Source organism: Nocardia sp. NPDC049737 (assembly GCF_040674755.1).
In the GTDB taxonomy this organism is placed as follows: domain Bacteria; phylum Actinomycetota; class Actinomycetes; order Mycobacteriales; family Mycobacteriaceae; genus Nocardia.
In genome coordinates this window covers 57672-114993 of sequence record NZ_JBFANH010000015.1, presented here as the reverse complement: position 1 = coordinate 114993, position 57322 = coordinate 57672, and the positions used below count along the sequence as shown (strand labels likewise).

The window sequence follows — 57322 nt, the reverse complement described above, 5'->3', positions numbered from 1 at the left end:
GCGCCGCAATGCCAGCGAATGGTCCGGCTCCAACTGCACGAGCAGCCGGCCCAACACCCGAGCCCGCTGCCCACGCGCCCGCCGATACAGGTGAAAGGATTCGGTCGGGTCCGCGCCCGCCGGTGGGGGTTTGCGGTCGATGCGGCGGCTCAATGCCCGCAACAGCTGGCGCGCGTTGTGGAAATCGCCGCGCCACAGCAGCGCCGTGCCCTGGCAGGCCAGGCGGTAGGCGGTATCTGCGCGCATTCGGTCATCGGCGATGGTGACGTGCGCGGGCGCTGTCGCCGCGCTTTCGGAATACCACTGTGCGCTGTGGTCGGTGTCTGCTTCGGTCCAGTGAATGGTCGACATGGGGTGCTCCTCGTGATCGGACGTGCGATGGCACGGCGAGCACTTCGACGAGGAGCGGTAGAACGGCCTGAGTCAGCGGGGCTGTAAGGACGGACTAGCGGTTCCGCGTCGAAGCGCGAGCACCGAAGTCGCCGAGGACCATACCGAGCGTCATGAGCAGCCCTCTCCCTGAGTCGACACCTCAAGATTCGCACATGAGCCGCCGCTGCTACGCACCGGGTCCGTACTAGGGGTCACCGAAGTCGAATCTGCTCTCGGGTGCCGGAAATGTCGCACGACGCGGTTAGGCGAGGCCCATCCACTTGTCGATCCGATCGATCGCCCCGGGGGTGAACGCACAGGTGACGTGGTCGCACGGCAGCAAGGTCAGAGACACGTCCACCCCGGCGCTCTTCCACTGCTGCTGTAGCGCCTGTGCGCCGGCGGCCGGAATCCATTCGTCGAAGAGCCCGTGCCACAGGTAGATCGGCATCGTCGGGGTCAGGCCACCGGCTTTGGTTTCGCGGTAGATCCGCTGGACGACTTCGGTCGGGTATGGGTCGACCTTGGTCAATGTCCGCAGCGCGACCGGCACAGCACCGAGCAGGGCGGCGCTCGAGCAGAGGTTCTTGTTCTCCTGCGCGGTCCGTACTCCGATGTCGTTGAGCAGGTCGAACGCTTCGGGCGTGGCTCGGGCGACCCCGAGCGCCGCCATCAGATACAGCGCCCCGGCGGGTGGTTTCCCGTCCATCGTCTTGCGCAGCAGGCTCAGGTCGGCGGGTGTGCCACCGGCGGCGGCGCCGAGGATCCGCAGTTCGGGGGCATAGGTTGGCTGCAGCTGTGCCGCCCATACGGTGGCGATGGCGCCGCCGCTGTAGCCGATCATCGTGGTCGCACTGCCTGCCAGTCCGGCCGCTGGAAACTGTAGTGCGGCACGGATTCCGTCGAGCACTTCGCGTGCCTGGGTGGGCCCGTGCGCATAGGCCATCTTGGGGCCTTGATAGTCGGTCATCACGACCGCGTAACCGTGGCCGAGTAGTTGGCGGGTGATATCGGGCGCTTCGATGGAGACCGAGTGGGTCAGTTGGTAGGACGGATTGCATTGCAGCCCGACACTGTCGATCGCGTAGTTGTTGCTGACGACGCGGCCGTTCCAGGTCTTCGGTTTCATGATCGTGGTGATCGCGGCGATCGAACTGCCGTTGGCGGCAGTGGATTTGAACCACACCTGCCAGGCGGCGAAGTCGTTGGTGGCGGCCAGCGGCGGCAGAATCTGCACCGACCGCGATGCCAGGATCGCACCGTTGGGCAGACCGTCGGTATTGAAATGCTGATCGAGGTAGGCGTCGCCGGTCGGGTCGGGATCGAATTCGGCGTAGTCACCGCTGTCGGCCGCGACAAGTGCCGAGGCCGCGAACATGGTGAGCGCGAGGGTGGTCGCGACGCAGAGGGCGCGCCGCGGCAGCCGAAACATGAACATGTCGCCTTTCGCTCGAACAACGCGCTGACCGGGGACACCGCGTCCGGCAGAGGTTAAACCAGCCCAGGCCGCGGCACCGGCATTTCACGTTCAAACGCCGAAATTCGCATCGCACAACCGGGCTCGCCACGCGATAGCTGTACACGTCTGGGACAGTGGCCTACATTGCTGGCATGAACACCATCGAGCTCGACACACCGGACGGCGCTGTCGAGGCGATTCTGGCCCGCCCGACCGGGAACGGTCCGTGGCCCGGTGTCGTGGTGCTGCACGACGGTGTCGGCTTCGGCCAGGATATCCGCGGCAATGTCGAAATGCTGGCCGACTACGGCTATCTCACGATTGCCCCGAATCTGTTCGCCAATGGCCGGGTGCGCTGTATCCGTGCGGTGATGCGGTCGCTGATCTTCACCGGCGCGAGTCCGACGATCCGGGAGATCCTCGCCGCCCGCGACCGACTGGTCGTCGATCCCGATTGCACCGGCAAGACCGCCGTTATCGGCTTCTGTATGGGCGGTGGCTTCGCATTGCTCACCGCGCCAATGGGTTTCGACGCGTCCGCACCGTTCTATCCGGGCCTCTATGGCGACTACCGCGCCCAGCTCGAGGGTGCATGCCCGGTGGTGGCCAGCTACGCCCAGCGCGATCCCTCGCTGGTCGGTGCCGGCCGCAAGCTCGATCGTGCGCTGACCGATCTCGGCGTCGAGCACGACATCAAGACCTATCCGGGCACCATGCACGGCTTCGCGAACGTCTTCGGCATCGACCCGGTCCTGCGCGTCGCCGGCCTCGGCTACGACGCGCAAGCTACCCGCGATGCCTGGCACCGCATCTTCGCGTTCTTCGACAAGCACCTGACGGATACACCGGCCAGCGGATCCGAGTAGTGCAACCCGCTGGCCGCGGCGGCGAATCGACCGTCTACGAGGCGGATTCGGTCAGCTTGGCGACGGCCGGACCGAACATGATGTTCTTGATCGCGCCCAGTGTCGCGGGATCCTTTCCGCCGAGCGGGGCGAGCATGGCGAGGGCGGCGGTGGCGACCGCGGCTTCGCCCGCGGTGGCGTCGACGATATCCAGGTCCGAGGCATCGATTCCGCCGAAGCGGCGACCGGTGGTCATCGCGGCCACGGCGGCCTTGGGTGTCAGCTTGGACTGGATCAGCGCGGCCATGCCCGGGGTGAACACGATGCGGATATCGACCTCGGGCAAACAGAAGAACCCGCGGTCGGCGCGCATCACCCGATAGTCGTGGGCCAGCGCGAGCATGGCTCCCGCGCCGAAGGCGTGGCCGGGCAATGCGGCGGCGGTGGGGATGGGCAGGGTGAGCACGCGGGCGAACAGTGCCTGTACTCGGCCGATGTACCACTGAGTGCGCTCACCGTTGGCGACCAGCCAGTCCAGGTCGAGGCCGTTGGAGTAGAACTTGCCGGTCGCAGTGGTCACCAGGCCGTGTGCGCCCTCGGCGAGCGCGGTGTCGAGATGGGCGTTGACCGCGTCGAGAAACTCCGGAGTGAAACGGTTTTCGTCGTCACCGAGGTCCAGGACGGCGATCTTTTCGTGGTAGCTCAGCGTGCTCATGATATTCCTACTCCGGGGTTGATTCGGGTGGGCCGACCGCGAGCACCGCACGCACGGCGGCGCGAAGGTGGTCGCGGGCAATGGGTTTCGCGATTCGGTCGCGGCGCAGCAGGATGCCGGTCGGCAGGTCGACGACGCAGGTGGTGATCACATCGACCGCGGCGGCGTCACCGCGGCCCCACATGGCACGTGACAGGCGGATGAGCAGTCGCACCAGCGCGTCGTCGGTTCCGGCGAGTTCGGCGACGACCTGTTCGGGCAGTTCGTCGCCGAGCAGTTCGTCACGTGAGACGGTCAGCAGCAGTTTCGAGGAGTCCGGGTATCGCCGCGCGAACTCCACCGGCGTCTCGGCCGCGGCTACCACCGCCTCGAGCGCGCGTGGGGCGCCGGCGTTGGCGGCGAGATGTGCCTCTACCGACTCGGTCTGCATCCGCAGAAACCGCCCCGCCGCCCGTAACCAGCTGCGTCCGAGTAGTTCGGCACGCGAACCGAAGGTGTGATAGATCGCGCCGTTGGATACACCGGTCGCCGCCGCGACGGCCCGGATGGTGACCGCCGCGGGACCCGAGCGCACCGCCAGCGACTCCGCGGCATCGAGCACGGTGTCGGGGTCGTGGGTTCGCGGGCGGGGCATGCCACGACTATAACAGAGCAATTGCTCTGTTATAAATCTGCCTCGCATCAGCAAACCCGCTTCCGCTATGCCACTGCATGTTTCGCCCGGTCACGGGTACTTTCGCGGCGCGGCGACGCCGATGCGTGGACTTCGTTACGTTTCAGCGCGACGGCAATACGATGAGGTACTGTCTGGTCCTCCGCCTTGCCCGCACGAACAGAAACGGCGCTTGCGAAATGTCACGAGTGGTCACCAAGGAGCAGTACTTCGACACCGCTCTGGAGGTCTTGGCCGAACTCGGCTTCAAAGGCCTCAATATCGGCGTGCTGTGTCGCCGACTCGGTGTCACCAGCGGTTCGTTCTACCACCATTTCGGCAGCTGGCAGGGCTTCGTGGACACGCTGCTCGAGCATTGGGAGAACCGCCAGGTCGTCATCCTGCGCACGCTGAAGTTCAACCAGGGCAATCCCGACGACGACATCCGCGCCATGTCCGATCTCGCCGCGGGCCTGCACCATGCCGCCGAGGCCGCGATCCGCGCCTGGGCCGCCAATGACGAATCGGTGAATCTGGCGCTCAAGCGGGTCGACGAATCGCGCCGCCGCACCGTGCACAAGGCGATCAAAGGCGTTGTGGGCGATGAGCAGACCACCGCGGTGGTCACCGCGCTCGGCATGTCGATGCTGATCGGCTACCAGCAGATCGCCGCGGGCGGGGAGGACATTTCACTGGACCAACTGCTGGCCCAGTACGCGCGGTTGATCTACTCCCACGCCCGCCGATCAGCCGAGTAGCTCGTCGACATAGCACCACCGCCACGCCTCGCCCGGCTCCACGCTGCGCATCACCGGATGTCCGGTGCTGCCATAGTGTTTGGTGGCGTGATTGCCCACCGAGGAGTCACAGCAGGCGATGTGCCCGCAGTCCAGGCACATTCGCAGATGCACCCAGGTGTATCCCTCGGCGATGCATTCCTTGCACTCGTCGGGTTCGGTGGGCTCACGCACCAGCGGCGCGGACTCCAAATGCGTGCAGCTATCGGCCGCCGCGGGGGCGGCGAGCGGTTCGACGCGCTCCTCTTCGGTTTCGTCGAAGCGGTCGATCATCGATTCCTCGAGATCGAGCCGCGACAGCACGTACTGCAGGATCTCATAGTCCGCGCCACCCGAATCCCGCACGCGCAGAACCGTTTCCCGTTCCGCACGCAACATTTCCAGCCGCAGCCGCCGATATTCGGCGGTCGGTGTCGCCAGTTCCGATTCCGATCGGCCGAGGCGTTCCCAGGCCGCGTTGGTCTTCCAGGTGACCCGATCGCGCAGTGTCTCGACGACACCCGGCGGCGTATCCGGGGTGATGTGCTTTTCCAGCTCGGCCAGTCCCGCCGCGGTCGCCTGCTGCAGCAGGTTCGCCTTCTGTAGCGCGTTTTCCGCACGACTCGGGCCGCGCACATGCAGCCACCGCACCACCCAGGGCAGTGAAGTCCCTTGCAGCAGTAGCGTTCCGGCGACCACGACGAGCGCGAGCAGTTTGAGCACCGGCAGCTGCGGGGTGTCGGCGGGCAGCAACAACACCGCTGCCAGAGTGACCACACCGCGCATGCCCGCCCACGACACCACCACCGGATGACTCACCGGCACATCGGCATTCGACAATCCGAGCTTGCGCGAGAGCAGCGCGACCGGGAAGACCCACAGCGGCCGCGACAGCATCGCCGCCACCATGACCGCCACCGCCGCCACAATCAGCGTGGAGTGGTCGAGGCCGCTGTCCCACGCGCCCTCGATGATCGCGCGCATCTGCAGCCCGATCATCAGGAACACAACGCTCTCGAGAATGAATTGGATGGTGCGCCAGTTGGTGCGTTCGGCAATCCGGGAGGCGGCGCTCTGCCACACCGGCGCACCGTGGCCGAGGACCATGCCGCAGGTCACCACCGCGATCACACCGGAGGCTTCGATACCCTCGGCGGGCAGATAGGCGACGAACGGCGCAAGGAACGACAGCGTGGTGTCCAGCACCGGATCGGTGATGCGCCGCCGCAGCATCGCCAGCAGATAGGCGACCACGATGCCCACCGCCGCACCACCGCCCGCGGCGAGCAGGAAGTCACCACCGGCCTTCCACACCGACACCGTGCCCGCAGCCGCGGCGATCGCGGTGCGCACCGTCACCAGCGCGGTGGCGTCGTTGAACATCGACTCGTCTTCGAGGATGGTGACGATCCGGCGCGGCATGCCGATGCGCCGCGCGATCCCGGTAGCGGCCACCGCATCGGTCGGCGCGACTACCGCGCCCAGGGCCACCGCCACCGCGAACGGCACCGGCAGCAGCCACCACACCACCCCCGCGACCGCGAACGTGCTGAACAGCACCAACCCCACCGACAGCAGTGCGATGGTGCGTGCGTTGGCCCGGAAGTCGACCAGGGAGGTGCGAATCGCGGAAGTGTAGAGCAGCGGCGGCAGGAAACCCAACAGGATGACCTCGGGATCCGGGTGGACCTGCGGAACATGCGGCAAATACGACGCGACCACTCCGGCCAGCGTCAATACCAGCGGTTCGGATATCCCGAACCGTCGCGCGAGCGCCGCGAGCGACGCCGCCGACGCGACTAGAACAACCAGGCCGATCGCGACATGCACTATGGCATTCTCGCAGAGCAAACATCCGGCTCGAAAAGACCATGCGGTACGTGACACGGACAGTGCGGTTCAGTTCCTCGGAATGCCTGTGGCGGTAGCGTTCGCGCGCAATAGTTGTCGGCACGAAGGAGGTAGACATGGAAGAGTTTGCGTCCTGGCGGGCGAGCGGTCGCCGCCACACCCACCGCGGCCATCAGATCTTCTGGCAGGACAGCACCGGCGACGGTGCCGGAAATCTGCTCTGCATCCACGGTTTCCCCACCGCGTCCTGGGACTGGCATGCCCTATGGCCGGGTCTGCGCGAGCGGTTCGCGCGCCTCATCGCCCCGGATATGATCGGCTTCGGTTGGTCGGCCAAACCCCGCAACTACGATTACCGGATCGCCGATCAGGCCGATCTCCACGAGAACCTGCTGCGTGAGCAGGGGATTTCCCGCACACACATCCTGGCCCACGACTACGGCGACACCGTCGCCCAGGAGTTGCTGGCACGCGACGCACAGCGCCGCGCCGACGGCGACGAATCCCTGGTGATCGAATCGGTATGCCTGCTCAACGGCGGACTGTTCCCCGAGACCCACCGCGCGCGTCCGGCGCAGAAGTTGCTGGCGAGTCCGCTGGGACCGCTGGTCGGGGTGCTGGGCACCGAGCGGGTCTTCCGCCGCAGCCTCGCGGGTGTCTTCGGTCCCACCACCCGCCCCAGTGCCCATGAGCTCGATCAGTACTGGATCCTGTGGTGCAGTAAGCACGGCAAGAGCAACGGGCACAAGCTGATTCGCTATATGGGCGAGCGCAAGGCCAACCGGCGGCGCTGGGTGGGCGCGCTGGTCGACACCCCGGTTCCGGTGCGGCTGATCGACGGTCTGCTCGACCCGGCATCGGGTGGGCATATGGTGCGCCGCTATCGCGAGCTGATTCCGGATCCGGATGTGGTCGAGTTGCCGAAGGTCGGGCACTATCCTCAGCTCGAAGCCCCCAGGGAGACCTTGGCCGCGGTATTGGATTTCCACACCAGCCGCGTGCGATAGACGGGCACCCCAGCGTTATGGGGTGTCCCATACTATGGCTACATGGCAGCGACACGCCGATCGAAGAAGGAGGCTCCGGAGCGCCCACGGCTGCGTGACGCGCGGCGGCGGATGATCGAGGGCACGATCGAATCCCTGCGCATCCACGGTGCGAGCGCCACGAGCGTGGACCGGGTGCTGGCCGATACCGGCGCGCCCCGCGGGTCGGTCTATCACCACTTTCCCGGCGGTCGCACCCAGTTGATCGCCGACGCGCTGAGCGCCGCCGGTGGTTCGATGTCGGAATTCATCGAAACGATCACCCGCGAGAACGATCCGGGGACCGCGCTGGATATGTTCGTCGCGCTCTGGCGACGAACCCTGCTCGACAGCGAGTACCGCGCGGGCTGCCCGATCTTCGCCGTCGCGGTTGAAACCAATGACGACGCACCGGAATTCGCCGCATCCGCCGCGGCGATCTTCGCCCGTTGGAATACCGCACTCACCGATCTGCTCATCAGTCACGGTCTCGACGCGGTGCGTTCGCGTCGCATGGCCACGCTCACCGTCGCCGCCGTCGAGGGCGCGATCGCGCTGTGTCGCGTCGAGCGTGCCACCACACCGCTCGAGGACACCGTCCGCGAATTGCAAGCTCACCTCACGACCGTCATCGACGCCTCCAAGCAGTAGCGCGCCCGACACCCGATCGGCGAAGTGCGCTTCGGCCGGATTCGGCGGTCTCATTGGTGCGAAGAATGCCCGCTCAGGCCCGTTTTTCTCGCCATGCCATGGAACATCTCGACAGGGTGGGGCTTGACATGCCGATTATGGTGGGGACCATAATCAGGGTCGAGTGCAGGTCCACCGCACCCACCAGGACCCGAGGAGACGCCGATGTCGCGAGCAGCCGAGCTCGACCTGCTTCGACGATCTCGACCGACTCGGCGATACACCGTTCCTGGCCGAGCCGAAGGCGTGGATCGACGGCACTCGCGTCGACCAGACCAGTTGATCCCGCGCATCCGTATTTCCACCGGCGGTTTCGCTTCCGTCCTCGATCAACGACAACTCACAGGAGCATCGATGAGTACCGCCGCACCACAAGACAGCCGAGTCGATCACAGTGCGCGGCCTGGACGCAATGATGCTGCGGCGCAACAGGAATGGCACAAGACCGCCTGCATACTATGTGAGAACAACTGCGGCCTGCTGATCCAACTCGACGGCCGCAGCTTCGCCAAGATCCGCGGCGACAAGGACCACGTCGCCTCGGCCGGATACACCTGCAACAAGGCGCTGCGTCTGGACCACTACCAGAACGGCGGTGCCCGCCTGACCACCCCGCTGCGCCGTGAAGCCGACGGCAGTTTCACCGAAATCGACTGGGATACCGCGATTTCCGAGATCGCCGCACGGCTCACCGAGGTCAAGAACACATACGGCGGCGACAAGATCTTCTTCTACGGCGGCGGGGGACAAGGCAACCACCTCGGCGGCGCCTACAGCGGCGCCTTGCGTCGGGCGCTGGGCAGCCGCTACCGCTCTACCGCGCTCGCCCAGGAGAAGACCGGCGAAGGCTGGGTCGACGCGCATCTGACCGGCGGACACACCACCGGCGATTTCGAACATGCCGAGGTTTCGGTATTTCTCGGCAAGAATCCCTGGCAGTCACACGGTGTGCCGCGCGCCCGTACCGTCCTGCAGCAGATCGCCAAGGATCCCGCGCGCACCATGATCGTGCTCGACCCGGTGCGCACCGAAACCGCCGATCTCGCCGATATCCATCTACAGGTCCGTCCCGGTACCGACGCGTGGTGTCTGGCCGCGATGCTCGCGGTGCTGGTGCGCGATGATCTGCTCGATCACGCATTCCTCACCGAACACGCCGACCAAATCGACGCCGTCACCGCCGTGTTGCGCGAAATCGATATCGCGTCCTATGCCGAAATCTGCGGTGTGCCAGTGGAATTACTGCGCACCGCCGCCCACCGGATCGGCACCGCGAGCAGTGTCGCCACCTACGAGGACCTGGGCGTCCAGCAGAGCCCCAACAGCACCCTGATCTCCTACCTGAACAAGCTGCTCTGGCTGCTCACCGGAAACTTCGCCAAACCCGGTGCCATGCAACCACATTCATGGATGGTGCCGTTGGCGGGATACAGCCGCGACATCAAACGCAGCCCGGTGACCGCCGCACCGATTCTCGGCGGCATGGTGCCGTGCAATTCGATCGCCGAGGAGATTCTCACCGATCACCCCGACCGGTTCCGGGCAATGATCATCGAGTCCGCGAATCCCGCCCACTCACTCGCCGAATCGGCGGCCTTCCGTGCCGCACTGCACGCACTCGATCTGGTGGTGGTCATCGATGTCGCGCTCACCGAAACCGCACGTCACGCCGACTATGTGCTGCCCGCGGCCAGCCAGTTCGAGAAGTGGGAGGCCACCTTCTTCAATCTGGAGTTCCCGCACAACACCTTTCATCTGCGCGCGCCGGTGCTCGACCCGCTACCCGGCACATTGCCCGAACCCGAGATCTACGCGCGCCTGATTCGCGAACTCGGAGTCGTCGGGCGTGCCGAGCTGGCGGTACTGCGGACCGCCGCGAAACTGGGCCGCCGACCCTACGCGTTGGCCTTCGCCGCACTGTTGACCATGGACAAGAATATCGGCGGCCTCGCCCCCTACCTGCTCTATGAAACCCTCGGCCCGACCCTGCCCGATGGCGCGCGTTCGGCCGCCGTGCTGTGGGCGCTCGCGCAGCGCGTCGCGAAGGTGCATCCGGCCGCTATGCGTCGCGCGGGGCATCGGAATGCCGATGCGCTGTTCGATGCCATCCTGGCGGGCCGCTCGGGCGTCACCTTCACCGTCGACGACTATCCGGACGCCTGGGACTATGTGCCACACTCGACAATCCCGTTGGCGATCCCGGAATTGTTGCACGCGCTGCGCGAACTCCCGACCACACCCGCCACGCACACCAGCCCCGAATTCCCCTTCGTCCTGTCGGCCGGGGAGCGGCGTTCCTTTACTGCCAACACGATCTTCCGCGACAACAGCTGGCGTCGCCGTGATCCGGAGGGCGCGTTGCGGCTCAGCCCCGACGATGCCACCGTGCTCGGTCTCACCACCGGGGACCGTGCCCGCATCACCACCCGGCGGGGCAGTGCCATCGCCGCGGTCGAAATCAACGATCGCATGCGGGCCGGGCACGCATCTCTGCCCAACGGGTTGGGCCTCGACCTGCCAGATGGCACCCGCACCGGTGTGGCCGCGAATGAGCTCACCGATGCGAGCTGGCGTGATGCGATTGCCGGAACGCCGTGGCACAAGCATGTTCCTGCCCGTATCGAACCGCTGCGCGAGGTGTAGCTGTTCGCCAGGTGTGTGAGCAACCGAACTTCGGGACGCTCCAGTGTTTTTCGCGCACCTGGCGACACCGTACAGTCGGCCCATGGTTTTCCGGCTCGAGCTGCAACCTGCCCAACCCCTGCACCTGACACCCGACTGCGTGGTATATACCGGAACGGTGCGACTATTCGTCACCGGCACGCTCATCCACGCCTCCGCAGCCCCCGCCGAACCGTTCGGCTTCTTTCTCCCGAACACTCGCCCCCTGCCCGAGGACGCACCCGAACCCTGTCTATGGGCGGAGATGCATCTGATGACCGCCACTGCCACCGCGGCATCCGGAAACTTTCCCTTCGGTATCACCAACACCCACGCCGCCTACGTCCCCGACCCGCGCGCCGGTCTGCACCGCTGGCTCCACCTCACCGCGGCCGCCCACCCCGCCAGAGAACTCCGCCTCGGCTACCGCGTCACCGTCCAAACGCCCTGATCTCGTCTGGATGACGTCCGCCGAGGCGCGACCTCCGCCGCGCGCTCCGGCTCAACAGTCAACCTCTGCCACACAGTGGTGAACGTGCCAGGTGACCTGCGCACTCTACGGAGTCGGTGCAGCCTCGCGATCGGCATCCGATGCTGTCGGCGCGGTGACCGCAGGACCGACCGTCACCCATGTGTTGTTGACCGCCGCGTTCCCGGAGAACGTATCGGTGAGCGACGGATCGTGCAGCAGGTTGACATTCGCCCCCGGCAGGGCGGCGGCGACTTGCCAGCCGACACCCGGTTCGCGGTGCCCCCAGCCGTGCGGGATGGCAATGGTGCCGCGGCGGATGTCGTCGCTGACCTCCAGGGTGACCACGATCGAGCCGGTGCGGGAGGTGACCGTGACGGGGGTGGCGTCGATGAGGGCGCGTTCGGCGGCGTCGGCGGGATGCATGAGCGCGGTGCAGCGGTCGCGGCCCTTGACCATGGACGCGACATTGTGCAGCCAGGAGTTGTTGCTGCGCAGGTGGCGGCGGCCGATGAGTTTGAGGTCGTAGTCGTCGGTGGGAGCGGTCAGCGCGTTGCCGCGGCGCGCGTCGTCGAGTAATTCCCGTGCGGCCGTGACGAAATCGTCGGGCGCGAGGTGTACTCTGCGATCCTTAGTGCCGATCAATGCGCGCAATCGCGGCTGCAGCGGACCGAGATCGATACCTCCGGCCGCGGCGCGCACCTTCGCCACGGACAAGCCCTCGCGGCCACGCCGCAGTACCCCGTACGGACCCGCTGCCACTGCGAGGGTCGTCAACCGCATCGGACTGAACTGCGCCAGCAGCGCATTGACTGCCCGCGTGGTGAATCGGCGCGCGGGCAGCGGCACCACCTCGGTGATCAACCGCGCCAGGATCTGCCAATCCTCGAGTCCGTCGGCCGGAGGTTCGAAAACGCGGGCGTCGTAGCGCAGATTGTTCCGCACACTGAATACCGGGAACAGAATATTCACATCCTCGCGCTCGAGCGGGGAGATCGGCGGCAGGATGATATCCGCGTGCCGAGTCGTCTCGGTCACGTACATATCCACCGCCACATAGAAATCCAACGAGTCCAGCGCGGGGTCGAGTTTCCCGCGCTGCGGTGTCGACAACACCGGATTACCGGCGTAGGTGATCATCGCGCGGATCTGCCCCGCGCCCTCGGTGAGGATCTCATCGGCCAGCACAGCGACCGGCAGCTCCGAGCGGAATGATTTGTAGGTGCCGGAGCGGTCGGTCCAGGCCCCGTGCCCCACGGGCAGATATTTCCCGAACCGCGGCGCATCGATCGGCGGCGTCGCGAACATCTGCCCGCCGGGCCGATCCAAATTCCCGGTCACCGCGTTGATGGTGTTGACCAGCCAATGCGTCAGCGTGCCGGTCACCTGGTGGCATATCCCGATCCGGGCATACAGCAATGCCGAATCCGCCGCCGCATGTTCGCGCGCCAGCCGCCGAATCGTCTCGGCATCGACACCCGTGAGCGGTTCGGCGAGTTCCGGTGTGACCTCGGCGACCAGTGCCCGCAACTCCTCCCAGCCGGTGCACTGCGCGCGAATCCGGCTTTCATCACACAGGTTTTCGCTGACCAGCACCTGCAACATGGCCAACAGCAGATACACATCACCACCGGGTGCGATGGCTACATGTTCGTCGGCCAGCCGCGCGGTCTCGGTGCGTCGTGGATCGATCACGACCACTTTGCCGCGCTTGCGCACGTCTCGAATGCGCTGCTTCGCATTGGGCATGGTGGTCACCGAACCGTTCGACACCGCCGGATTGGCTCCCATGATCACCAGCCGATCCGTGCGATCGATATCGGCCACGGGCATCAACACATTCGATCCGAACATCCGCCACGCCACGAACTCCTGCGGAAACTGGTCGATCGAGGACGCCGAGAAGAAGTTCCGCGTCATCAGCACCGTACGCAGCAGCGCGCCATAGATCACCGACGAACTGTGGGCGGCCGGATTCCCCAGGTACATTCCGATCGCGCTGGCCCCGTGCTCGCGACGCACCTGCCGCAACCGCAGCCCGATCTCCCGAAACGCCTCATCCCACCCGATCGGCTCGAAACGGTCACCGACCCGCCGCACCGGCGTGCGCAATCGATCCGGATCATGGTGCAGCCCACCCATCGCCGTCGCCTTCGGGCAGATATATCCGTGCGAGAGCACATCGTCGGGATTGCCCTCGATCCGCGTGACCTGATCATCCTCGACGGTCACCAGAATCCCGCAGTGCGCCTCACACAACGTGCATTGCCGAGCGACGGTGGTAGCACCCATCCCGTGTTCCTCCACACCATTGAGAGAGTTACCGTCTCATCGTAGCGGCGCCACCGTGTCGGGTACACCGTTCCGATCCAGCCCCGGCCCCGGGATTCGCCCGTGCGCGGGATCGGTTGCCGTACCGTCGATCACGACCCGCCGGGCCGCGACGCCGAACGGTAGCGATCGGAAACTTCGGAAGTTGTTATACGCGAGCGGATTTCGTGCCGCGATCGGTCCGCGGACCGAGATCTGCGCCTCGCTCTGGACCAGCGACGTTGCGACTGCCGGCATTTCGGGTGCGCTCCTCGCGCGAAATCCGGCAATGCCCCTGCCGCGACATACTGGTCATCGGTGCATATATCCCAGTGTGTATGACGCATCGTCCAGTCGTGGAGCGATCGATTCCCCGCCCAGTGCCTGCCGCAATATGGCTTGTTCGTCCTGGATGACGTGCATTACCGCGTTGATCAGGGCCAGGTGGGTGAACGCCTGGGGAAAGTTGCCCCAGTGGCGGCCCGTAAGAGGATCGATCTCCTCGGCGTAGAGGCCAAGGGGGCTGGCGTAGGCGAGCAGTTTCTCGCACAACTGTTTGGCTCGTGTCTTCTCGCCGATCTCCGACAGCGCCGAGACCAGCCAGAACGAGCAGATCGTGAAAGCACCTTCCTCCCCTGCGCAGCCGTCGTCGGTTTCACTGACGCGGTACCGCAATACGAGACCGTCTTCGGTCAGTTCGTCGGCGATCGCCAACACCGTGTTGCGCACCCGCTCGTCATCGGCAGGCAGGAACCGAACCAGCGGGATGAGCAGTGTCGACGCATCCAGCGCCGTGCTGCCGTAATACTGGGTGAATACCTGCCGAGAATCGACCGCATGAGCGCATATATCGGCGCGGATTTCGTCCGCGGCCTGTTGCCAGCGATGCGCGCGTCCGAAGTCCTGTTGGATGCGGGCCAGCCGGGCGCCGCGATCGGCGGCAACCCAACACATCACCTTGCTGGAAGTGAAATGTCGGGGCGCCCCGCGAACTTCCCAGATGCCGTGGTCGGGCTCGCGCCAGTAGGTGAGGGCGCTTTTGACCGCCCGGCCCAGCACCGGCCAAGCTCGTGCGTCGATCAGGTCCTGATTACGTGCGTAGAGATAGACCGCGTCCATCGCAGCGCCCCACACATCGTGCTGGCGTTGCCGGTACGCGTCGTTGCCGATGCGCACCGGCCCGGCATTCTCGTAGCCGCGCAGATGGGTGAGGGTCTGCTCGGTGAGGTCGCTTTCGCCACCGATGCCGTAGACGATCTGCATATCCCGGACGTCTTCGGTCAAGCTGATGATGTAGGAGAAGAAGTCGTTCGCCTCCCAGCTGAAGCCCAGTGTGTACAGGCCCCACAACGCGAAAGCGGAGTCGCGTATCCACGAGTAGCGATAGTCCCAATTGCGCTGTCCGCCCGGGGTTTCGGGTAACGATGTGGTGGCGGCGGCGCTGATAGCGCCGGTGGGGGCGAAGGTCAGCCCCTTGAGGGTCAGCGCGCTGCGAGTGAGCTGGGCAGCCCACGGATGATCCGGAAACCGCCCGCCGGCAAGCCAGTGCCGCCAATGGTGGATTGTCCGCAGCAGCCGTTCATCGGCCTCCTCGACGGCGCGGGGCGCGTCGCGACTACCCCAGGAGAGCGCGCAAAACCGGGTGTCGCCCGCCTTCAGCAGAGTGCGGGCCAGCGCGTGCGTACCTTCCAGTCCCAAACGCAGGTCGGTGCTCAGCGTCAACTGCAGATCGATCCCGTCCGCGCTGGCCTGCGCAATGTGGTAACTATCGAGGTACTCCCAATGAGCGCGATGTCTGCCGTAGTCGAAGGACGGCTGGCAGTCGAGCACGAAGTGGATTTGCCCGGTCTCACAGTGCACCGTCCGCAGCAGAATGTGCTCGGCGTCGTAGTCGGTGGGAGTTCGAATATGGGCGCTGCGGCCCGGTGTCTGGTGTCGCCAGGGCCCGACCAGCAGCACATCGCGGACGGTCGCCCACCCTTCACCACTGCGCCAAATCGTCTCCATGACCATCGTGCCCGGGATGTAGCGGCGATCGGTGGGCACCATGAAGTCGGCGGGGGCGAACCGAAACGAACCGGCGGAACGATCCAGTACCGCCGCGAAGACACTGGGGGAGTCCATGCGAGGTAGACACATCCATTCGACGGCTCCGCTAGGGGCGATGAGCGCGGTGACCTCGCAGTCTGAGATGAAACCGTAATCGTCGATGCGCGGGAACGCTGTGAGCTGCGGCGTGCGTTCGATGTCCTCGTCCATGTGTCGCTCCATCATCTCGGCGCTGAATGTGGCCGGCTACTCCATGCGCTTGCTGGTGCACCGCCTTTCTTCTCGACCGGACTGCGAGCGGGATCGGGAACGTGAGCGTTAGGGCGTTTCCAAATAGCCCACCACCTCGTCGGTCGTATCGGCAAGCCCGGAATTTGCCGCGACGGCGTCGGGACACCCCGCAGCCCTGCCGATCGCATGCGTCGGGCAACTCTTTTCCGGTGCCGACGGTGAGCTCCCCGACCGGTGTGTCCGGGGGGAGCATGTACAGGAGCGGTCGGCCCTCGGCGCCGTTACGCCAATACCCGCTTTCGGGCCGCCAGAGGCAGCGGCGGAATAAGCTTCGTCCAGAATTCGTGGCGGACCGCATCCCACAGCCGCGCCAGTTCCGGAAAGAGTTCTCGCGCATGCACGAGATCCGGGTAGTTGCTGTGGCTGAAGGACGCTACCCGCGAGGCGTCGGATGCGTTGTCCACGGCGACAATCGCGATCAGATGATGCTGAACCAAGCGCCACGTCACACAGAATCCGTCGACTTCGGTTCGGTGAAGATCGTTATCCATCTTCGATCCCCTGACATCGCCCGCGTACATCGCGCATTTGGCGACCATTGTCAACCGCCCGCTGTTGGCTATGCGCTGCCGTCTCGGCCGACAACTCAGAACGGCCGCACCACCGGAGGTGCTCCATAGGCAGAGTCGGATTCTCGGACATGAGGTATTCCCGCTTCGATCGTGACGCCGACGCGTCAAGGTGTCGGGGTGTTCACTCCTTGAACATAAGACATTAGATTTCATAGTTCAAGAGTTTCGTCGGTAAAGGTATCAGTTGAGCCCTCGCCGCCAACAGCTCGTACCGCGGCACTGACAGTTCGACCAGAGACAGCGGCGACTGGTCGGATGGATTGCCGAAGCGGACCTACAGCAGCCATGCGGGCCGCGAAAAACACGCCCACGCTCCGATGGGCGGCCCCGATCCGAGAGTCGCGCGATCCGGTCAAACGGGTGCGACGAGTGAGCCAGGGGAACCGGGGTGTGGAATAGAACCAAGTTACCTCTAACTTCATAGTTCATAGTTCAAGTGTTAGTTAGCTAGAATCCTGTTACGTCCTGCCACCCCGAGGAGTCGTGTTGCCCCAGCAGAAGAGGGTCGGATTGACCGCGCTCGGCGCCGTGCTGTCACCGCTCGAGGGCGGCGGTCCGAAAACCGAGGCCGTGGTGCAGCGGCTCTCTGCCGCGATCAGCCTCGGTGTGATGGTCGACGGCCAGCAGTTGCCGAGTGAGACCGATCTCGCCAACCAGTTGGGTGTATCGACAATGACGCTGCGGGAGGCACTCGTCGTTCTTCGGCAGCAGGGCATCGTCCACACCAAGCGCGGCCGCGGGGGTGGCAGCTTCATCAGCGCCTCGGCGGAGGTCTTCGAGAACACCTCGCTGGCGCGGTTGCAACAGATGAGCATCCAGGAACTGCGCGATCTGGGAGACGAGCACTTCGCCGTCACCGGAGCAGTCGCTGTGTTCGCCGCGCGCCGCGGGTTGCAGGCCGATATAGTCCGGCTCCGCGCCTTGGCCGACCGGCTGTTGGACAGCACCGATCTCGTCTCGGCACGCCGGGCCGATAGCCGCTTTCATATCGAGATGGCGGTGTGCGCGCAGTCCACCCGGCTGACCCGCGCCGAGGTCGGTCTACAGGCCGAGCTCTCCGCCCTGCTCTGGCTGCCGCGGCTGAAACTGGAACCGGCGGCCGAGGCGACCGCCCATCGTCACCTGGTGCACGCGATCGAACGAGAAGACGATGCCCGGGCGCGAGAACTGGCAGAATCGCATACCGAATCACGCATCCGCCGCCTCGTCGCCTTACGCTTGGAGCTCAGTGATAGATGAGGGATACCGATAGCTTTCCGGCCCCTGCGACCATCGAGTCGCTCGCTGATTCCGTCGCAAAACTGGCCGACGAGATCTACCTGTCGCTGACAACCATCGGGACCGCGCTGACAACCCTGTGGGATGGTCTCACCGAGATGCCGCGATCCGCTCCCCGGGCGACCGATCTGGCGCCGTTGCGCGAGACCATTATCGGCGAACTCGAGCGGCACGGAAAGCTGTTCGCCGGAGCAGGCGTAGTGATGGCCGACGGTGTCCTCACCGATCGCCCCCGGCACCTGGACTGGTGGCTTCCGGACGCGCAACGCCTGCTGCTGGAATTGAATCCCGATAGTGAATACTTCTACGACTACACCAAGATGGACTGGTTCACGGTGCCGCGCGAGCAGGGTCGGCGATGGGTACAGGGGCCGCACCTCGACTACGCGTGTACCGATGAGTACGTGTGCACATTCTCGATACCGGTCACGAGCACATCGGGAACTTTCCTCGGAATCGCCGGTGCCGACGTGCCGGTCGCCGCGATCGAGGAGGCCTTGCTCCCGCGATTCCAGGCATTCGGTCAGCGGGTAGTGCTGGTCAATAGCGAAGGCCGCGTCATTATGGGGACCGATCCAGAATTCACGACCGGTTCCAAGACGAGCCGGATGGACAGATCTGCTGCGACAGTTCCGGTCGAGGCGATGCCTTGGTCGTTGTATCCGCTGGGATCCACGACATCCCACTGAGCCTTTCCGGACCGGGGACCGCACTGTCGACCAGACAGGGTGGAATACCGCGTCTCATCAATGGCGCGGAGATCGTTTGCAGGGAAGGCCGGGTCGGGTAGCCAACAGCCAGACCGCACCCTCCTGCACACCGACCTGTGCAACGGCAACCTCATCATGCCTCGCAACGCGGGCTTATCCTGTTCGGGTTCATGAGCCAACGCGAAACCGAGGGCATCAGACCGGGGTAATCGGCAACCGAAGCGCTCCCGGCGCCGAGTCCGGCACCACCGGATTCTTCGGCGCGATCGCATCGATCCGCCGATACGGCGCCCCCAACGGCGGACGCTGATCCTGTTCACCCTTGTTCGGCCACAACGACATCGCACGCTCGGCCTGGGCGGTAATGGTCAGCGACGGATTGACCCCGAGATTCGCCGAGATGGTCGAACCGTCCACGATATGCAAACCCTCGTAGCCATAGAGCCGCTGATACGGGTCGACCACCCCCGTATCGGGGGAGTCGCCGATCGCGCAGCCACCGATGAAATGCCCCGTGATCGGGATATTCGCCATTTCCGTCCAGGAACCCTGCGGAATGCCGTTGATCTTCTCGGCGACCCGTCGCGTGACCTCGTTGCCCTCCGGAATCCACGTCGGCGGCGCTTGTCCCGCACCGGGTTTGGTGGTCATCCGCTTACCGAACAAACCACGCTTGTTATAGGTGATGATCGAATTGTCGACGTTCTGCATGACCAGCAGCCCGATCATCCGCTCGGACCAGTGCGCCGGATTGTGCATGCGCAGCAGATCCCGCCGATACCGCACCATCTCCCGCAGACCGAGCACCCAACGCCGCTTCCCCTCCTGCCCGTCGACCAGCACCGTCGTCAACAGGCCCATGAAATTGCTGCCCTTGCCGTAACGCACGGGCTCCACATGGGTGTGGGAGTTCGGATGGATCGACGAGGTGATGGCGACACCCTTGGTGAAATCCGAATCCTTATCGCGGGTTCGCGCCGCCAACACCGCCTCGGAATTCGTGCGCGCCAGATGGCCCAGGCGCGGCGAAATATTCGGCAGCACACCGCGATCCCGCAGATTGTGCAGCAACTGTTGGGTGCCGAGCGCGGCCGCGGAGAACACCACCTGATCGGCGGTGAAGGTCTGCTTCGCCTTGCGAACCCAGCGCCCGGTGCGCACGGTATCGACCGCGTACCCGCCGCCGGACAGCGGCCGCACCGACACCGCGGTCGTCAACGGATGCACGGCCGCACCCGCCTGCTCCGCCAGATATAGATAGTTCTTCACCAGGGTGTTCTTCGCGCCGTGCCGACACCCGGTCATGCACTCACCACAATGCGTACACGAGCGCCGCTGCGGCCCGACACCACCGAAGAACGGATCCGCGACCGCAGCTCCCGGCCGAGTCTCCTTATCCGCGAACAACACTCCGACCGGCGTTCGACGGTAGGTATCGCCGATACCCATATCCTCGGCGACCTCCCGCAGCACCCGATCCGACGGCGTGGTCGCCGGATTGGTCGTCACCCCCAGCATCCGCGTGGCCTGGTCGTAGTGCGGCTCCAGCTCGGACTTCCAATCGGTGATATGCGCCCACTGCTTATCGCCGTAGAAGGTGTCCGGCGCCTCGTACAACGTGTTCGCATACACCAGCGAACCACCACCGACACCGGAACCACTCATGATGAAAGTGTCGTTCAGCAGCGTCATCCGCTGAATACCGAAGCATCCCAATTTCGGCGCCCACAGGTACTCGCGCAGATGCCAGGAGTTCTCGGCGAATTCGTGATCGGCGAAGCGCCGCCCGGTCTCCAGGACACCGACCCGGTAGCCCTTCTCGGTCAACCGCAGTGCGCTCACACTGCCACCGAAACCGGAACCGATCACCAGCACGTCATAGTGCGTCATGGGTTACCTTCCGGTCCGAACCAGCTCGTAGTCGCGGACATCGAAATGCGTCCGCTTGTCGTATTCGCTCATCCGCCCCGGCCAGTTCGTCGTCACCCGACCACTGGCCTCCCGGTACCAGCTGGTGCACTTGGTCCACACCGTATGTTCGAGCCGCCCCTGGATCTCCTCGTCGAACCGCGCCTCCACCTCCGGCCTCACCGAGAGATAGCCACCAGCCCCGCGCAGATGCTCGACCGCTTGACGCAGATAACGCGCCTGCCGCTCGTGCATGTAGATGATCGACCCCGCGCCGAGGTTGGTATTCGGCCCGTACATGATGAACATATTCGGGAAATACGGCACGGTGAGGCCCTTATAGGCCCGCGCACCGCCCGACCACACCTCACGCAGCTCCTTGCCGCCGATCCCGCGAATCGTCATGGGCGCCAAGAACTCCGTGGCCTTGAATCCGGTGCAGTAGACGATCACATCGACCTCGTGCAGCGTGCCGTCCTCGGTGCGCACACCGGACGGCGTGATCTCAGCGATGTGCGAGGTCTCCAAGTGCACATTCGGCTGTGACACCGCCGGGTAGTAGTTGCTCGCCATCAGCCCGCGCTTACAGCCCGCCTCGTAATCCGGCGTCATCTTCGCCAGCAGTTCGGGATCGGAGATCTGGGAGGCCCGATGCCGGTCCGCCCATCCGGAGATCAGATCGGCGATGCGGCCATTGCCTTCCAGTCCCGAGGTCACCAACTCGTAGAACGAATACCAGCCGAACCGCTCCGCACGCTGGATCAGCGGGAACTTCGCCACGATCGACAGCTTGTCCAGCACATTGAGTTTCGGTGGCGCGTAATAGCTTTCGATCTTCGGAATGATCCACGGCGCCGACCGCTGGAAGACCGTCAACTGCCCGACCTTCGGCTGAATCGCCGGAATGATCTGAATCGCGCTCGCCCCGGTGCCGATGATCGCGACCCGCCTACCGGTCAGGTCGACCTCGTGATCCCATCGCGCCGAATGAAACGCGTCCCCGGTGAACGAATCCATGCCCGAAATATTCGGCCACACCGGACGCGATAGCTGACCCACCGCGGGCACGAAGACATCCGCCTCGAGCAGCTCACCGGCGGTCGTGCGCACCTGCCAGACGCCACGGTCGGCATCGAAGTCCGCCGAGTCGACCTCGACACCGAAACGCATGTGCTTCTCGAGGTCGTAGCGGCGCGCGACATCATGCATGTACGCGAGAATGTCGGGCTGCTCGGCGAAGCGCTTCGGCCAGTGCGCATTGGGAGCGAAGGAGAAAGAGTACAGATCCGACGGCGCGTCACAGGCGGCGCCCGGATAGGTATTGTCCCGCCAGACCCCGCCGAGCCCGTCGGCCTTATCGATAATGGTGAACGCCTCGTAGCCGCGGCGCACGAGCTCCAGCGCGGCCGCGAGGCCGCCGAATCCGGCGCCGACGATGAGCACGGATGGAGTGCTAGTCATGTCGACAACTGTATGAACGGTGACACAGTTGTCGAGAGAGCGCCGCGGCCAGGAAATCAACATTTTCGGCCATCGAGCTGCCGACTACATCCGTAGTAACCGAACAGCCATATCGAGTTCGCACACTCTCCGCATCACTGTGCGGCTACGAACAAGGTCGTGCGCGGTACATGCGGATATACATCCAACCAACTGTCACAGTGACGATTTGGCGCGGGGTAGCAAAGAACGGGCGAAGGGGAGGGGTTTCAACGGAAACTTGCTGCAGCCCAGGATAATTCGGACGCTCCCCGGGTATCGAACTTCGGCAGGCCTCGCCAGTTCGCGACCGGCCACAGTCAAGGCGCCACCGGGACGACATCGGGCTCAGCCTTGCGATCCGCATGGAATCCGGGCAGATACCGGTCAGCGAGCGGAATCATCACCTGAATCAGCGGACCGATGCCGAACGCGTACACCACAGTGCCCACGCCGACGCTGCCCCCGAGTAGCCAGCCGGTCGTCAGTACTGTCACTTCGATCCCGGTCCGCACCAATCGCACCGACCACCCGGTCCGGCGGACCAGTCCAGTCATCAGTCCATCCCGTGGCCCTGGGCCCATACCCGCGCCGATATACAGCACCGTGGCCAGCGCATTCAAAACCACCGCGGCACCCATCGCGCCGACTCGCACCGCCAGCACATCCCAGTCCGGCAACAGCCACAACCCGACATCTACCGATACACCGATCACCACGACATTGCTCACCGTGCCGAGCCCTGGCAACTGCCGCAACGGAATCCACGCCAATAACACCACGACACCCGTCAAAGCCGTCACCGCCCCGAAACTGATCGATACATGCGCGGCAACCCCTTGATGAAACACATCCCACGGATCCAACCCGAGCCCGGCCCGAATCATCACCGCCATCGAAAACCCGTACAACCACAACCCGACATAGAGCGCGACCAGCCGCCGAACCAACATCACCTCAGCCTGCCGATAACTGGACTCCCAAAACAGAGCCAATCGCTAACCACTGGCCTTATAATCCGAACCCAATCCAAGCCAGAGAACTCGCCTCCATCCCTTAAATCGTCACTGTGACGTTATATGGAGTTTGGCGGCCCCAGCAGGGGATCCGCCTCCAAAACAGCCAGATCGCCGTTGTCGAGCCGCTCCGATATTTCTCCGCCGAAATCCAGCATCTGCCGAAATATTTACATCAGCCGATCTGTGTAGCGAGGGGACACCACGCATCCGCAGCATGCGATTTCCGCGCACAGAACGCCGGTAAGCCAGCCAGCTACTGAGCAGCGGAGCGAAAGTCCGTACCTACCAACGTCATACAACCAAAGCCGCCCACTTCCAACGCCTCCGTTGTAACGCCGATAATCGACATTATGTTAAGTAGACCTGATGGCGATGGCCGCTGACAGTTCATCCGACGCTCCCCTCCCAATAACCATGAGCTCGTACCGGTAGCGGACTGTGGGGTTCATCGGACGCGATCGTCCCCAGAGAGCGGCGGTTTGTGGGATCGTCTCGAGTTTCGCAAAACCCTCCCCATGGAGACTTGAATGAGTCATACTCTTGAATGTGTCCAGCAATTCGGAATTCGAGCGCATGTTGCGCGGGGTGTCGCTGCGCGTGACCGCGCCGCGGGTTGCCGTGCTGACTGCCGTGCACGAGCATCCCCACTCCGATACGGACTCGATCCTCGGTCATGTGCGCCAGACGCTGGGTGCGGTATCCCACCAGGCGGTATACGACGTGTTGCGCGCACTGACGGCCGCCGGTTTGCTGCGGCGCATCCAGCCGATGGGATCCGTCGCGCGCTACGAAACGCGCGTCGGCGATAACCATCACCATGTCGTGTGCCGCTCATGCGGCGTCATCGCCGATGTCGACTGCGCCGTCGGCGAGGCCCCCTGTCTGACCGCATCGCACGACAACGGATTCGTACTCGATGAGGCCGAGGTCATCTATTGGGGCCTGTGCTCCGATTGCTCGGCAGCGCAAATGTCCGGATCACACCCGTGATCACAGCCCGATTCACTCAACCCCCCGAAAGGAAATGCCGTGCCTGAGGAACATCCGCCCATCGGAGAGGCCAATACGGAACCCGCCACCGGTGGTTGCCCCGTTATTTCCGGTCGCCTCAAATCCCCCGCCGAGGGCGGAAGCAACCGTGACTGGTGGCCGAACCAGCTCAATCTCAAGATCCTGCAGAAGAACCCCGCCGTAGCCAACCCGATGGACGCCGACTTCGACTACGCCGCGGAATTCAAAACCCTCGATCTGGCTGCCGTCAAACAGGACATCGTCGAGGTCATGACCACCTCGCAAGAGTGGTGGCCCGCCGACTTCGGCCACTACGGCCCCTTCTTCATCCGGATGGCCTGGCACGCCGCGGGCACCTACCGGATCAGCGACGGCCGCGGCGGCGCCGGCGCCGGTATGCAGCGCTTCGCCCCGCTCAACAGCTGGCCCGACAACGCCAGCCTCGACAAGGCCCGACGCCTGCTGTGGCCGGTCAAGAAGAAGTACGGCAAGAAACTCTCCTGGGCCGACCTCCTCGTCTACGCCGGCAATGTCGCGCTGGAAGACATGGGCTTCCCCACCTTCGGTTTCGGTGGCGGCCGCGTCGACCAGTGGGAGCCCGAGGAGGACGTGTACTGGGGTCCGGAGCAGACCTGGCTCGGCGACGAGCGCTACACCGGCACCCGCGATCTGGAAAACCCGCTGGCCGCAGTCCAAATGGGTCTGATCTACGTGAATCCGGAAGGCCCGAACGGCAATCCCGATCCGCTCGCAGCGGCCATCGACATCCGTGAGACGTTCCACCGCATGGCCATGAACGATATCGAGACGGCCGCGCTGATCGTCGGCGGCCACACCTTCGGCAAGACCCACGGCGCCGGCGATGCCGAACTCGTCGGTCCCGAGCCCGAGGCCGCCCCGCTCGAGGAGCAGGGCCTGGGTTGGAAGAGCGCCTTCGGCACCGGCGTCGGCAAGGACGCGATCACCTCCGGCCTGGAGGGCACCTGGACGCCGACTCCGACCAAGTGGGACAACAGCTTCCTCGAGACCCTCTACGGGTACGAGTGGGAGCTGACCAAGAGCCCCGCCGGCGCCAACCAATGGATCCCCAAGGACGGCGCGGGCGCGGGCACCGTGGTCGATGCGCACGACCCGTCGAAGTCCCACGCCCCGGTCATGCTCACGACGGACCTCTCGCTGCGGATCGACCCGATCTATGAGCAGATCACCCGTCGCTGGCTCGAGCACCCCGAGGAGCTCACCCAGGAGTTCGCCAAGGCCTGGTACAAGCTGACCCACCGCGATATGGGGCCGAAAGTCCGTTACCTCGGGCCGGAGGTGCCGGCGGAGACGCTGCTGTGGCAGGACCCCGTCCCGGCCGCCGACTACGACCTCATCGGGGCCGCCGATATCGCCGCACTCAAGAACCAGATCCTGGCCTCGGGTCTGACTGTCGCACAGCTCGTTTCGACCACGTGGGCGGCCGCGGCGTCGTTCCGTGGCAGTGACAAGCGCGGCGGCGCCAACGGCGGACGCATCCGCCTGCAGCCGCAGGCCGGGTGGGAGGTCAACGAGCCCGACGAACTCGCCCAGGTGGTACGCGTCCTGGACGGCATCCAGGAGTCCTTCAACTCCGCCCAGACCGGGAACACCCGGGTGTCCTTCGCCGACCTCGTCGTACTCGGCGGCGCCGCGGCCGTCGAGCAGGCCGCCAAGAACGCCGGTTACGACGTCGAGGTGCCGTTCACCCCGGGTCGCACGGACGCCACCCAGGAGCAGACCGATGTAGAGTCCTTCTCCGCGCTCGAGCCCAGCGCGGACGGCTTCCGCAACTACCTCGGGAAGGGTAACCGGCTGCCCGCCGAGTACCTGCTGATCGACCGCGCGAACCTGCTGACCCTCAGTGCTCCCGAGTTGACCGTCCTCGTCGGTGGTCTGCGCGTCCTCGGGGCGAACCACAAGCAGTCTCCGCTCGGCGTATTCACCGCCGACCCGGGATCGTTGAGCAACGACTTCTTCGTGAACCTGCTCGATATGGGCACGAAGTGGGAGCCGTCGGCCGCCGATGACGGAACCTACGAGGGCAAGGATCGCGCCACCGGCACGGTCAAGTGGACCGGCAGCCGCGTCGACCTGGTCTTCGGGTCGAACTCGCAGCTGCGCGCCCTCGCGGAGGTCTACGCGACCGACGACGCGAAGGAGAAGTTCGTCAACGACTTCATCGCCGCGTGGGTCAAGGTGTCGAACCTGGACCGGTTCGACCTGGTGTGATGAAGGAGGAATGACCGACCGACCCGGCCGGTCCTCCGCACGCGGCGCCCCCGCGAACCCCCGTGGTTCGCGGGGGCGTCTTCATGCGTACGCCAGTTCCGTTGCGTCCGGCGCCCACCGGTGGCGAAGATCAGCGACGGACGCCGACAATCGAATATTCTCGGTTCTGTCCCGGACACCAACCTGATCGAGTGAACCGACGATGAATACCCAGCTCGGCGCGGTACCACCGGAGCACGGTGGGGATCGCGCGATGGCTGCTCAGGCCGTATTGGCCAGGGCGGTCGCCGATTTCGCGGGTGAGTGGGAGGCCGCGGGCGAACCACCCGAGCTGACCCCGCATCTGCCCACCGAGACCGCACTGCGGCGGTCGGCACTCATCGAGTTGATCAAGGTGGATCTGCATCACCGGTCGATCCGCAAGAAGGCCGAAAAGCGCCTCGACGAATACCTGGCCGAATTTCCCGAACTCGACACCGCCCCACTGCCACCGGATCTGATCTACGAGGAGATCACCGCGCGCCGCCAGTTCGATAAGGATCTGGATCTCACCGAATACGAACGGCGGTATTCGCAACAGATGGCGCGGATCGCCGACCGCCTCGATGGCGATCACTTCCGCAGCACCGTCCTGACCGACCCCGCCGCACTCGCGACGCTCGACTCCATCAAACCCGGTGCGACCGTTGACGATTTCGATATGTTGATCCTGCTCGGCCAGGGCGCGTTCGGCCGAGTCTTCCTGGCGCGGCAGCGCTCGATGCGGCGACTCGTCGCGGTCAAGATCTCCCATGATCGCGGCAGCGAGGGACAGACGCTGGCCCAGCTCGACCACGAGAACATCGTGCGGGTCTTCGATCAACGCCAGATCGCCGACCGGCACCTGAAATTGATGTACATGCAGTATGTTCCGGGTGGCACCCTGCTCGGCGTGCTGCGGCTGCTGCGCCGAACCGGGGTAGCGGGCAAGACCGGTCGACTACTCCTCGACGCCGTCGACGAGGCGGCCGCCAGCGGCGGCGTGCTGGAACCACAACCATCCCCCACCCGTACCGAGGTCGCGCGGCTGAGCTGGCCGGAAACCGTTGCGTGGCTCGGCAGTCGACTCGCCTCCGCCTTGGACTACGCAAACCACGCAGGCGTGCTGCACCGCGATATCAAACCCGCGAACGTACTGCTCACCGTCGACGGACAACCCAAGCTCGCCGACTTCAATATCAGCTTCAGCCGCCACATTCCAGGTGCCAGCCCCGCCGCTTACTTCGGCGGCTCACTGGCCTACATGTCACCCGAACAGCTCGAAGCCTGCCACCCGACCATGGCCACCACCGCCGCTGACCTCGACACCCGCAGCGACCTCTACGCACTGGCGGTCGTGCTGTGGGAACTGCTCACCGGCCGACTCCCCTTCGACGACGAACGCAGTGCGGGCGAATCTGATACCTCACTGGAACGGATGATCGAACTGCGCCGCCAGCCGGTCCCAGACCGCTTCGCCGCCGATATCCCGCCGGACTGCCCACCGGTACTGCAGCATGCCCTGCTCGCCTGCCTGTCCCCCGATCCCGCCGACCGCTTCGCCACCGGCGCCGAACTCGCCAGTCAACTCGATCTCACCCTGGACCGCACCGCCCGCGATCTCGTCGACCCGCCGGCGCGCAGTATCCGTGCCAAACTGCGGATGCGGCCGATGCCGGTGGTGACGCTGTCCAGCATGCTCGGGCAATTCCTCGGCGCGCTCTATCTTTCCGCGCACAACACGCGACTGCTCGACGCGCGGCTCACCAGCGAGGCGAGCGCCCAACTCCAAGGCCTCGCAGCGCTGCTCGGCGCGATCGGCTACCCGCTCGGCATTTTGGCCCTGCTGTATTGGTGCCGTCTCGTGTTCCTGGTTCCCGACGGACTGCGGCGCGGTAAGCACTTCGACGAGCAGACCCTCGCTCGGGCGCGCGCCGATACGCTCGCGTGCGGCGACCGCATCGCGGTGGTCGGATTCGCCGGGTGGGCGTTATCCCTGGTGATCTTCCTGACACAGTTGCATTACACCGCGAACCTGTCCAGCGGGTTCACCTTCAACCTCATCGCATCTCATCTGGTCGCGGCCGCGGTCGCGGTGGTGTACTCGTATTTCCCGGTCACCTTCTTCGTACTGCGCTGGTACTACCCGGGTTTGCTCGGTACCGGGCAGACCTCCCCCGATGACGCCCTCCGATTGCGGCGGCTCGCTCGGCGCATCCGGATCTACCTCGGCATCGCCGCCTCGGTTCCCCTGATCGGGGTGGCAGGTGGTCTGGTCTATCTCGACGCTGCGCAGCAGCAGATGGTGATCGGTCCCATCGTGATCCTGTGCGTGGTCAGTCTCTTCGCATTCGTCGGCGCGCTGCGGGTGTTCTACGCATTGGAATCGGATCTGCACGCCCTCCAACGCATCGTGGATCCGCGTTCGCGGCGCACGGGTTAGCTTTTTCAAAGGTTTCCCAAAGGACCTCAGCAGATTTCGTGACTACTCTCGAAGCTGTTCGGAATGCCACTGGCCTCGGGGGCGCCATGAAAGAACAGCGGACACAGGTCTACGGATCGGTCATGGAGTTCGTCGAGAACTATCTGGCCGAGGTCTATCGGCGCAAAGTGGCCGACAACGGCGTGGCCTGGTGCCCGGAATGGTGGCGGCACACCGAGGCCGTGGCACGGCTCGAGGCGCTCTGGCAATCCTGGGAACTCTATCGGCTCAACGGCGAATTGGGGCTGTCACTATGGTTTCTCGACCATGCCGACAGCCATATGGACATGCTGTTCGACCCCAAGGGACCGTTCGCGGGCTGTTCCATGCACAATGGCCACACCGACCGTGTCTGGCCGCTCTCGGTGAAATCCCCTCCTCCCGAGACGTTTTCAACCGCTGGCTAGTCGCGTTTGTTTGAAACAGGTTGTGGTCAACTAATCTTCATGCGGTGCTAGGACATTCACATGCGACCAGTGGCGCTTTCGCCTGGTCGGTGGCAGCGGCCACGCTGCCCATTTCGGCGTTGGTCTATCCGGTATTGCCCACTGGCGACGCGCACCTCGGTGCCGTCGAGGTATTGCTCGGAACCTTTCTGACAGCAGGGGCCGCGCTGCTGCCCGATGCGGACCATCCGAACGGCACCATCGCGCATGTGCTCGGTCCGCTCTCTTATCACCTGTGTCGCTTGATTTCCTGGATCTCCGGTGGACATCGGCACGCCACCCACTCGTTCGCCTTCGTGATCGCTGTCGCCTATGGGACCTGGGCCGGTGAGCATTGGCTCGGAAGGTATTTCACACTCGGATTGGTGTTCTTCCTGCTCGCACTGGCCGTGCGGGCACTGCATCTGTGCCCTCCCGGGGAGGGCATCCAGGCGTGGGGCACGATCGTAATCCTGGCCGCGGCAGGCACGTTCGTGATGGATCACTGGATCACCGACAAACCGGCATGGTTGCCGTTTTCCGTCGGGCTCGGGGCGCTGGCCCATCTAGCCGGTGATTGCCTCACCGATAAGGGGTGCCGACTGTTCTGGCCGTTCCCGTTGCGTACCTGCGTGCCGGTGATCGAACGGACCGGGAACAAAGTCGAGATATGGATCCTGTCACCGTTTTTCACGCTTGCCACCCTTGCCGTGCTCTGGCACGTCTTCTCCGTCAATCCCTAGTCCCCCGCTGCTGCGGCCGTCACTGGGCGCAGCAGCGGGGGCTTCCCTTGTCCTGTGCTGTTTTTTGAGGCGGGCGGGATTTGGTGAGTTAGAGTTCGAGAGTTATATAGTTAAATACGCATATCTAAATAGGGCGATGTATTTTAGGAGCGCTGGGCCCATAGAAGCCCCGAATACGTTCCCCGCGAACCGCCTCGAGATCCCTGCGACGTCGTCGGCGATCGCCGGACGCAGTGCTCCCCCATCCGTGGATCCCGGCCCGAATGATCTTGGGCCGGGATCCACGTGTGGATCAGCTCGCCACGCTCTCGAACGTGCCGGGCACGTAGGAGCCACCCTTGGTCTGCGTAATCACCAGGAGCCGGTTGGCGGCATTGATCATCGCGACCAAGTAGACGAGCGCGGCGATCTGGTTGTCGTCGTAGTGCTCGCGCACCTGAGCCCAGGTCTCGTCGGACACACCGAGATTCGCGTCGGCGAGACGCGAGCCCTCCTCCGCGAATGCCAGCGCGGCCCGCTCGGCCTCGCTGAACACAGTGGACTCACGCCAGGCAGCGACCAGATTGATCCGAACCGCTGGTTCGCCGGCCGCCGCCAGCTCTTTGGCGTGGGCGTCGACGCAATAACCGCAGCCGTTGATCTGGCTGGCGCGCAACTCCACCAGCTCCACTGTGGACTTCGGTAGCGACGACTCCATGATCGCCAGGCTGGTGCTGGCGAACCGCTTGCCGATCTTGGCGCCGAGCTCGTTGCCGTTCAGGTTGAAACGGGGTTCCATGACTTCGGTCCTTACTGGTTGTGCTGAATCGAACGACCATGAGACGGCCCCGCCCCGATCCGCGTAACAGCCCTTGGATGTGACGCACACCACCGTCGTCTCGCTGTTACAAAACAACAGGACCCGACGTCTGATGGGTGACAAAGTCGAGAGTGAACAGGAGCCGCCCATGCCCGGCATGTCGCAGTCCACGCCCACCGGCCGCGGCGCGCGCAGCAGCCGCGAGGACCATCCGAACTCCGCGACGGAAGCGTTCATCGCGCACCGCAACCTGCTCTTCACCGTCGCGTACGAAATGCTCGGCTCGGCTGCAGACGCCGAAGACGTCCTACAGGAGACCTGGCTGCGCTGGGCAGGCGTCGATCTCGACACAGTGCAGGATCACCGGGCGTACCTGGTCCGAATCGCCACCCGCCAGTCGCTCGACCGGCTGCGTGCGCTCGGGCGCCGCAAGGAGACCTACGTCGGGCCCTGGCTTCCCGAACCTTTACTGACCGCGCCCGACGTCGCCGAGGACATCGAGTTGGCCGACAGCGTCTCGATGGCGATGCTTTTGGTATTGGAAACCCTCACGCCTATCGAGCGAGCGGTATTCGTACTGCGCGAGGTATTCGATCTGGAGTATGACGAGATCGCCGAAGCGGTCGACAAGAGCCCGGCCGCGGTTCGCCAGCTCGCATACCGGGCACGTTCACACGTCGCCGCGCGCCGGCCACGCGGGGTGGTTTCCGTGGACGAGACGCGAGACGCGCTCGCGGCATTCCAGCGGGCCGTTGAAACCGGCGAACTGCAGAGCCTGCTCGACATTCTCGCACCGGATGTCGTCTTCCTCGGCGACGGCGGCGGACTCGCACAGGCCGCGCTGGTGCCGGTCGTCGGCGCCGACGCGGTGGCCGGCTTCCTCGCTGCCGCGCTCGGAAACCTCACCGCGAGGTCCGCGCAACCCGCCCTCGTCAACGGCTACCCGGCGCTGCTCCTGCGCCACAACGGCGATATCGACGCCGTCGTGGCCGCGCGCATCGACGACGGCCTCATTACCGGGATCTACGCTGTGCGCAATCCGGAGAAGCTGTCGCGTTTGCAGCACGAGACCGCCCTGCACCGCTGACATCCCTAAGGGAGCACCTAACTCCCGAACCACGGTGGCGCCCTCCCCTCTCCCCCATTCCGCGCGCCACCACGCGATATCGGGTATTGCCCTCTGGTTTCCGACCCGCCCTCTTCATTGTTCAAAGTGATCGGAGCCCACCGCTTCCCTTCTTTGTTGCGTTCGGCGAAGCCGAACGAATTCACTTGTTGCTCTATTGAGAGGAACATATATTTAGATGCGCATATCTACGTATGACCATGCCACGGTTTGCGGTTGGTTCTTGAACGGATGATTGTCGCCACCGGGATAGGCTGAGGCCATGGCCGCCGGATCGATAATGCAGCCGCAACGCTGGACACCGCCGCCTGCCCCACCCCGGGCTCGCGAAACGCGTAGCGCCCCACCACTTGCCCCGGTCGCGCGATTCGAACTGCCCGGCGCGGCACCCGAAGATGTGGTTCGCACCGCCGAGGGTCGGATCATTGCGGGAGTCGATGACGGTTCCATCTACAGCATCGATCCCGCGGACGGTGCGGTGAGCCTGCTGACGAACACTGGTGGCCGCCCGCTCGGTATGCATGCCGACACCGATGGGTCGCTGCTGATCTGCGATTTCGATCGCGGCCTGCTGCGGCTGGACAGCGCGGGCGGCATCGAGGTGCTCGTGGCCGAGGTCGAGGGCGAACCACTCCCCTTCGCCAGCAATGTGGTTCGCGCCGAGGACGGCACGATCTACTTCTCCTCGTCGTCGCGCCGCTATCCGCTGGATGAGTGGATGGGCGATCTGCTGGAGCATTCCGGCACCGGCCGCCTGTTCCGCCTCGATCCATCCGGCAAACTCGAAACCCTCATCGACGGACTGCAATTCGCCAATGGCGTGGTCCTCTCCCCCGACGGCTCCTGCGTGCTCGTCGCGGAAACGGGCGCCTACCGCGTGACCCGATACTGGCTGACCGGACCGAAGGCCGGCACCTACGACCGCCTGATCGAGAACCTCCCCGGCTTCCCGGACAATATGGCCCTCGGCAGCGACGCTCTGGTGTGGATCACCCTGCCGTCACCGCGAAATCCATTGCTGGATTGCCTACTTCCCCTGCCCGGCGTTCTGCGCCGGGTCGTCTGGGCACTGCCGCGATGGGTGCAGCCCGAACCACCGCGCACCGTCTGGGTGATGGCTGTCGACTTCGACGGCAAGGTCGTGCACGACCTGCAGACCGAGGGCACCGACTTCGCGATGGTTACCGGCGTTGTCGAGCACAACGGCACCCTCTACCTCGGCAGTCTCACTGAAACCGCGGTCGGAGTCAGCCACATACCGTCCTAGGCCGTGCTCCGACGCGAAAATCTCAGTGCACAGTTGTACACTCAATGAATGAGTGAGCCCGAGCGGCAACGACAGGCCGAGATTCAGGCGCTCGCCCGGTTGGCGGGCGATGAGCTGGGTGGTGCGATCGAGGGGATCGCCGCGGTTCACCGAGCCGTGTCGGACCGGGTGTTCGCGGCGGTGCGACTGGGTGTCGGACCGGCCGCGCAGCCGGTCAAGGTAGTGCACGATGCGATTACCGATGGGGTGTATCGCCTGGTCGGCGGTACTGCGGTGGTTGCCGGAGCGCTTGCCGAGCGCGCCGTGGATATACCCGGCGCTGCGGTGCCCTCACGCACGGTGCGCGGCTCCGGATTCCTCGCCGCGTTGCAGGGGTTGATCGGAGACACGCTCGAGGATGAGCGGCCGATTCTCGCCGGGCCGATGACATTTCGGATCAAAGGCGAGCCCGTCGCGCCGGGCTGGGCCGGCGATGTGGTGTCGAATCCGCGCTCGCGCATCGTGGTTTTCCTGCACGGCCTGGTGGAGACCGAACACGCTTGGCGCCTTGGCGGGCGGCCCAGCTACGCCGAGCGGCTCGAAGCCGACCTCGACTGCACGACACTGATGGTTCGATATAACAGCGGACTGCACATCTCGGAGAACGCCCGTCTGCTGAACGGGATGCTGCAGCGGTTGGTCGAGAACTGGCCGGTGGAGGTCGAGCAGATCGCCCTTGTCGGCCATTCCATGGGCGGCCTGATCGCGCGTGGTGCGTGCTATGACGCCGATCAGACCGACCTGCCGTGGGTGCGTCGGGTGCGGCATATCGTCTGTCTCGGATCACCGCATTTGGGCGCGCCGTTGGAGCAGCTCGTCCATTACGCCTCCGCCGCATTGGTGAAAATTCCCGAGACCCGGCCCTTCGGTCGGCTGCTACGCCGCCGCAGTGCGGGCATTCGTGACCTGCACCAGGGTTCGCTCGTCGATGAGGATTGGTACGGTCTGGACGCGGATGCTTTGCGCCGCAGAGTCATTCGCGAGGTGCCGCTGCTCGACTGCGCTGATCATTACTTCGTTACCGCATCGGTCACGCGCAGCCCGCGCCATCCGCTCGGTCGCATCATCGGTGACGGCCTGGTCCTGCCCGCCAGTGGCTCCGGCCGAAATCGGGCTCGCCGCATCGGTTTCGACGACGACAATGGCCTGCATATCCCCGGAGCCAACCATTTCACCCTGCTCAACCACGACGCCGTTTACGAGGCGCTGCTGGGCTGGCTCGCCGCCGATGTGAGTCGGAAGTCGGTGCGGTGTGGTTGATCAGCGGTGCCCGAGTCAGAACAGTTGGTCGGAGTGGGCGTCGGCTTCCCCTCTGACGTCGGCGGCGAACTTGGCTTCGACTTCCGCGTCGGCGCCCGCGGTGTGGGCCGAGTAGAGCAGCAGGCAGCCGCGGATGCCGTCGAGGAGATCTTCCAGCAGGTCCAGAGCCGGGCGGGTGGGGTCGAGGTGGCTGATCCGGAATTCGTCGAGAAGGGCGGCGCGGGAAGCGCTGTCGAGATCGAATTTGCGGGCCTGCTCTTCGATTTCGGCGACGCGCCCCACGACTGCCCATGGTGCGGGCACGTGCCCTTCGGAGATCGCCGTGGCCTCGGCGATGAGGTCGACGACGATCTCGGTCGGGGTCTCGCCGCCGGTCAGCCGCTCCAGCACCAGGGTCGGCGTTTCGACCTGCAGTGCCTCGATGTCATCGGCTTCGACGACCACATCGGCGGTTGGCACGCCCGCGAGTTCGCCCGCGACCTCGGCGGCGGCATAGAGCCAGTGCGCGGCCGCGACGGAGGCGGAAGCCGGGTCGAGTTCGGTGAACAGTTCCACGGTGCCGAGGGGGTCGGCGCGTAGCAGGTCGTCGGCGGCCTGCACCTGAGCCGGTGAGACATCCGGGCGTGAGAGTTCGACCGCTTGGCGTGCACGGCCGGACAGATCGCCGAGTTCGGCTGATTCGATGGCGGCCTGTTCGGTGCGGACCTCGGCCGCGATGGTGTCGCGCAGGGCGGAGTCGTCGATGGCGTGCAGGGTGCGTCCGACGCGGTGCGCGGATTCGACTACGCCGCTGTAGGAAACGACGAGGCCGTGGTCGGTCGGCAGGTTCGGGTTCCGGATTCCGGCTTCGACCTCCTTGAAGTTGCGACGCTCCTCCGCGCGGCGCCAGGCCTCGCTATTGGGGACGTCGGGATCGCCTGCGGCGCTTGCCGGATGCGTGTAGGTGCGCCACTGGAACCGGGACAGGGTGGTCAGATTCGACGCCAAACTCGTTGCCTGGTCATGGTTTATCGGTGGCAGCTCGGCCACGGTGGTGGCGAGATCGCCGCGTCCGGTCGCCCAGATGGCGACGAGGGCGTTGCGGTCGGCGTCGAATGCGTATCTGGTCACGCACGCCAGTCTTGCCGATCCGCGGCCGTTGCGCGCGCGATCGATCGGTTCGAGACGCGGTCGTCGGCGTTTCGAATGTCCGATGTCAGCTGCTCCACGCCCCTCGGTGGTTCTGCTGCGCTACCGCGTCCCGGGCGGGATACCGCACTGGATAGCAGTGGATACCTGCGAGGATGGACGGCATGACTCTCGATCACGGTGATCCGGGCGACGCGCCTTCGATTCCACAGCCGACCTCGCCGGTGGCGAATCCGGCTCGCCCTTCGGCGGCCGAGGAGGCCAGAACCGTTGCGGCGGCGACGAATATCGCGACGCTGGCGAGTTTGAGCGAGGACGGCGGTCCGTGGGCGTCGTTCGTCACCTATGGGCTGCTGGAGGGCCAGCCGGTGCTGTGCGTATCGCGGATGGCCGAGCACGGGCGCAATCTCGCGGCGGATCCGCGGGCCAGCCTGTCGGTGGTGTCGCCCGAGGTGCCCGCCGATCCGCTGGCCGGTACTCGTATCACGCTGGCCGGTGTGGTGGAGCGTCCGGTCGGCGATGAGGCTGCGGCGGCGCGCGAGGCGCATCTGGCGGCGGTGCCAGCGGCGAAGTACTACGTGGATTACAGCGATTTCTCGCTGTGGGTGTTGCGGGTGCGGCGCGTTCGATGGGTCGGTGGGTACGGGCGGATGGATTCGGCGACGGCAGAGCAGTATCTGGCGGCCGCGCCGGATCCGGTCGTTCCGGTGGCTGGGCGCGCGATCACGCACCTGAATGACGATCACGCGGACGCGCTGTTGTCGATGGCACAGGTATTGGGCGGATATCCGGACGCGACCGAGGCGAGTTGCGAACGCGCCGACCGGTACGGGCTGGATCTGCGAGTGGTGACATCCCGCGGCGTGGCACGGACACGGGTCGGCTACGCGACGCCGATTGATTCGGCAGGCGAATTGCGCGCGGCGACAGTTGAATTGACGCGGCGTTCGCGCGAGGGCTGATGGCGCATTCCGGCCGCGGTCGCCAGCCGACCGAATAACAGTATACTCAATATCGGTGCCACCCGGCACGGCGACGAGTCGGACGCGTTCCGAGTCGTCGCCTCGCCGACGGTGCATACCGCAGACGACGGCGCGCAGGGCGTCTCGCCGGCGGATCTCGCGGACACCGATGGGAGCCTCACATGACCGATCTTGCTGACCGCATGTCACAGCACGGGCCGAACGACCCGATGATGCCCCGGGCGCATGCGGCCAGATCGGCTCGTGCCGCGCGTAGCCGTCAGATAGTCGCAAGCGCCGGCGAAGTTTTCGCGACGCGCGGCTACCACGGCACCAGCATGGATCAGCTCGCGCGGCGATCAGGTATCAGCAAACCCACTCTGTACCAGTACTTTCCGAGCAAATTGGAGCTGTATCTGGCGGTATTGCAACAGCATCTCGACAGACTCGTGTCCACTGTCCACGACGCCCTGCATTCGACCGATGACAACCATGGGCGGCTATCCGCGGCGGTGCATGCCTATTTCGACTTCGTCGACGATGATCCCGCCGGATTCCGGCTGGTCTTCGAGTCGGAGGTGCCGACAGAGCCATCCGTGCAGTGGCGCGTAGGGCAGGCCAACGCAGCCTGCATCGGCGCGGTGCACGATCTACTCATCCGAGACTCCGGCCTCGGTCCGCAACGCGCGTGGGCATTCGCGGTCGGGCTTGTCGGCGCCAGCCAGTTCACCTCGCGGTACTGGCTCAACGCCGATCGACCCATACCCAAGGAGCAAGCCGTCGAAATCACCGTCACACTCTGCTGGGGCGGTCTGTCGGATGTACCGCTTCGGACGGTTTCCGCCCCACGGAAAGAGGACAATCAATTCGACCCGGCCCGTACTATCTCGAGCCGATGTTCAGAGTAAGGCTCGGAGTCCGGACGCCGATTCTGGCGATCGCGCTCGTTCCGAGCCTGTCCCTGCTCGTGGTCGGCGCGAGTACCGCGGGATACCTGGTTGCCGAGAGAAAATCGAACAGGCCGGGCGGCCGCGCGTCGCCACCTGAGTCGCAGAGACGCACCGCGCCGATTCAGAGGCGATGTGCGACGTTGTACTGGCGGTGCGGATCGGATTCGGCCATGTTATTGCGCCGCCTCTCCATCACCGACGAAAGCCGGACGCCGCTCTCGGTGAGCGGCGTCGTTGGTGAATTGCTCTCGTGCGCGGTCGATTCCGATGGCGGGTGCTGTGCGGCGATGACCACGGCCATCATTCACCCACCCACAGGGTGGGCAAAATGGTCGAGAACTCCACCCGCGAACCGCCATTGAAGGTAGATCGCGGTGAGGTTCACCGCCGAAGCGGCAAGCGCGAGCAAATAGACATAAAGCAACACATTGCTCGCGTCCGGATTAGTTGCGACCTCGGTGATCAGCAGCGCAGCCCAGAGCGCGGTGAGGGCGATAAAAAGGCCACGTAGCCGAATCGGACACACCTGGACGTAACAGGGATCGGGTCCGTTCGGGCGAGAGGCGAGGCTGCGACGCCGCTCCGGAATCACCAACCAACGCAGGAGCCCGGCGATGACTGCAGTCAGCACAATGACAGCGATGAGATCCAAAGGACGCGTGTCTTTCCTCGTGTGAGATTCCTTCGGCTTGCATGAATAGATTCGGTTACATGTGCAGTGGGCGATAGCCACCCATGGGGTGGACATCGCCCACCCCCGAAGGATTTCTCGCTGGAGATCGACAAGCCGTTGCGCGAACCGATGGCCAGCCCTGTCCTTATGTCTGCGGTGGCGATCAACCCAACGGATTGCAAATGCATCGGCGAGGCGGCCCAACGCCACCGCCTCGCCGAATACGGGTTCGGATGGCTATGACGGCGTGAGTGCCTTCATCAGCGCAGCGGCAGTTGCCTGGTCGATGCACGTCGGCTTACCACCGTTGGCAGAGTGGAATACTCCGCCTTTGGTGTTTCCGGTGAAGTAGCACAGCGGGAACCCCGGTTGGCCTTCAGGGAAGGTCAGCGGCGGAGCGAGACCGTCGAGGGTCTCTTCGCGCAGTGCGCGCAGTCCCTTGATCGCATCCGCGCTCGTCGAAGACGGGGAGAGGTTGGCTGCTTTGGCCGCCGCCAGGAACAGTTGCCCACCTGCCCAGGGCCACAGCAGCGGCGCGCTGAAGTCCCCGCTGCCCCGAAGACCGGGAATGTATTTGTCGAGGGCGTCACCGAAGTCCTTGATGGCGGGAATCGAGTCATCGGTGTACAGCGCGTTCGAGCCCGCGAAGATACTGCCCTCGAAGTTCGGGTCCGTGGCCCACGCTCTCTGCAGGCTCACGCCGGTAGGAGCCTGAATCGGTTTGTAACCTTGCTGTGCGCACGATGCCGCGATGCGCGAAATCGCCTCGACGGAGACGCCGGGGAATACGGCGTCGACACCCTTATCCTTGAATGAGAGACAGGGAGCGATGTAGTTCGGCGCGGCAATCGCGACTTTCTCCGCAGAGAATCCCAGACCAGCCTGTTCGGCCATTGGTTTCAGCATCTGTGGAAGCTGCTCGCAGACCGGGATTTCGGCACAATAGTAGACGCCGAGGGTCTTCGCCCCCGCCTGCTTGGCCTGGGCTACCTCACCCAGCATCAACACCGGCAGCGTGGTTCCGGAGGCGAAGAAGTTCGGGTCGGTGATGAACGGGGCGTCGACCGGCTGTCCGCCGATGACCGGGATGCCCTTGCTGTCGACATAGTTCTGCCAGCTCGAACTGACCAGGCTGGTCTGGCCGACGATTGCGACCACCCTGTCCTGTTCTACCAGTTTCTTCGCGACGGCCAGCGCTGTTGTCGGATTCTGCTCGTCGTCGTATGAGACGAGCTTGACCGGGTGCCCATTGATTCCGCCACGATCGTTGACCCACGACGCCCATGCCTGTAGCACGTCGCTGGCGTGTCCCACCGACGCCGCGGCTGGGCCGGTGCAGCTGCAAATCGACCCGATGAGAATCGGATCGCCATTCAGCCCGCCGTCGGAAACCTTCACCGGGCCAACGGATTCGGTCCCGCCGCTCGTCGAGTCGGCGGAACACGACGAGAGCGCGAGCGCCGCCGCCAGCACCGGTGCGACCCACCACAGAAACCTTGTTTTCCTCATTACTCCACTCCTGTACGGATACCGAGCATTCGATTCGCTACGCCCATCGCCCGGCCGCGGTTCCGGGTGGGTGTCCTGCCGGCGACGCCGGCAAGTCTGTGTGACCGCTGTCGATGCCGAGATAGTTCTGCAGCACGGCAGCTCGGTCGATGTCAACGGCGGGCCCGGCGAACGCGACAGTGCCGCGGCTGAGCAACACCACGCGATCGGCCATCGTCATGGCGTGATCCACGTACTGCTCGACCAGGACAATCGCCGAGCCGGTAGTACGCAATTCGCCGAGCGCCGCGAAGATCTCGTCCACGACGAGCGGAGCCAGGCCCATGGACACCTCGTCGAGCAGCACAACCGATGGATCTGCCAGCCAGGCACGCCCCAGTGCCAGCATCTGCTGCTGGCCACCGGACAGCGAGCCGGCCCGTTGATCGAGCTTCGCCCGCAGCGCGGGGAAGATATCGAGCACGTCGTCGGTACTACCTCGGCGCCACGGCGGCGTCAGGAGGCGCAGGTTCTCCCGAACCGTCAAGTCCGCGAATACACCTCGGCCTTCGGGGATCAGGCACAGCCCCGCGCGGGCGCGACGCACAGGACGAGCGCGGGTCAGATCGGCCCCGCCTATCGACACCGTCCCCGATCGGGCCGGAAGTAGCCCGGAGGCCACCCGCAGCAGCGTCGACTTTCCGGCGCCGTTCGGCCCGAGCAGCGCCACGACCGACCCGGGGGCAACCGCGAGGTCGACGTCGTGGAGCACGATCGTGGTGCCGTATCCCGCGGTGATCGAGCGCAATTGGAGCGCGTAGTCGGTCTCGGTCATGCGACGGGCTCCGTCATCCCGCGTTCGTCGGTGACCGGCTCGCCGAGGTAGGCGTGCTGCACTACCACCGAAGCGCGAACCTGCGCGGGCGAGCCCCGGAATATCAGGCGACCGAAGTCGAGTACGAAGATCTCCTCACAGATCTCGAGCACCAGCGACATATCGTGCTCTACCAGAACGATTCCGACGCCACGGGCGGCGACGACCTGCCGCAGAATCTGTCCGAAGCGCACGGTTTCCGAGCGATCCAGGCCAGCACTGGGCTCGTCGAGCAACAGGATCCGGTACGGCCCGGCAAGACATCTGGCGAGCTCGACCAGTCTTCGTTGCCCGGTGGACAGTGCACCGACGCGAGAATCCGCGATGGATTCGATACCGCACAACGCCATCGCGGAGGCCGTCGCGGTGCGCACCCGCCGGGGCTGTCCGTGCGCCGAGACCAGTTGGGCCAGCGGGTTCGCACCGGCGAGTGGACCTTCGGCGCCTATCGCGACGTTTTCGGCGACAGTAAGGGAGTCGAACAGTTCGGTCTGCTGAAAGGTTCGCCCGATGCCCAGCCGCGCCCGGCGCGCGGTCGAGGCTCGGCTGATCACCAGGTCCTGCAGTCGCACCTCGCCTGCGTTGGCTTGGACGAGACCGGTGCAGGCATCGAAGGTCGTGGTCTTGCCTGCCCCGTTCGGGCCGATGAGTCCGGTGATCCGCCCGGTGCACGCGTCGAACGAGAGTCCGTCGACTGCCACTACGCCGCCGAAGCGAACCGAAAGATCGTGGACGTCCAGCACCGTTGCGGGCTGCTCGGTGGCGGGTTCCGCGGCGAAGACCACCGAGGACCGGTGCAGGCGAAAAGCGTTGTCCAGCCAGGATCGAATCGGCACGGGAACTTCGAGTCGGCTCGCGGTGGCGGCGCGCAGCACCACCAGAATGCCGAACAGGACCTGCAGCCACAGCGACATTCCCACGACTTGGAGATAGGACGGCACCAGGATCAACGCCACCGCGGCCAGCAGCGGATACCAAGGCTCCCGGCCCACCACGACGACAATGACCGCGAAATAAGTAACCGATAGCAGCGGCTGATAATTCGCCGCCGAGGCAGTGGTCTGGGCCATTCCGGCGAGTGCGCCACCCAATGCGGCAAGAAATGCCGAAACGCAGAAGACGAGAACGCGGGTGACTTCGATTGTGACACCAGTGGTCCGCAACGCGGTCGGCGATTCGGCCAGCCCCCGGAGCAATCGTCCGAGCCTGCTCTTGTCCAACACCACCACAATCAGCGTGCCTACCGTGGCCAGCACCAGCACTAAACGGTAGAACGACGGGTCGGAGTCGAGTCCGAATACGCTGGGGCGCGGCATTTTCAGGCCCAGACCACTGGTGCCGAACATGTAGGGCTCGCTGTAGAACATCATCTGAACTACGACGCCGAATCCGAAGGTCGCCAACGCCAGATACAGGCCGCTGAGTCGAATAGCCGGAATCGACAACACCGCACCGATCGGTAGGACCACCAGTCCGCAGCCGATGAACGCGAGCGGCCACGGCCACTGCCGATCGACAGCCAGGTGCGAGAACGCGCAGGCTCCGATCGCGGTGAAAGCCATGTGGCACAGCGAGACTTGACCGGACGTGCGGACCAACAGACCGAGCGACAGAAAGACGAGCGTCATCGCCAGCGCCACAGTCCAATCCGTCAAATGGATGCCCGCGAACGACGGAACCAGCGCGAGCACCACCAACACCACGACCGCCCCCGCGGATTGCAACGCCGGTGGCGCAGTCCAACCGGACCGGATCCGCCGGACCGCTCGGTCCCGGTCCACCAGGTAGCGGCGTGGCATGATCAGCAGCACGAGAAACAACGCCAAGAACGGCAATGCGGTGGGAACTCCCGCGGCCACCCCGGTGGTGAAGTAGTGCGTAGCCAACGCGGCGAGCACCCCGATGAGCAGTCCACCGCCGAAACTCCAAGGCAGACTGGTGAATCGGCCGATGGCCGCCGCCCCGAAAGCCTGGACGACCAGCAACGTCAACTGCATGGGATCGAGCGGAATCAACGGCGCGAACAGCACACCGGACAGCGATGCCAAACCAGTGCCGACACACCAGGCCGATCGTCGCGTGCGCACCGAGCTCGTCCCGGCCAGATCCAGCAATGCCGCGTTCCCGACGACCGCGCGCATCGCGATACCACCTCGGGTGAACCGCAGCGCGGCCGATAACGCGACGGTCGCCAGTACCGCGACGCCGAACGTTGATACATCCGACCACTGCACCCGGACACCGAAGGCGGCGAATCCGCCCTGGGGCAGGAAGACCGGAACGATCCGCGGCGTCGTCTGCCCGTAGTACAGACTCGCCCCCGCCTGGACAACCAGCAGAATGCCGACCGTCGCGGCGATCCGCAGTTCCGAACTCGCCCGGTCTACAACGCGGGCCAGCAATTCCAGTGCCATGCCCATGGTCGGGCCGATCCCGAGCACACAAATCGCCAGGGCGAGCGGCCATACGACACCATCGATGATGTGCAACGTGTAGAACGCGTACGCCGACACGGTGGCCATAGCGCCGTGGGCGAAGTTGAATACTCCCGACGTCTTATAGGTGAGCACCAAACCCGTTGCGGCCAGCCCATAAACCGAGCCGGATACAATTCCGGCGATCACGAACGGCAAGAGATCTGCCACGATGTACTCCAATTTTCGCTGATCTCCGACCGACCGCGACCGTGCGGAAGTGCCGGCGCGGACTTGCCTGACCTGGTCGGCTGCTGATCGAACGGCTGGGCGAGCTGTGCCAGGTCAGTGTCGACGGCTGACGCATGCCTCGCCACGGGAACCCACCGCTCCTGCCTCGCAACAGAATTCGACGGCGCAAAAACAAAAAGCCGGGCAGCGATGCAGGTCATTAGAAGGGAATTCACACTCCGCTTGCGGACGCCGATGTACTGCCACTCGTCGACGCCCCGGACATGCGTCGGCGACTGGAACCGCCGACCACTGCTGTGCCGATCTACGCCGGTATCGTCCACGAGAAGCCCGAGGCGTAACGAGTCGTCACGGCACTGACGCAGGCCGGTCAGTACTAGGCTGTCCATTCGGGGGCCTGAGCACAGGCTGCGGTATGGCTCCGATGACCGAAGCCGAGATGGATCGGGTAGTGCTCACTATTGCGGTGGCACTCAGCCGAGAGTTGTTGTGGACCGGACCGACTCGGCTAACCGGTGTTTGCGAAACTCTCGCGGTGTCTCACCGTATCGTGCCTTGAATGCAGCGGAGAACCAGGTGAGGGTGAAGCCGCTGCGCACGGCAACCTCTCCGATTGTTGCTGTCGTGTCGGGGTTTTCGAGCATGGTCCGAGCCGCTCGCAGTGCTTCGTCCTGGCGCACTTCCCGATACGTGGTGCCCGCCTGATGCAGTGCGGTGCGCAGCTGTCGCGGCGACCAGCCCAATGCCCGCGCCACCTCGGGCAGCCGGAGGTCGGCAACTCCGATGTGTCGGCGCACGTGCTGTCGGACGGTCTCGGCGAGCTCTGTCAGATGAGTCTGCTGCGGTCCGGTATCACCCGCGCTCATCATGCAGAGCAGCTCGGCGATCCGGTCACCGACCGCGTTGAACTCCCGGCTCGTCAACGCGGATCGTTCGGCATGCAGATCACGGACCATGCCCGCGGCGATCCGGCCGAGACCCGAGCCGAGGTCGAGCACCGGCTGTCGTAGGCCGGGTCGCGCGAACTCTGCGCGTGGTACCTGGAAGCCGTAGGCCACCGAGCCGGGGATATGCAGCCGGCACTGCCGATCCAGCGCCAGCACCGCCGCCTGCCCCGGTGAGATTCGAGTGACTCCGTGCTCATCGGCCGCGGCGAATTCTCCCCGCTGTGGGACGACTACCCAGTAGAAGTCCTCGGCCGAAACACGACGGATGTTCGACGGGGTGCGGAAAGCCAGCCGGTCGCCGGGCTGATCCCAGCGCAGCAGGCGGTACGTGGTCGTCTGCTGCACGGTCATGGCCACCTGCCAGCGCTCGGGTTCGCGGTAGCGATGATCCATCGGGACGAAACTGTTGGAGGTTTCGGTCCATTCGTCGACATCCGCGATGTCCAGCTCGTAGTACTCCATTGCGACACCCCGAACGGTTCAGCCGGTGACAATGACGATGTCGGCGCCACTGAACAGCAAGTCGGACGGGCGTGCTCGAGTCCGCTGCCGCGCCGGTACCAGACGTGCGGCCGGTGCGAGAGCGTGCAATTCCCGCAGGAATACCTCGACTGCGAGCTGCGCCAATTGCTTGCCGGGGCAGACGTGTTTACCGAATCCGAAGGTCAACGGAAGTTTGCCGGCACCGTGCAGGTCCAAGGGGTTCGGGAAGGCCCGCGGATCTCGGTTGGCGGCGGCGCACATCACCAGAACCGGCCCGGGCGAGAGCGCGGTGCCGCTGCGCAGCGTCAGCGAGTCCACGACATGCCGCTTCCAAGCCACCAGACCCGGATCGAGCTGAAGTACCTTGGCCGCTACGTGCGCGGTCGATGCCTCGTCGGCGAGCAGGTGCCACCACTGCCGGTCCGGATTGTTCAGCAGGCGCTGCAGGCCCTGCTGGATACTGCCGCTGACGGTGTGTACGCCTGCGGCCAGTGAGTTGGCCACGGCGGACACGGCAACTCGACGGGGTATGCGGGCAGCGCACAGACGGCCGGGCAATCCGTCCGTCCGATCCCGTCCGCCGGATGCGATGGCGTCGGCGCTCACGGTGAACAGCCGACCGAGGCCGCCGACCGCCTCGGCCAATTCGCGTCCGCGCATCCGCCGACCCAGCAGCCCGGACTGGGCACCGCTCCATATCGCCACATGCGGCCAGTCCGCAGGCGGCAAGCCGACCGCTGCGCCGACGATCCGGGCCGCGTAATCGATCGACAGGGACGTCACGTCGAGCGTCCGGTCACTCACGTCGCGTTCGGTGCCAAGCGCGTGATGGAAATGCTCGGTCAGGTCCTTGATCCGTTGCGGGCGTTGTGCCCTCGGCACTGTGAAATGTCCCCCCGGGCCTGCCAAGGTGTCCCATACCCGTTTGTGCAGGATGTCGTCGGTGAGATCCGCGGTCGCCTTCGCCGGCAGCGGGAGCAGATGCCGGCAGAGATGGCCGACGGCGCGAGGATTGGCCGCGATGCGCCCGAAACCGACAAGGGGCTCCAGCGATTTCGCGTTCGAGATGCCGGGGCTGGCCGCTTCCATCAACTCCCGCACGTCGTCGTAGCGCCACACCATCCGCAAGCCGGAGTTGTGTCGATAGGTGGGTTCGGACCAGTCGTGCAGCTGGCGATATCGTTCGTCGCGTTCGGCGAACGAGAGCTGGTTGGGGGTCAGCTCGTCGAAAGGGAATTTCATTGTCAGATCATCGGTTTCGCTGAAGTCAACGCGGGCTGTGCATCCTGGTTGCGCAATGCCGGTAACGGGTGGGCTGGCTCCCTCATGGGACCTCCGTGGTTGGTCGACCGTGGCGTCAGGCGCCTACCGGAACAGTGTCGGCTACCGGTGCTCGCTGCTCGGCCGAGTACACATTCCGTGCCGATGAACGTATATTCACTGCCCCACAGCGTAAATGGGTGTGTATTCGCGCCGGGGAATGCCGCGATCCGCCCGCGTCCAGTCTTCCCGGGCAAGACGCTGTACGGCACGTCGAAAATCCTACGCACCACCTGAGGTCGCTTCGCGCACCGGCACGGTGAGCATTGCGACGATCATGTCGATGATCTCGGCGGTGTCGCTGTCGGGGTCCGCGGTGCGCACGCCTGCTTCGAGCGCGCGTTCGTAGTCGGCGATCAGGGCGAACATGACGGTCGCCATCGTTTCCAGGCGCTGGCGGCGACGACGGGACGGGAGTTGCGGCAGGCCCGCATCCAGGCGGGTGGCGATGATGCGGACGGCGGCACGGTCGGCGCCGGCGAGGCGGCGAGCGTCGGCGATCACGGGGTGGGCGCGCACCACCTCGAGGAAGCGGCCGTAGTGGGTGACCTCTGCGGTGTAGATGAGTTCCAGGATGGGGGCGGCGAGCATCGCGACCAGTGTGCGGATCTCATGTGCGGTTCCCTCGGTCTCATACCTGGCCAGCAGTCCCATTCGGCGGTCTTCGAGCCAGTTCATGCGGCGGTCGACGATGGCCTCGAGCAAACCGCTGCGGGAGTCGAAGTAGTAGTGCACCGCGGAGTTGTTGCGCTGACCCGCGGCCGCGGCGATATCGCGCAGCGGGACGTCAACGCCGCGTTCGGCGATGAGTCGTTCGCCCGCGTCGAGCAGTGCGGCACGCGGATCCTCGGTGGCCATGTCAGCACTGTACTAAACCCAAGTATTGACGATGTTAAGCGAAAATGCTTAATTGGGGCCGTACGGAACGAAGGCGCGGTCGCCTTCGTGCAGCAGACCAGAGGTGATCCGATGACCATCGCGCGCGGGCCGATCTTCCAGCTGTGCTGGGTGGTGCGCGATATCGAGGCGGCGCAGCGGGAGTTCACCGAGCGATACGGCGTCGCGAAGTGGTTCACCGTCCCCGACGTGCACTTCGGACCGCAATTGTGCGAATTGCGTGGCGCGCCCGCCGATTACACGATCACGGTGGCATTGGGGTATGCGGGCGGGCAGCAGTTGGAGTTGATCGAGCCCAAGTCCGGGGTCAGTTTGTATTCCGAACATCTGAACAGCGTCGGGCCTGGACTGCATCACGTCGCATGGGTGGCCGAAGACTATGACGCGGCCTTGGCCGAGGCGAAGGCGAGCGGGGCCGAGGTGCTCGCTCGCGGCGCGTTCGAGGATATCGGGATGGAGTTCGCTTATCTCGACGGAGGCGCCCTCGGTTCCGCCATCGAGCTCATGCGGCTGTCAGCCGATATGAAAGCGATGTTCGATTATCTGATCCCGGAGGGGTTTTCGAACCCATGGGCCTAGGAACCGCACTCCCCCAGCTGATTACCGAACCGGACGAGTGGGACGCGACCGCGGATGTGATTGTGGTCGGATTCGGCATCGCCGGAAGCGTGCGCGGTGCCGCATCGAACAGGGCGCACAGCGCCGAACGTATGGAAGGCGATTGAGATGCGATTCACCTATGCCGAGACGATGACGGACCCGAGCTTCTATATTCCGCTGGCACAGGCCGCGGAAGCTGCCGGGTATACGTCGATGACGATCGCCGACAGTGTGGCCTATCCGAAGGAATCCGACGCCACCTACCCCTACACCCCCGATGGCAATCGGGAGTTCCTGGAGGACAAGCCGTTCATCGAGGCCTTCGTGCTGTCGGCGGCCATCGCGGCGGCCACGACGACACTGCGGCTGACGCCCTTCGTGGTGAAGTTGCCCATCCGCCCACCGGTGCTGGTCGCCAAGCAGGCCGCCTCGATCGCGGCATTGAGCGGGAACCGGTTCGGCTTCGGCGTCGGCATCAGCCCATGGCCCGATGACTTCGAAATAATGGGTGTGCCGTTCGAACATCGCGGTGCACGCATGGACGAGTGCATCGATATCGTGCGCGGGCTCACCGCGGGCGGCTATTTCGAATACCACGGACAGTTCTACGATCTGCCGCCCATCAAGATCAGCCCGGTGCCGACCGAACCGATTCCGATCCTCATCGGCGGACACAGTGGCCCGGCATTGCGACGCGCCGCCCAGCGCGGCGACGGCTGGATGCATGCAGGCGGCGATCCAGCCGAACTGGACCGGCTGCTCGCGAAACTCGATGTGCTGCGCGCCGAATACGGCACCCGCAAGGATTTCGAGATCCACGTCATCTCGCTGGACGGGTTCACCGTCGATGGTGTGAAGCGGTTGGAGGACAAGGGTGTCACCGATGTGATCGTCGGCTTCCGCTACCCGTACACCACCGAACCCGATACCGAATCGCTGGACACCAAAATCGCGCACCTGTCCCGGTTCGCGGAGAAGGTCATCGCGAAGACGAGCTGAACTCACCTGTGTACCCCACGCCTCGAGCCTTGTGACACCCCCGGGGCGATGCCCGTCACAAGCGCCTGGTGTCACAGAATGTGGTGGTCCGGCGTCTGGTGAGCGACGCAGTCGAGATCCAACAGACAGGAGCCACCCGTGACCACACACTTCCGGATGCCGGGGGCGCAGTCGTGAGTGCGGATCCTGCCACCGAAGTCTTCGTCACCCACCGCAACCTGCTCTTCACCGTCGCGTACGAAATGCTCGGATCGGCCGCCGACGCCGAAGACGTCCTGCAAGAAACCTGGCTACGGTGGGCAGGCATCGACCACGACACCGTGCAAGACCAGCGTGCCTACCTGGTCCGAATCACCACCCGCCAATCACTCGACCGACTACGCACACTCGGACGCCGCAAAGAGACCTACATCGGCCCCTGGCTGCCCGAACCGCTGCTCACCACGCCCGACGTCGCCGACGATGTCGAACTCGCCGAGAACGTCTCGATGGCGATGCTGCTGGTGCTGGAGACACTTGCACCAACCGAGCGCGCGGTGTTCGTGCTGCGCGAGGTGTTCGACCTGCCGTACGACGAAATCGCCGAAGCCGTCGACAAAACCCCGGTCGCGGTCCGCCAGATCGCCCATCGTGCCCGCGCACATGTGGCGGCGCGCCGACCTCGCGGGGTGATTTCAGCGGCCCAGAGCCGAGACGTGCTCGCGGCATTCCAGCGGGCGGTCGAAACCGGCGACATACAGAGCCTGTTCGATATTCTCGCGCCTGATGTCGTACTCCTGGGTGATGGTGGCGGAATCAAACAAGCCCTCCCGCGGCCCGTCACGGGAGCCGACAAGGTGGCCCGCCTACTGGCCGCGTTGTCGGGCAGGATTACTGCCTTGTCGCTGCAACCGGCCCAGGTCAATGGCTATCCGGCGCTGGTAATACGGCTCGACGGCGAGCTCGATACGGTCATGGCGGTGCGCATCGACGACGGGCTGATCACCGGCATCTACTCCGTTCGCAATCCCGAGAAGTTGTCGCATATGCAGCAGGAAACCGCCTTGCGCCGCTGAGTCCGTGGGCCTCGATGTGCCCTGCCCACCACCCTGCCGGTGTCGGGGCATGATTGCCAGGCCAGCAGCGCGCCGTCCTCACCGAAGGCGTCGGTCTGTCCGCACCGAGCATGGCCGGGCCCACTACCGCGATACATGCGCGCCCAGCACCCCCGCACATGTCACCGTGCTGCGCCCTCGCGAGGGGGCAGTACTGGGGCGCTGTAGGGGGCAGTCTTACGGGGTGCGGTCCTATGGGTGCGATGCGGCGAGGGCGGCCGTGGCGGCGGCGATGGTTTGGGATCGGTAGGAGATACCGAACAGAACCACGTGCACGAGGAGTGGATGCAGTTGGTGCAGGGGGATGCGGTTGCGCCAGCCGTCGGCGAGGGGGTGGGTTTCGTGGTAGGCGGCGCGGATTCGGTCCAGGTGTGGGATGCCGAAGAGGGCGAGCATGGCAAGGTCGGTTTCGCGGTGACCGCCGTGCGCGGCCGGGTCGATGACGAGTGCGTGGTCGGCGGTCCACAGGACGTTGCCGGACCACAGATCGCCATGGATGCGGCTGGGCGGTTCGGGTGGGCCCGCCAAGGTTTCGATATTCTCGATCACGCGCTCCACCAACCGAATTCCGTCGCGACCGAGCGCTGCGGCGGCCCTCGGCAGATATGGGGCGAGGCGGTAGTCGGCGTACCAGCGTGCCCACGAGCCATCGACCTGGGTGTTGTCCAGCGGTAGATCGGCGATCCAACCCGACCACGGCGCGCCGAACGATCCCGGCGAATCCGCGTGCAGCGCAGCAAGTTCGCGCCCGAAACGCGCCGCGGAAGATGCGCTCGGCGCGGCCGCGGGCACCCAGGGCAGCACCAGCATCCCGCCATCGACAGCCAGCACCTCGGGCACCAACTCCGGAGCCCCCGCCGCGAGCCAGCGCAGCCCCGCCGCCTCCGCCGCGAATACCGCCGCCTGGTCGTGCGCGACCTTCACGAAGACCTCGCGCCCGTCACCGAGAATTGCTCGATGCAACGTCCACGAATGCTGTGAACCCAGATCGGTCATCGAATCCACCGCTACGCCGACCAGTGCCGCGAGATCCGCCGCGCCCGTCACTTCGGTCCCCTGCCCACGCCCCGAACCTACCCCCTCGAGCCTCGATTCGGCGCGGTTGATCCGTAGTCACTGGCGTCGATCACCATGACGCACACAGCACAACGGCCGCTCATCACGATGCGGCGTTGAGGCGCTTCTTGGTCTCCTCATCGGCAGGGAAGAACGATTCGATGGCGAGTTCGGCGACGGTGACGTTCATCGGCGTGCCGAAGACGGTGGTGACGCTGATGAAGGACAGTTCGTGGTCATCGTGGCGCAGGCGTAGCGGGACGACGGCCTGGTCCGGTTCGGGGAGAATGAGATCGGCTGTGCCACCGGGGTATTCGCGCAATTCGTCGCGGAGCTCGATCAATTCCGGCGAACCGGTGACTTCGATCTGGCGCGACAACCGCTCGAAGATATGGCCGCGCCATTCGGCCAGATTGACGATGCGGCTGGCCATACCATCGGGGTGCAGGCTCAGGCGCAGGGCATTCACCGGTGCGGTGAGCAGTTTCGGGTCGATACCCGCCAACAGCAGTGCCACACCGGAATTGGCGTCGATCATATTCCAGCTCTGGTCGATGGCCAGTGCAGGATAGGGATCGTGGCCCGCGAGGATCTGGCGCATCGCACCGCGCACCGCGTCCATCGCGGGTGTATCGAGGGATGGTTCGGCGTAGGCGGGTGCGAATCCGGCCGCGAGCAGCAGCCGATTGCGTTCGCGCAATGGGATTTCCAACTGCTCGCACAGGTGCACCAGCATGGTGCGGCTCGGATTCGCGCGACCCGTTTCGATGAAACTCAGGTGCCGCGCGGAGGTTTCGGCGCGCCCGGCCAATTCCAGCTGGCTGAGCCTGCGCTCGAGCCGCCAATGGCGCAGCAGGTCACCGGCTGTCTGCGTACTCATGCTGCCGATCCTACGAAGCCCGCGGTCCCGACACGATTACCTGACGGGTAATCGAGGTGCGGCGACTCAGAACCGCCAGCGGGTCGCGCCACCGGGTTCCACGGTGGACAGGGCCGTGGCGGTGAGCGCGGTCAGACGGTAGACCTGCCAAGGCGGCGGGCCGGCGGATGGGGCGCTGTATTCGGCGGTGAGCGCCTCTCCGGTGTCGTCCACGCGACACGGCCAGCCGCCGTCGGCCCAGCGCCGGGCCATATCGGCGACGGCGGCGGGATCGGCGATCCTGGTCGCGGTGCCCTCGACGACCAGGTCGAATTCGTGGGTGGCCACACTCATCGAGCAGCGCGGATCGCGAGCCAGGTTACGGCCCTTGCGGCTGCGGGCACCGGTGGTGAACCAGAAGGCGCCGTCGATCCAGAGCGCGCCGACTGCGGTGACATGCGGGCTGCCGTCCGGATTGATCGTCGACAACCAGCAGGTGTGCCGGTCGAGACCGCCACTGCCAGGCGCTTGTTCGATGCCCGCGTCGAGTCGTCTGCGAATGCTTTCCCAGTCGATCGGCGGCAGCTCATAGCGGTCGGCGAGGTTGATTGTGTCCATATCAGTAGGACGATCCGTGTCCGGGAAACTCACCGGTGTCAGAAGATCTCATCGCCGGCGAAGGCCTGGGCCGACGGGGCCGCGGTGAGCTCGGCGCCGATAGCTTCGGTGAATGCGGTCAGGTCGCCGGGACTGCGGGAGGTGATCAGCGGCCAGCCGTTCTCGTCGGAACGCACCACCGCTCGATCGATCCAGCGGCCGTCGGCGTTGACGACGTCGGTGCGCAGCGAGGGATAGGAGGTCAGGGTCTTGCCCGCGACGACGTCGGCCTCCACGAGCAGCCACGGGCCGTGGCAGATCGCCGCGACCGGTTTGCCCGCACGCACGAACTGCTGCGCCACTTCCACGGCGCGTTCGCAGACGCGCAGTTTATCCGCGTTCACCGTTCCGCCCGGCACGACGAGCAGGTCGAAATCGTCGGCCTCGAGGTCGTTGAGCGCCGCATCCGGCTGCACGACCTCGTCTTTGTCGACATCGTGTCGAAAAGTCTGGACCTCGCCACGTTCGGGGGTCGCATGCACGGCGACGGCGCCGTGTTCGCGCAACCAGTCCAGCGGCATCAGCAGCTCGTCGTGTTCGACGCCGGTATTCGCGGTAATGACCAATGCGCGCACACCGCGCAATTCCTCGGACATACCGGACCCCTTTCTCGCCGATCCTTCACTAAGGTCGGCCTACCCCGGCGCGGGGCACTCAAACGATTCCGGCATCCGTCCGGATCAGCGATTTGCGCAGTAAAATCCAGTGATGGCCGTGGTCCTACCCACCGTCGGCGTGGAAGAGGAGTTCCTTCTGGCGGATCCGATCACGGGTGCGCCGAGTCCGCGCAATGTCGAAGTCGCGGGGGCGGCCGCCGATGTCGGTATCGATCTGCAGTTGGAGTTGACGCGGTGTCAGGTCGAGATCAATACCGGGGTGCACACCCGGACCCCTGAATTGCTCGATGACCTGTGCCGACTGCGCCGCAGCGTGGCGAATTGCGCGGAGAAGCACGGTGCCCGATTGCTTGCGGTGGCGGTGCCGCCCGCGATACCGGATGCGTATCCGGTCACCGATACACCTCGCTATCAACGTATCGAACAAAACTTCGGGATGCTCGCCCATGAACAGGGTTTGTGCGGCTGCCACGTGCATGTCGGGGTGTCGTCACGAGATATCGCGATACGGGTCGGGAATTATTTGCGGCCGTGGTTACCGGTGTTGTTGTCGCTGACCGCCAATTCCGCTGTCTACCGCGCCACCGATACCGGATACGCCAGTTGGCGCAGCATCATGTGGCGGCGGTGGCCCAGTGCCGGTCCCCCGCCCTTCTTCGATTCCGTCGCGGACTACGACGATATGGTGCAGATGATGCTCGCCAGCGGCAGCATTCTCGATACGGCGATGGTGTATTGGGATGTGCGGCCCTCGGCCTCGTACCCGACCGTCGAGGTGCGCGTCAGCGATGTACCGGCGACGGTCGAGGAAACGGCGTTGTTGGCCACGCTGATTCGCGCGGCGGTCGTCATGGCGCAGACGGCGATTCAGGATGGGTTGCCACCGCCCCCGGTGCCCGCGGAGGTTTTGCGGGCCGCGTATTGGAAAGCCGCCCGGTCCGGGTTGGACGGAGACGGGCTCGACACGATCAGTGGGCGCGCCCTTCCGGCCAGCACCCTGCTCGCCGGTCTGATCGACCACCTCACCCCCGCGCTCGAACAGTCCGGCGACCAGCAATTCGTCGCCGATACCGTCAAAGCAGTTCTGGCGCGTGGCAACGGCGCGCGGCGACAACGCATCGCGATGCACGCGCGCAACGAGGTCACCGATGTCATCGATGTGGTCGCCGCAGCCACCCTTGAAGGGTGCTACTGACCGGACGAACCGGAGACCGGGCGCAGGCCACGATCCCGGACGACCTGTACGGCACGGAGAGCCAGTAGCGTCGCGCTGGTCACCATGTGCTCGATCGCGTCGGTGATATGGCTCGGGAAGCTGAAGATCAGCACGTGGTACGAGAATCTATCTACTACATAGCGTCGTTGACATGAGGGCCGTCAGAAAGTGCTTCGATGGAGGTATGCCCCTACTCGTCGGCACATCGGGTTGGCAGTACCGGGACTGGCGCGAGGTGCTGTATCCGACGAATGTTCCGCAGCGTGCGTGGCTGGAAACCTACGCCGCGGGCTTCGCAACGGTCGAGAGCAACAATGCTTTCTATCGACTGCCCAGCGGGGAGACCTTTGCGGCATGGCGGGATCGGACGCCGCCGGACTTCTGTTTCGCGGTCAAGGCAAGCCGTTTCCTCACCCACATCAAGCGACTGCGCGAACCCGAGGAGCCGGTCGGGCGCTTGATGGAACACGCCCGTGTACTCGGCGACAAGCTGGGGCCGGTGCTGTTGCAACTTCCGCCGACACTGCGGGTCGATCCGGCACTGCTCGACGCGTGCCTACGCTGTTTTCCGCCCGAAGTCCGGATCGCGGTCGAACCCAGGCACGATTCCTGGTGGATTCCGGAAGTTCGTGCCGTGCTGACGGAACACGCCGCGGCGCTGTGTTGGGCCGATGTCCGCTCCCGTCCCGTCGCGCCGCTGTGGCGCACGACGGACTGGGGTTATCTGCGACTGCATTCCGGACGTGCCACACCCACACCGCGCTACGGACGCACGGCACTGTCCAGTTGGGCGCGACGGCTGGCCGACACCTGGTCGGATCGCGAAGAGGTGTTCGTCTACTTCAACAATGATCCCGGCGGCGCGGCGGTGCGCGACGCGGTCGTCTTCGCGCGCGCCGCCGCCGCTGCCGGAGCCAGCGTCAGCCGAACACCCACAACTGTTTTCAGCCGACGATAGAGTTCATGATGGTGCCCGCGCTGGTTGCGATGACACCACCGAGCATCGCGCCGGCAAGCATTTTCGGCGAGTCCAGGGTGCCGCCGCTCCACTTCTCCCACGCGAACCGGCCGCCCGCGTAGGTGATGCCGCAGACACCCGACAGCATGACAAACCAGGTCAGGTAGCGGACCATCTGCAGGATCTTCTCCGAATTGGGCGGTGCCTCCGGCGTCGGATTCCCGATTTGAGCGAGGACGGTCTCGTGCAAGGCGATCAGCATCATAGGCGCATACTCATTCCAGTCGAGGTGAGCGATGAGCGGCAGATAACCGAGCAATAACCAGGTCGGTACCGGACAGTATGGGCGGTGGTTGCGATGTTCGGGGCGGTCTCCGCGGAACCTGTCTGGAATGTCCGAAGGCGCGGCCCGGCGCGCCGTGCACGGGTGTAGCATTTCGCCCGAAAACCCAGCGCGGGAGCTCGGGCACGGCCGGGCTGAGAGGGCGGACCCCATGTTTCGCCGACCGCATGAACCTGTCCGGGTAATGCCGGCGTAGGGAGAGCGGTACCGGGATGTCTGCACCCACCCTTGATCAATCCGAGCGGCGCGAAGCACCGCTGACCCTGGACCAGCCAGCGCCGAAGGTGCTCTCGTTCTGGGATCAGGGCGCGTTCTGGGCGAACCTCGGGGTCAGCCTGTTCGCATTCTCCGGTGCGTACACGGTGCTGGCGCCGAATTCCGATGGCGCCGCGCAGATCTCCATCGCCGCGGGCATTCTCGCGATGATCATCGGTACGGTGGTCGGCGGCCTCATGCTCGGTCTTGCCGCGGTGCCCGGAGCCAAGACCGGTAAGCCCGCGATGATGTTGCTGCGCGGACTATTCGGCGCGAAGCTCAGCTATCTGCCGACCGTACTCAATATCGCGCAGCTGATCGGTTGGGGCACCTTCGAATTGATCGTCATCGGCGATGCGGCGGAGGAGTTGTTCGATGGTGGTCAGCACTGGATTTACGTGGTCGCCGCGGGCGCGCTGACGACGGTCTTGACGATCTGGCCGCTCGGTTCGGTCCGGATGCTGCGACGGTTCGTGACCGTCGGCGTGGTGATCGCGTTGATCTGGTTCTACGTCCAATTCGTGCGCGCGGGTCTGCCTGATCTCACCGCCAACCCGGGCACCGCGGGTGGCGGGCCGTTCGGTGTGGATTGGAATCTGTTCTGGGTCGCTACCGATGCGGCGCTCGCGGTTTCGATTTCGTGGGTGCCGGTGGCGGCCGACTACACCCGTCACTCCCGCAGCACCGGTGCGGCATTCGGCGCGGCCAGTGGGGCGTATGCGTTCACCCAGATCATCGCCTATGTGCTCGGGCTGTTCGCGCTGGCGCTCGCGCCCGGCGACGGCGGGGTGTATTCGCCGTTCCTGAAGGTGACCCTCGGTGCGGTGTTCTTCTTCATCTTCGTCTTCCGTGAGGCCGACCAGTCGTTCGCGAATGTGTACTCGACGGCCGTATCGATCCAGAACCTCACGCCCCGGGTCGATCGCCGGGTGCTCTCGATCGGCCTGGGTGTGCTGATCACACTGCTCGCGCTGCGGCTGAACATGGCGAACTACTTCGGCTTCCTCGGCCTGATCGGGTCGGTTTTCGTGCCGCTGCTCGGCGTGCTCGTCGCGGACTTCTTCCTTCGCAGGCCTGACCAGTGGAATACCTCGGCGAACGCGCCATCGCGGTGGGGCATGGTTTTCGCGTGGCTGGTGGGACTTTCGGTCTACCAGCTGATCAACCCGGGCGACGCCGGAGTATGGACCGACTTCTGGGTGGACGTGCAGGAAAAGCTGCACTTCACCAAACAGGCCTGGATGAGCGCGTCGCTGTTGTCGTTCCTGGCCGCGGTGCTGGTCGCGTGGAGTGGAGGGCGGATTTCGGTGCTACGCAAGTCTGCGTAGCCTCCGAACAAAAGTGCCCTGGGCCGCCTACGGCCGACACCGCAAGTGCCGGCCGGTTCCTACGCCACATGTCCGCACGCGGCGAATGTTTCGCGAGCAATTCGCCGAGACGGGTGGCGGCTGTACTGATCTCGGGCGGCGGCGGTTGCGGGGTTTTCGATCCCCTTGGGGCGCACAACTTTCCGATCACGCAATCTTGCGTGCCACGCAAGATTGCGTATCGTGAAAGCGTGGCATTCGTACTCGGGTTGCGCGAACGCAAGAAGCTCGCGACTCGGGAGGCGCTCGGATTCGCGGCGCTACGGCTGGCGGTCGAGCATGGGCTCGACAGCGTGCTGGTCGAGGACATCGCGGCGGCGGCGGGAGTTTCGCCACGCACGTTCAACAACTACTTCGCCAGT

54 protein-coding genes and 1 riboswitch (2 of these 55 only partly in view) are annotated in these 57322 nt (G+C 65.0%); of the genes, 26 read left to right on the top strand and 28 right to left on the bottom strand.

From position 1 onward, the window contains the following. Window positions 1-351, bottom strand: the beginning of a protein-coding gene (locus AB0J47_RS21095) for a class I SAM-dependent methyltransferase (RefSeq protein WP_364348181.1). Its footprint begins 804 nt before the window's first position; the window shows 351 of its 1155 coding nt (coding positions 1-351); the start codon lies at window positions 349-351; its stop codon lies off the left edge, out of view. Window positions 352-634: 283 nt separating this feature from the next. Further along, window positions 635-1804: a lipase family protein gene (locus AB0J47_RS21090; RefSeq protein WP_364348178.1), complete on the bottom strand. Its 1170-nt coding sequence runs from the start codon at window positions 1802-1804 to the stop codon at window positions 635-637. Between the two features lie 179 nt (window positions 1805-1983). Between AB0J47_RS21090 and AB0J47_RS21085 the strand changes: the two genes are divergently transcribed. After that, window positions 1984-2697 carry a dienelactone hydrolase family protein gene (locus tag AB0J47_RS21085; protein WP_364348175.1) on the top strand — a complete coding sequence of 238 codons (714 nt, stop codon included), beginning with the start codon at window positions 1984-1986 and terminating at the stop codon, window positions 2695-2697. Window positions 2698-2731: 34 nt separating this feature from the next. Here the strand turns inward: AB0J47_RS21085 and AB0J47_RS21080 are convergent, their stop codons facing one another. Both AB0J47_RS21080 and AB0J47_RS21075 read right to left on the bottom strand, forming a co-directional pair. Next, window positions 2732-3394: an enoyl-CoA hydratase-related protein gene (locus tag AB0J47_RS21080; protein WP_364348472.1), complete on the bottom strand. Its 663-nt coding sequence runs from the start codon at window positions 3392-3394 to the stop codon at window positions 2732-2734. Between the two features lie 4 nt (window positions 3395-3398). Beyond that, window positions 3399-4025 carry a helix-turn-helix domain-containing protein gene (locus tag AB0J47_RS21075; RefSeq protein ID WP_364348172.1) on the bottom strand — a complete coding sequence of 209 codons (627 nt, stop codon included), beginning with the start codon at window positions 4023-4025 and terminating at the stop codon, window positions 3399-3401. 218 nt (window positions 4026-4243) lie between these two features. Here AB0J47_RS21075 and AB0J47_RS21070 point away from each other — a divergent pair, with 218 nt between their 5' ends. After that, window positions 4244-4801 carry a TetR/AcrR family transcriptional regulator gene (locus AB0J47_RS21070; protein WP_364348169.1) on the top strand — a complete coding sequence of 186 codons (558 nt, stop codon included), beginning with the start codon at window positions 4244-4246 and terminating at the stop codon, window positions 4799-4801. Here AB0J47_RS21070 and AB0J47_RS21065 read toward each other — a convergent pair. Continuing rightward, entirely contained in the window at window positions 4790-6649 is a 1860-nt protein-coding gene (locus AB0J47_RS21065) for a Na+/H+ antiporter (RefSeq protein WP_364348166.1), read from the bottom strand. The two genes, AB0J47_RS21070 and AB0J47_RS21065, sit on opposite strands and share 12 nt — an antisense overlap. A 137-nt stretch (window positions 6650-6786) precedes the next feature. Here AB0J47_RS21065 and AB0J47_RS21060 point away from each other — a divergent pair, with 137 nt between their 5' ends. The 4 genes from AB0J47_RS21060 to AB0J47_RS21045 all read left to right on the top strand — a co-directional run bounded on the left by AB0J47_RS21060 (window position 6787) and on the right by AB0J47_RS21045 (window position 11497). After that, window positions 6787-7677 carry an alpha/beta hydrolase gene (locus AB0J47_RS21060; protein ID WP_364348163.1) on the top strand — a complete coding sequence of 297 codons (891 nt, stop codon included), beginning with the start codon at window positions 6787-6789 and terminating at the stop codon, window positions 7675-7677. Between the two features lie 42 nt (window positions 7678-7719). Continuing rightward, a complete protein-coding gene (locus AB0J47_RS21055; RefSeq protein WP_364348160.1) occupies window positions 7720-8346 on the top strand; it encodes a TetR/AcrR family transcriptional regulator in 627 nt (208 codons plus the stop codon). Between the two features lie 393 nt (window positions 8347-8739). Continuing rightward, complete coding sequence (locus AB0J47_RS21050) at window positions 8740-11028, top strand: molybdopterin-dependent oxidoreductase (RefSeq protein ID WP_364348157.1); 2289 nt, start codon at window positions 8740-8742, stop codon at window positions 11026-11028. Between the two features lie 82 nt (window positions 11029-11110). Beyond that, the gene (locus AB0J47_RS21045; RefSeq protein WP_364348154.1) at window positions 11111-11497 is read left to right on the top strand and encodes a hypothetical protein; all 387 of its coding nucleotides are present in this window, start codon (window positions 11111-11113) and stop codon (window positions 11495-11497) included. 105 nt (window positions 11498-11602) lie between these two features. Here the strand turns inward: AB0J47_RS21045 and AB0J47_RS21040 are convergent, their stop codons facing one another. From AB0J47_RS21040 to AB0J47_RS21025, 4 genes are all read right to left on the bottom strand, one after another. Then, window positions 11603-13807: a molybdopterin oxidoreductase family protein gene (locus AB0J47_RS21040; protein WP_364348151.1), complete on the bottom strand. Its 2205-nt coding sequence runs from the start codon at window positions 13805-13807 to the stop codon at window positions 11603-11605. A gap of 36 nt (window positions 13808-13843) precedes the next feature. Further along, window positions 13844-14083, bottom strand: coding sequence for a hypothetical protein (locus tag AB0J47_RS21035; protein ID WP_364348148.1), 240 nt, complete (start codon window positions 14081-14083; stop codon window positions 13844-13846). A gap of 54 nt (window positions 14084-14137) precedes the next feature. Beyond that, complete coding sequence (locus AB0J47_RS21030) at window positions 14138-16084, bottom strand: glycoside hydrolase family 15 protein (protein ID WP_364348145.1); 1947 nt, start codon at window positions 16082-16084, stop codon at window positions 14138-14140. A gap of 302 nt (window positions 16085-16386) precedes the next feature. Next, complete coding sequence (locus AB0J47_RS21025; RefSeq protein ID WP_364348142.1) at window positions 16387-16656, bottom strand: hypothetical protein; 270 nt, start codon at window positions 16654-16656, stop codon at window positions 16387-16389. 567 nt (window positions 16657-17223) lie between these two features. Between AB0J47_RS21025 and AB0J47_RS21020 the strand changes: the two genes are divergently transcribed. Both AB0J47_RS21020 and AB0J47_RS21015 read left to right on the top strand, forming a co-directional pair. Next, entirely contained in the window at window positions 17224-17976 is a 753-nt protein-coding gene (locus AB0J47_RS21020) for a GntR family transcriptional regulator (RefSeq protein WP_364348139.1), read from the top strand. Next, on the top strand, window positions 17973-18704 hold the full coding sequence (locus tag AB0J47_RS21015; RefSeq protein WP_364348137.1) for a cache domain-containing protein: 732 nt from the start codon (window positions 17973-17975) through the stop codon (window positions 18702-18704). The genes AB0J47_RS21020 and AB0J47_RS21015 overlap by 4 nt, the downstream gene beginning before the upstream one ends. A gap of 216 nt (window positions 18705-18920) precedes the next feature. Here AB0J47_RS21015 and AB0J47_RS21010 read toward each other — a convergent pair whose 3' ends face one another. The 3 genes from AB0J47_RS21010 to AB0J47_RS21000 form a co-directional block, all read right to left on the bottom strand. After that, window positions 18921-20615 (bottom strand): GMC family oxidoreductase, encoded by a 1695-nt coding sequence (locus tag AB0J47_RS21010; RefSeq protein WP_364348134.1) that lies wholly within the window; start codon window positions 20613-20615, stop codon window positions 18921-18923. Between the two features lie 3 nt (window positions 20616-20618). Then, window positions 20619-22094, bottom strand: a complete 1476-nt coding sequence (locus AB0J47_RS21005; protein WP_364348131.1) for an NAD(P)/FAD-dependent oxidoreductase — start codon at window positions 22092-22094, stop codon at window positions 20619-20621. Window positions 22095-22432: 338 nt separating this feature from the next. Beyond that, window positions 22433-23065, bottom strand: coding sequence for a hypothetical protein (locus AB0J47_RS21000; protein ID WP_364348128.1), 633 nt, complete (start codon window positions 23063-23065; stop codon window positions 22433-22435). A 639-nt stretch (window positions 23066-23704) separates the two neighbouring features. Here AB0J47_RS21000 and AB0J47_RS20995 point away from each other — a divergent pair. The 5 genes from AB0J47_RS20995 (at window position 23705) to AB0J47_RS20975 (ending at window position 30060) form a co-directional block, all read left to right on the top strand. After that, window positions 23705-24121, top strand: a complete 417-nt coding sequence (locus tag AB0J47_RS20995) for a Fur family transcriptional regulator (protein WP_364348469.1) — start codon at window positions 23705-23707, stop codon at window positions 24119-24121. Window positions 24122-24160: 39 nt separating this feature from the next. Then, window positions 24161-26392, top strand: coding sequence for a catalase/peroxidase HPI (gene katG / locus AB0J47_RS20990; RefSeq protein ID WP_364348125.1), 2232 nt, complete (start codon window positions 24161-24163; stop codon window positions 26390-26392). A 202-nt stretch (window positions 26393-26594) separates the two neighbouring features. After that, a complete protein-coding gene (locus AB0J47_RS20985) occupies window positions 26595-28853 on the top strand; it encodes a serine/threonine-protein kinase (RefSeq protein ID WP_364348122.1) in 2259 nt (752 codons plus the stop codon). A 122-nt stretch (window positions 28854-28975) separates the two neighbouring features. After that, complete coding sequence (locus AB0J47_RS20980) at window positions 28976-29299, top strand: DUF4913 domain-containing protein (RefSeq protein ID WP_364348119.1); 324 nt, start codon at window positions 28976-28978, stop codon at window positions 29297-29299. A 44-nt stretch (window positions 29300-29343) separates the two neighbouring features. Further along, window positions 29344-30060, top strand: a complete 717-nt coding sequence (locus tag AB0J47_RS20975; RefSeq protein WP_364348116.1) for a metal-dependent hydrolase — start codon at window positions 29344-29346, stop codon at window positions 30058-30060. 292 nt (window positions 30061-30352) lie between these two features. Here AB0J47_RS20975 and AB0J47_RS20970 read toward each other — a convergent pair whose 3' ends face one another. Beyond that, entirely contained in the window at window positions 30353-30838 is a 486-nt protein-coding gene (locus AB0J47_RS20970) for a carboxymuconolactone decarboxylase family protein (RefSeq protein WP_364348113.1), read from the bottom strand. Between the two features lie 169 nt (window positions 30839-31007). Here AB0J47_RS20970 and AB0J47_RS20965 point away from each other — a divergent pair, with 169 nt between their 5' ends. The 3 genes from AB0J47_RS20965 to AB0J47_RS20955 all read left to right on the top strand — a co-directional run bounded on the left by AB0J47_RS20965 (window position 31008) and on the right by AB0J47_RS20955 (window position 34551). Then, entirely contained in the window at window positions 31008-31946 is a 939-nt protein-coding gene (locus AB0J47_RS20965; RefSeq protein ID WP_364348466.1) for an RNA polymerase sigma-70 factor, read from the top strand. Between the two features lie 301 nt (window positions 31947-32247). Then, window positions 32248-33252, top strand: a complete 1005-nt coding sequence (locus AB0J47_RS20960; RefSeq protein ID WP_364348110.1) for an SMP-30/gluconolactonase/LRE family protein — start codon at window positions 32248-32250, stop codon at window positions 33250-33252. 48 nt (window positions 33253-33300) lie between these two features. Next, entirely contained in the window at window positions 33301-34551 is a 1251-nt protein-coding gene (locus tag AB0J47_RS20955; RefSeq protein ID WP_364348107.1) for an alpha/beta hydrolase, read from the top strand. Between the two features lie 15 nt (window positions 34552-34566). On the opposite strand, the gene AB0J47_RS20950 is transcribed toward AB0J47_RS20955, so the two are convergent. After that, on the bottom strand, window positions 34567-35661 hold the full coding sequence (locus AB0J47_RS20950) for a hypothetical protein (protein ID WP_364348104.1): 1095 nt from the start codon (window positions 35659-35661) through the stop codon (window positions 34567-34569). 182 nt (window positions 35662-35843) lie between these two features. Here AB0J47_RS20950 and AB0J47_RS20945 point away from each other — a divergent pair, with 182 nt between their 5' ends. Next, window positions 35844-36641, top strand: coding sequence for a DUF2470 domain-containing protein (locus AB0J47_RS20945; protein WP_364348101.1), 798 nt, complete (start codon window positions 35844-35846; stop codon window positions 36639-36641). Between the two features lie 230 nt (window positions 36642-36871). Further along, entirely contained in the window at window positions 36872-37549 is a 678-nt protein-coding gene (locus AB0J47_RS20940) for a TetR/AcrR family transcriptional regulator (RefSeq protein WP_364348463.1), read from the top strand. Between the two features lie 163 nt (window positions 37550-37712). Here the strand turns inward: AB0J47_RS20940 and AB0J47_RS20935 are convergent, their stop codons facing one another. The 8 genes from AB0J47_RS20935 to AB0J47_RS20900 form a co-directional block, all read right to left on the bottom strand. Further along, entirely contained in the window at window positions 37713-37886 is a 174-nt protein-coding gene (locus AB0J47_RS20935) for a hypothetical protein (RefSeq protein ID WP_364348098.1), read from the bottom strand. A gap of 9 nt (window positions 37887-37895) precedes the next feature. After that, window positions 37896-38222: a hypothetical protein gene (locus tag AB0J47_RS20930; RefSeq protein ID WP_364348095.1), complete on the bottom strand. Its 327-nt coding sequence runs from the start codon at window positions 38220-38222 to the stop codon at window positions 37896-37898. A 279-nt stretch (window positions 38223-38501) separates the two neighbouring features. Then, complete coding sequence (locus AB0J47_RS20925) at window positions 38502-39737, bottom strand: ABC transporter substrate-binding protein (RefSeq protein WP_364348092.1); 1236 nt, start codon at window positions 39735-39737, stop codon at window positions 38502-38504. Between the two features lie 73 nt (window positions 39738-39810). Next, a complete protein-coding gene (locus AB0J47_RS20920; RefSeq protein WP_364348089.1) occupies window positions 39811-40587 on the bottom strand; it encodes an ABC transporter ATP-binding protein in 777 nt (258 codons plus the stop codon). Then, window positions 40584-43271, bottom strand: coding sequence for an ATP-binding cassette domain-containing protein (locus AB0J47_RS20915; RefSeq protein WP_364348086.1), 2688 nt, complete (start codon window positions 43269-43271; stop codon window positions 40584-40586). Before AB0J47_RS20915 ends, AB0J47_RS20920 begins: the two co-directional genes overlap by 4 nt. Before the next feature lie 494 nt (window positions 43272-43765). Then, complete coding sequence (locus AB0J47_RS20910) at window positions 43766-44701, bottom strand: AraC family transcriptional regulator (protein WP_364348083.1); 936 nt, start codon at window positions 44699-44701, stop codon at window positions 43766-43768. Window positions 44702-44719: 18 nt separating this feature from the next. Continuing rightward, complete coding sequence (locus AB0J47_RS20905) at window positions 44720-45964, bottom strand: hypothetical protein (protein WP_364348080.1); 1245 nt, start codon at window positions 45962-45964, stop codon at window positions 44720-44722. Window positions 45965-46264: 300 nt separating this feature from the next. Beyond that, window positions 46265-46900 (bottom strand): TetR family transcriptional regulator, encoded by a 636-nt coding sequence (locus AB0J47_RS20900; RefSeq protein ID WP_364348077.1) that lies wholly within the window; start codon window positions 46898-46900, stop codon window positions 46265-46267. Between the two features lie 111 nt (window positions 46901-47011). Between AB0J47_RS20900 and AB0J47_RS20895 the strand changes: the two genes are divergently transcribed. The 4 genes from AB0J47_RS20895 to AB0J47_RS20880 all read left to right on the top strand — a co-directional run bounded on the left by AB0J47_RS20895 (window position 47012) and on the right by AB0J47_RS20880 (window position 49593). Further along, window positions 47012-47518, top strand: a complete 507-nt coding sequence (locus AB0J47_RS20895) for a VOC family protein (RefSeq protein WP_364348074.1) — start codon at window positions 47012-47014, stop codon at window positions 47516-47518. Then, window positions 47509-47664 (top strand): hypothetical protein, encoded by a 156-nt coding sequence (locus AB0J47_RS20890; protein WP_364348071.1) that lies wholly within the window; start codon window positions 47509-47511, stop codon window positions 47662-47664. Before AB0J47_RS20895 ends, AB0J47_RS20890 begins: the two co-directional genes overlap by 10 nt. A gap of 1 nt (window position 47665) precedes the next feature. Continuing rightward, window positions 47666-48538 (top strand): TIGR03619 family F420-dependent LLM class oxidoreductase, encoded by an 873-nt coding sequence (locus tag AB0J47_RS20885; protein ID WP_364348068.1) that lies wholly within the window; start codon window positions 47666-47668, stop codon window positions 48536-48538. A 173-nt stretch (window positions 48539-48711) separates the two neighbouring features. Continuing rightward, window positions 48712-49593: an RNA polymerase sigma-70 factor gene (locus tag AB0J47_RS20880; RefSeq protein ID WP_364348460.1), complete on the top strand. Its 882-nt coding sequence runs from the start codon at window positions 48712-48714 to the stop codon at window positions 49591-49593. A 231-nt stretch (window positions 49594-49824) separates the two neighbouring features. On the opposite strand, the gene AB0J47_RS20875 is transcribed toward AB0J47_RS20880, so the two are convergent. The 4 genes from AB0J47_RS20875 to AB0J47_RS20860 form a co-directional block, all read right to left on the bottom strand. Then, window positions 49825-50679, bottom strand: a complete 855-nt coding sequence (locus AB0J47_RS20875) for a fructosamine kinase family protein (protein ID WP_364348065.1) — start codon at window positions 50677-50679, stop codon at window positions 49825-49827. A gap of 112 nt (window positions 50680-50791) precedes the next feature. Next, entirely contained in the window at window positions 50792-51568 is a 777-nt protein-coding gene (locus AB0J47_RS20870; protein WP_364348062.1) for a helix-turn-helix transcriptional regulator, read from the bottom strand. A gap of 66 nt (window positions 51569-51634) precedes the next feature. Beyond that, complete coding sequence (locus tag AB0J47_RS20865; protein WP_364348059.1) at window positions 51635-52165, bottom strand: pyridoxamine 5'-phosphate oxidase family protein; 531 nt, start codon at window positions 52163-52165, stop codon at window positions 51635-51637. A gap of 38 nt (window positions 52166-52203) precedes the next feature. Next, window positions 52204-52800 carry a type 1 glutamine amidotransferase domain-containing protein gene (locus tag AB0J47_RS20860; protein ID WP_364348056.1) on the bottom strand — a complete coding sequence of 199 codons (597 nt, stop codon included), beginning with the start codon at window positions 52798-52800 and terminating at the stop codon, window positions 52204-52206. A 112-nt stretch (window positions 52801-52912) separates the two neighbouring features. Between AB0J47_RS20860 and AB0J47_RS20855 the strand changes: the two genes are divergently transcribed. Continuing rightward, window positions 52913-54016, top strand: a complete 1104-nt coding sequence (locus AB0J47_RS20855) for a glutamate--cysteine ligase (RefSeq protein ID WP_364348053.1) — start codon at window positions 52913-52915, stop codon at window positions 54014-54016. Here the strand turns inward: AB0J47_RS20855 and AB0J47_RS20850 are convergent. Then, window positions 54010-54150 (bottom strand): hypothetical protein, encoded by a 141-nt coding sequence (locus AB0J47_RS20850; RefSeq protein ID WP_364348050.1) that lies wholly within the window; start codon window positions 54148-54150, stop codon window positions 54010-54012. The two genes, AB0J47_RS20855 and AB0J47_RS20850, sit on opposite strands and share 7 nt — an antisense overlap. A 71-nt stretch (window positions 54151-54221) precedes the next feature. On the opposite strand from AB0J47_RS20850, the gene AB0J47_RS20845 reads away from it, so the two are divergent. Next, window positions 54222-54995 carry a DUF72 domain-containing protein gene (locus tag AB0J47_RS20845; RefSeq protein WP_364348457.1) on the top strand — a complete coding sequence of 258 codons (774 nt, stop codon included), beginning with the start codon at window positions 54222-54224 and terminating at the stop codon, window positions 54993-54995. On the opposite strand, the gene AB0J47_RS20840 is transcribed toward AB0J47_RS20845, so the two are convergent. Next, a complete protein-coding gene (locus AB0J47_RS20840) occupies window positions 54982-55260 on the bottom strand; it encodes a hypothetical protein (protein WP_364348454.1) in 279 nt (92 codons plus the stop codon). The two genes, AB0J47_RS20845 and AB0J47_RS20840, sit on opposite strands and share 14 nt — an antisense overlap. A 179-nt stretch (window positions 55261-55439) precedes the next feature. Further along, window positions 55440-55556: riboswitch (TPP riboswitch) on the top strand. On the opposite strand from AB0J47_RS20840, the gene AB0J47_RS20835 reads away from it, so the two are divergent. Both AB0J47_RS20835 and AB0J47_RS20830 read left to right on the top strand, forming a co-directional pair. Further along, window positions 55551-56921: a cytosine permease gene (locus AB0J47_RS20835; RefSeq protein WP_364348047.1), complete on the top strand. Its 1371-nt coding sequence runs from the start codon at window positions 55551-55553 to the stop codon at window positions 56919-56921. It overlaps the preceding riboswitch by 6 nt. A gap of 230 nt (window positions 56922-57151) precedes the next feature. Beyond that, window positions 57152-57322: the 5' end (the start) of an alpha/beta fold hydrolase gene (locus tag AB0J47_RS20830; protein ID WP_364348044.1), read on the top strand. 1248 nt of this gene lie beyond the right edge of the window; the window shows 171 of its 1419 coding nt (coding positions 1-171); it begins with the start codon at window positions 57152-57154; the stop codon falls past the right edge of the window.

Excerpts from the sequence above, each read along its gene's own strand:
- AB0J47_RS21055 (WP_364348160.1), top strand. The coding sequence starts at position 7,720 with ATGGCAGCGACACGCCGATCGAAGAAGGAGGCTCCGGAGCGCCCACGG.
- AB0J47_RS20960 (WP_364348110.1), top strand. The coding sequence starts at position 32,248 with ATGGCCGCCGGATCGATAATGCAGCCGCAACGCTGGACACCGCCGCCT.
- AB0J47_RS20860 (WP_364348056.1), bottom strand. The coding sequence starts at position 52,800 with ATGTCCGAGGAATTGCGCGGTGTGCGCGCATTGGTCATTACCGCGAAT.
- AB0J47_RS20995 (WP_364348469.1), top strand. The coding sequence starts at position 23,705 with ATGTTGCGCGGGGTGTCGCTGCGCGTGACCGCGCCGCGGGTTGCCGTG.
- AB0J47_RS20900 (WP_364348077.1), bottom strand. The coding sequence starts at position 46,900 with ATGGCCACCGAGGATCCGCGTGCCGCACTGCTCGACGCGGGCGAACGA.
- AB0J47_RS21060 (WP_364348163.1), top strand. The coding sequence starts at position 6,787 with ATGGAAGAGTTTGCGTCCTGGCGGGCGAGCGGTCGCCGCCACACCCAC.
- AB0J47_RS20855 (WP_364348053.1), top strand. The coding sequence starts at position 52,913 with ATGGCCGTGGTCCTACCCACCGTCGGCGTGGAAGAGGAGTTCCTTCTG.
- AB0J47_RS20905 (WP_364348080.1), bottom strand. The coding sequence starts at position 45,964 with ATGAAATTCCCTTTCGACGAGCTGACCCCCAACCAGCTCTCGTTCGCC.
- AB0J47_RS20965 (WP_364348466.1), top strand. The coding sequence starts at position 31,008 with ATGCCCGGCATGTCGCAGTCCACGCCCACCGGCCGCGGCGCGCGCAGC.
- AB0J47_RS20895 (WP_364348074.1), top strand. The coding sequence starts at position 47,012 with ATGACCATCGCGCGCGGGCCGATCTTCCAGCTGTGCTGGGTGGTGCGC.
- AB0J47_RS21025 (WP_364348142.1), bottom strand. The coding sequence starts at position 16,656 with ATGGATAACGATCTTCACCGAACCGAAGTCGACGGATTCTGTGTGACG.
- AB0J47_RS21010 (WP_364348134.1), bottom strand. The coding sequence starts at position 20,615 with ATGACGCACTATGACGTGCTGGTGATCGGTTCCGGTTTCGGTGGCAGT.
- AB0J47_RS20945 (WP_364348101.1), top strand. The coding sequence starts at position 35,844 with ATGACTCTCGATCACGGTGATCCGGGCGACGCGCCTTCGATTCCACAG.
- AB0J47_RS20985 (WP_364348122.1), top strand. The coding sequence starts at position 26,595 with ATGAATACCCAGCTCGGCGCGGTACCACCGGAGCACGGTGGGGATCGC.
- AB0J47_RS21035 (WP_364348148.1), bottom strand. The coding sequence starts at position 14,083 with ATGCCGGCAGTCGCAACGTCGCTGGTCCAGAGCGAGGCGCAGATCTCG.
- AB0J47_RS21030 (WP_364348145.1), bottom strand. The coding sequence starts at position 16,084 with ATGGACGAGGACATCGAACGCACGCCGCAGCTCACAGCGTTCCCGCGC.
- AB0J47_RS21070 (WP_364348169.1), top strand. The coding sequence starts at position 4,244 with ATGTCACGAGTGGTCACCAAGGAGCAGTACTTCGACACCGCTCTGGAG.
- AB0J47_RS21015 (WP_364348137.1), top strand. The coding sequence starts at position 17,973 with ATGAGGGATACCGATAGCTTTCCGGCCCCTGCGACCATCGAGTCGCTC.
- AB0J47_RS21085 (WP_364348175.1), top strand. The coding sequence starts at position 1,984 with ATGAACACCATCGAGCTCGACACACCGGACGGCGCTGTCGAGGCGATT.
- AB0J47_RS20870 (WP_364348062.1), bottom strand. The coding sequence starts at position 51,568 with ATGAGTACGCAGACAGCCGGTGACCTGCTGCGCCATTGGCGGCTCGAG.
- AB0J47_RS21050 (WP_364348157.1), top strand. The coding sequence starts at position 8,740 with ATGAGTACCGCCGCACCACAAGACAGCCGAGTCGATCACAGTGCGCGG.
- AB0J47_RS21045 (WP_364348154.1), top strand. The coding sequence starts at position 11,111 with ATGGTTTTCCGGCTCGAGCTGCAACCTGCCCAACCCCTGCACCTGACA.
- AB0J47_RS20910 (WP_364348083.1), bottom strand. The coding sequence starts at position 44,701 with ATGGAGTACTACGAGCTGGACATCGCGGATGTCGACGAATGGACCGAA.
- AB0J47_RS20885 (WP_364348068.1), top strand. The coding sequence starts at position 47,666 with ATGCGATTCACCTATGCCGAGACGATGACGGACCCGAGCTTCTATATT.
- AB0J47_RS20970 (WP_364348113.1), bottom strand. The coding sequence starts at position 30,838 with ATGGAACCCCGTTTCAACCTGAACGGCAACGAGCTCGGCGCCAAGATC.
- AB0J47_RS21075 (WP_364348172.1), bottom strand. The coding sequence starts at position 4,025 with ATGCCCCGCCCGCGAACCCACGACCCCGACACCGTGCTCGATGCCGCG.
- AB0J47_RS20955 (WP_364348107.1), top strand. The coding sequence starts at position 33,301 with ATGAGTGAGCCCGAGCGGCAACGACAGGCCGAGATTCAGGCGCTCGCC.
- AB0J47_RS21000 (WP_364348128.1), bottom strand. The coding sequence starts at position 23,065 with ATGTTGGTTCGGCGGCTGGTCGCGCTCTATGTCGGGTTGTGGTTGTAC.
- AB0J47_RS20980 (WP_364348119.1), top strand. The coding sequence starts at position 28,976 with ATGGAGTTCGTCGAGAACTATCTGGCCGAGGTCTATCGGCGCAAAGTG.
- AB0J47_RS20940 (WP_364348463.1), top strand. The coding sequence starts at position 36,872 with ATGATGCCCCGGGCGCATGCGGCCAGATCGGCTCGTGCCGCGCGTAGC.
- AB0J47_RS20840 (WP_364348454.1), bottom strand. The coding sequence starts at position 55,260 with ATGATGCTGATCGCCTTGCACGAGACCGTCCTCGCTCAAATCGGGAAT.
- AB0J47_RS21040 (WP_364348151.1), bottom strand. The coding sequence starts at position 13,807 with ATGGGTGCTACCACCGTCGCTCGGCAATGCACGTTGTGTGAGGCGCAC.
- AB0J47_RS20920 (WP_364348089.1), bottom strand. The coding sequence starts at position 40,587 with ATGACCGAGACCGACTACGCGCTCCAATTGCGCTCGATCACCGCGGGA.
- AB0J47_RS21090 (WP_364348178.1), bottom strand. The coding sequence starts at position 1,804 with ATGTTTCGGCTGCCGCGGCGCGCCCTCTGCGTCGCGACCACCCTCGCG.
- AB0J47_RS20835 (WP_364348047.1), top strand. The coding sequence starts at position 55,551 with ATGTCTGCACCCACCCTTGATCAATCCGAGCGGCGCGAAGCACCGCTG.
- AB0J47_RS20865 (WP_364348059.1), bottom strand. The coding sequence starts at position 52,165 with ATGGACACAATCAACCTCGCCGACCGCTATGAGCTGCCGCCGATCGAC.
- AB0J47_RS20890 (WP_364348071.1), top strand. The coding sequence starts at position 47,509 with ATGGGCCTAGGAACCGCACTCCCCCAGCTGATTACCGAACCGGACGAG.
- AB0J47_RS20845 (WP_364348457.1), top strand. The coding sequence starts at position 54,222 with ATGCCCCTACTCGTCGGCACATCGGGTTGGCAGTACCGGGACTGGCGC.
- AB0J47_RS21005 (WP_364348131.1), bottom strand. The coding sequence starts at position 22,094 with ATGACTAGCACTCCATCCGTGCTCATCGTCGGCGCCGGATTCGGCGGC.